At 73.9% G+C, this 55,770-nt stretch carries 59 protein-coding genes, 2 tRNA genes and 1 riboswitch (2 of these 62 running past the window's edge); of the genes, 46 read left to right on the top strand and 15 right to left on the bottom strand.

Annotated features, from left to right (window positions below; genetic code table 11):
- From rsfS to holA, 6 genes are all read left to right on the top strand, one after another.
- Positions 1-95 carry the 3' end of a ribosome silencing factor gene (gene rsfS / locus ACI793_RS08095; RefSeq protein ID WP_456605861.1) on the top strand. It extends 337 nt beyond the left edge of the window, so only the last 95 of its 432 coding nucleotides appear in the window; its start codon lies off the left edge, out of view; the stop codon is at positions 93-95.
- Positions 92-859 (top strand): histidine phosphatase family protein, encoded by a 768-nt coding sequence (locus ACI793_RS08100; RefSeq protein ID WP_456605862.1) that lies wholly within the window; start codon positions 92-94, stop codon positions 857-859. The genes rsfS and ACI793_RS08100 overlap by 4 nt, the downstream gene beginning before the upstream one ends.
- A gap of 80 nt (positions 860-939) precedes the next feature.
- Positions 940-1,881 (top strand): DegV family protein, encoded by a 942-nt coding sequence (locus tag ACI793_RS08105; RefSeq protein WP_456605863.1) that lies wholly within the window; start codon positions 940-942, stop codon positions 1,879-1,881.
- A gap of 160 nt (positions 1,882-2,041) precedes the next feature.
- Positions 2,042-2,926, top strand: coding sequence for a helix-hairpin-helix domain-containing protein (locus tag ACI793_RS08110; protein ID WP_456605864.1), 885 nt, complete (start codon positions 2,042-2,044; stop codon positions 2,924-2,926).
- 65 nt (positions 2,927-2,991) lie between these two features.
- Entirely contained in the window at positions 2,992-5,268 is a 2,277-nt protein-coding gene (locus ACI793_RS08115) for a ComEC/Rec2 family competence protein (protein WP_456605865.1), read from the top strand.
- A 50-nt stretch (positions 5,269-5,318) separates the two neighbouring features.
- Positions 5,319-6,320, top strand: a complete 1,002-nt coding sequence (gene holA / locus ACI793_RS08120; protein WP_456605866.1) for a DNA polymerase III subunit delta — start codon at positions 5,319-5,321, stop codon at positions 6,318-6,320.
- Positions 6,321-6,437: 117 nt separating this feature from the next.
- Here the strand turns inward: holA and rpsT are convergent, their stop codons facing one another.
- Both rpsT and ACI793_RS08130 read right to left on the bottom strand, forming a co-directional pair.
- Positions 6,438-6,698: a 30S ribosomal protein S20 gene (gene rpsT, locus ACI793_RS08125; RefSeq protein WP_456605867.1), complete on the bottom strand. Its 261-nt coding sequence runs from the start codon at positions 6,696-6,698 to the stop codon at positions 6,438-6,440.
- Positions 6,699-6,818: 120 nt separating this feature from the next.
- Positions 6,819-7,784, bottom strand: coding sequence for a phosphotransferase family protein (locus ACI793_RS08130; RefSeq protein ID WP_456605868.1), 966 nt, complete (start codon positions 7,782-7,784; stop codon positions 6,819-6,821).
- 77 nt (positions 7,785-7,861) lie between these two features.
- Here ACI793_RS08130 and lepA point away from each other — a divergent pair, with 77 nt between their 5' ends.
- From lepA to ACI793_RS08155, 5 genes are all read left to right on the top strand, one after another.
- A complete protein-coding gene (gene lepA / locus ACI793_RS08135; protein WP_456605869.1) occupies positions 7,862-9,706 on the top strand; it encodes a translation elongation factor 4 in 1,845 nt (614 codons plus the stop codon).
- The gene (locus ACI793_RS08140; RefSeq protein WP_456605870.1) at positions 9,703-10,359 is read left to right on the top strand and encodes an MOSC domain-containing protein; all 657 of its coding nucleotides are present in this window, start codon (positions 9,703-9,705) and stop codon (positions 10,357-10,359) included. The genes lepA and ACI793_RS08140 overlap by 4 nt, the downstream gene beginning before the upstream one ends.
- A 66-nt stretch (positions 10,360-10,425) precedes the next feature.
- On the top strand, positions 10,426-11,127 hold the full coding sequence (locus ACI793_RS08145; protein ID WP_456605871.1) for an LppX_LprAFG lipoprotein: 702 nt from the start codon (positions 10,426-10,428) through the stop codon (positions 11,125-11,127).
- Positions 11,096-12,874: an MFS transporter gene (locus ACI793_RS08150; protein WP_456605872.1), complete on the top strand. Its 1,779-nt coding sequence runs from the start codon at positions 11,096-11,098 to the stop codon at positions 12,872-12,874. The genes ACI793_RS08145 and ACI793_RS08150 overlap by 32 nt, the downstream gene beginning before the upstream one ends.
- A 9-nt stretch (positions 12,875-12,883) precedes the next feature.
- Positions 12,884-12,949: riboswitch (guanidine-III (ykkC-III) riboswitch) on the top strand.
- 11 nt (positions 12,950-12,960) lie between these two features.
- Positions 12,961-13,275, top strand: a complete 315-nt coding sequence (locus tag ACI793_RS08155) for a DMT family transporter (RefSeq protein WP_456605873.1) — start codon at positions 12,961-12,963, stop codon at positions 13,273-13,275.
- Positions 13,276-13,296: 21 nt separating this feature from the next.
- On the opposite strand, the gene ACI793_RS08160 is transcribed toward ACI793_RS08155, so the two are convergent.
- A complete protein-coding gene (locus ACI793_RS08160; RefSeq protein ID WP_456605874.1) occupies positions 13,297-14,262 on the bottom strand; it encodes a zinc-binding dehydrogenase in 966 nt (321 codons plus the stop codon).
- A 102-nt stretch (positions 14,263-14,364) separates the two neighbouring features.
- Here ACI793_RS08160 and ACI793_RS08165 point away from each other — a divergent pair, with 102 nt between their 5' ends.
- Positions 14,365-15,210 carry a patatin-like phospholipase family protein gene (locus tag ACI793_RS08165; RefSeq protein ID WP_456605875.1) on the top strand — a complete coding sequence of 282 codons (846 nt, stop codon included), beginning with the start codon at positions 14,365-14,367 and terminating at the stop codon, positions 15,208-15,210.
- Between the two features lie 3 nt (positions 15,211-15,213).
- Here ACI793_RS08165 and selD read toward each other — a convergent pair whose 3' ends face one another.
- A complete protein-coding gene (gene selD, locus ACI793_RS08170) occupies positions 15,214-16,218 on the bottom strand; it encodes a selenide, water dikinase SelD (protein ID WP_456605876.1) in 1,005 nt (334 codons plus the stop codon).
- A gap of 41 nt (positions 16,219-16,259) precedes the next feature.
- Positions 16,260-16,592: a hypothetical protein gene (locus ACI793_RS08175; protein ID WP_456605877.1), complete on the bottom strand. Its 333-nt coding sequence runs from the start codon at positions 16,590-16,592 to the stop codon at positions 16,260-16,262.
- Positions 16,593-16,656: 64 nt separating this feature from the next.
- On the opposite strand from ACI793_RS08175, the gene ACI793_RS08180 reads away from it, so the two are divergent.
- The 4 genes from ACI793_RS08180 (at position 16,657) to ACI793_RS08195 (ending at position 20,282) form a co-directional block, all read left to right on the top strand.
- Positions 16,657-16,752, top strand: a tRNA-OTHER gene (locus ACI793_RS08180).
- A 29-nt stretch (positions 16,753-16,781) separates the two neighbouring features.
- Positions 16,782-18,113, top strand: coding sequence for an L-seryl-tRNA(Sec) selenium transferase (selA, locus tag ACI793_RS08185; RefSeq protein WP_456605878.1), 1,332 nt, complete (start codon positions 16,782-16,784; stop codon positions 18,111-18,113).
- Positions 18,110-19,849: a selenocysteine-specific translation elongation factor gene (gene selB, locus ACI793_RS08190; RefSeq protein WP_456605879.1), complete on the top strand. Its 1,740-nt coding sequence runs from the start codon at positions 18,110-18,112 to the stop codon at positions 19,847-19,849. The genes selA and selB overlap by 4 nt, the downstream gene beginning before the upstream one ends.
- 58 nt (positions 19,850-19,907) lie before the next feature.
- A complete protein-coding gene (locus tag ACI793_RS08195; protein ID WP_456605880.1) occupies positions 19,908-20,282 on the top strand; it encodes a PH domain-containing protein in 375 nt (124 codons plus the stop codon).
- Between the two features lie 54 nt (positions 20,283-20,336).
- On the opposite strand, the gene ACI793_RS08200 is transcribed toward ACI793_RS08195, so the two are convergent.
- The gene (locus tag ACI793_RS08200; RefSeq protein ID WP_456605881.1) at positions 20,337-21,107 is read right to left on the bottom strand and encodes an enoyl-CoA hydratase-related protein; all 771 of its coding nucleotides are present in this window, start codon (positions 21,105-21,107) and stop codon (positions 20,337-20,339) included.
- Here ACI793_RS08200 and hemW point away from each other — a divergent pair.
- The gene (gene hemW / locus ACI793_RS08205; protein ID WP_456605882.1) at positions 21,099-22,376 is read left to right on the top strand and encodes a radical SAM family heme chaperone HemW; all 1,278 of its coding nucleotides are present in this window, start codon (positions 21,099-21,101) and stop codon (positions 22,374-22,376) included. The genes ACI793_RS08200 and hemW overlap by 9 nt on opposite strands.
- A 358-nt stretch (positions 22,377-22,734) precedes the next feature.
- Positions 22,735-23,061: a TraR/DksA family transcriptional regulator gene (locus tag ACI793_RS08210; protein ID WP_456605883.1), complete on the top strand. Its 327-nt coding sequence runs from the start codon at positions 22,735-22,737 to the stop codon at positions 23,059-23,061.
- A 37-nt stretch (positions 23,062-23,098) separates the two neighbouring features.
- On the opposite strand, the gene ACI793_RS08215 is transcribed toward ACI793_RS08210, so the two are convergent.
- The gene (locus ACI793_RS08215; RefSeq protein WP_456605884.1) at positions 23,099-23,692 is read right to left on the bottom strand and encodes a type II toxin-antitoxin system VapB family antitoxin; all 594 of its coding nucleotides are present in this window, start codon (positions 23,690-23,692) and stop codon (positions 23,099-23,101) included.
- A 35-nt stretch (positions 23,693-23,727) separates the two neighbouring features.
- On the opposite strand from ACI793_RS08215, the gene hrcA reads away from it, so the two are divergent.
- The 12 genes from hrcA to ACI793_RS08275 all read left to right on the top strand — a co-directional run bounded on the left by hrcA (position 23,728) and on the right by ACI793_RS08275 (position 34,052).
- Positions 23,728-24,750, top strand: coding sequence for a heat-inducible transcriptional repressor HrcA (hrcA, locus tag ACI793_RS08220; protein WP_456605885.1), 1,023 nt, complete (start codon positions 23,728-23,730; stop codon positions 24,748-24,750).
- A 14-nt stretch (positions 24,751-24,764) separates the two neighbouring features.
- Positions 24,765-25,895 carry a molecular chaperone DnaJ gene (gene dnaJ / locus ACI793_RS08225; protein ID WP_456605886.1) on the top strand — a complete coding sequence of 377 codons (1,131 nt, stop codon included), beginning with the start codon at positions 24,765-24,767 and terminating at the stop codon, positions 25,893-25,895.
- Between the two features lie 3 nt (positions 25,896-25,898).
- Complete coding sequence (locus ACI793_RS08230) at positions 25,899-26,660, top strand: 16S rRNA (uracil(1498)-N(3))-methyltransferase (protein ID WP_456605887.1); 762 nt, start codon at positions 25,899-25,901, stop codon at positions 26,658-26,660.
- 202 nt (positions 26,661-26,862) lie between these two features.
- Entirely contained in the window at positions 26,863-27,222 is a 360-nt protein-coding gene (locus ACI793_RS08235) for a histidine triad nucleotide-binding protein (protein WP_456605888.1), read from the top strand.
- A gap of 25 nt (positions 27,223-27,247) precedes the next feature.
- Positions 27,248-28,072: an enoyl-CoA hydratase/isomerase family protein gene (locus ACI793_RS08240; protein ID WP_456605889.1), complete on the top strand. Its 825-nt coding sequence runs from the start codon at positions 27,248-27,250 to the stop codon at positions 28,070-28,072.
- Positions 28,073-28,312: 240 nt separating this feature from the next.
- Positions 28,313-29,308 (top strand): PhoH family protein, encoded by a 996-nt coding sequence (locus tag ACI793_RS08245; protein ID WP_456605890.1) that lies wholly within the window; start codon positions 28,313-28,315, stop codon positions 29,306-29,308.
- 6 nt (positions 29,309-29,314) lie between these two features.
- Positions 29,315-29,851 carry an rRNA maturation RNase YbeY gene (gene ybeY / locus ACI793_RS08250; RefSeq protein ID WP_456605891.1) on the top strand — a complete coding sequence of 179 codons (537 nt, stop codon included), beginning with the start codon at positions 29,315-29,317 and terminating at the stop codon, positions 29,849-29,851.
- Positions 29,848-31,203, top strand: a complete 1,356-nt coding sequence (locus ACI793_RS08255) for a hemolysin family protein (protein WP_456605892.1) — start codon at positions 29,848-29,850, stop codon at positions 31,201-31,203. The genes ybeY and ACI793_RS08255 overlap by 4 nt, the downstream gene beginning before the upstream one ends.
- Before the next feature lie 5 nt (positions 31,204-31,208).
- Positions 31,209-31,541, top strand: a complete 333-nt coding sequence (locus tag ACI793_RS08260) for a cytidine deaminase (protein WP_456605893.1) — start codon at positions 31,209-31,211, stop codon at positions 31,539-31,541.
- 44 nt (positions 31,542-31,585) lie between these two features.
- Positions 31,586-32,488 (top strand): GTPase Era, encoded by a 903-nt coding sequence (gene era / locus ACI793_RS08265; RefSeq protein ID WP_456605894.1) that lies wholly within the window; start codon positions 31,586-31,588, stop codon positions 32,486-32,488.
- The gene (gene recO / locus ACI793_RS08270; RefSeq protein ID WP_456605895.1) at positions 32,485-33,291 is read left to right on the top strand and encodes a DNA repair protein RecO; all 807 of its coding nucleotides are present in this window, start codon (positions 32,485-32,487) and stop codon (positions 33,289-33,291) included. The genes era and recO overlap by 4 nt, the downstream gene beginning before the upstream one ends.
- Complete coding sequence (locus ACI793_RS08275; RefSeq protein ID WP_456605896.1) at positions 33,288-34,052, top strand: isoprenyl transferase; 765 nt, start codon at positions 33,288-33,290, stop codon at positions 34,050-34,052. The genes recO and ACI793_RS08275 overlap by 4 nt, the downstream gene beginning before the upstream one ends.
- Before the next feature lie 18 nt (positions 34,053-34,070).
- Here ACI793_RS08275 and ACI793_RS08280 read toward each other — a convergent pair whose 3' ends face one another.
- Both ACI793_RS08280 and ACI793_RS08285 read right to left on the bottom strand, forming a co-directional pair.
- Positions 34,071-34,709 (bottom strand): hypothetical protein, encoded by a 639-nt coding sequence (locus ACI793_RS08280; protein WP_456605897.1) that lies wholly within the window; start codon positions 34,707-34,709, stop codon positions 34,071-34,073.
- Positions 34,706-35,926: a CaiB/BaiF CoA transferase family protein gene (locus ACI793_RS08285; RefSeq protein ID WP_456605898.1), complete on the bottom strand. Its 1,221-nt coding sequence runs from the start codon at positions 35,924-35,926 to the stop codon at positions 34,706-34,708. The genes ACI793_RS08280 and ACI793_RS08285 overlap by 4 nt, the downstream gene beginning before the upstream one ends.
- A gap of 25 nt (positions 35,927-35,951) precedes the next feature.
- On the opposite strand from ACI793_RS08285, the gene ACI793_RS08290 reads away from it, so the two are divergent.
- The 7 genes from ACI793_RS08290 (at position 35,952) to ACI793_RS08320 (ending at position 41,147) form a co-directional block, all read left to right on the top strand.
- Positions 35,952-37,115 carry an acyl-CoA dehydrogenase family protein gene (locus ACI793_RS08290; protein WP_456605899.1) on the top strand — a complete coding sequence of 388 codons (1,164 nt, stop codon included), beginning with the start codon at positions 35,952-35,954 and terminating at the stop codon, positions 37,113-37,115.
- A 22-nt stretch (positions 37,116-37,137) separates the two neighbouring features.
- The gene (locus ACI793_RS08295; protein ID WP_456605900.1) at positions 37,138-37,902 is read left to right on the top strand and encodes an SDR family NAD(P)-dependent oxidoreductase; all 765 of its coding nucleotides are present in this window, start codon (positions 37,138-37,140) and stop codon (positions 37,900-37,902) included.
- Between the two features lie 31 nt (positions 37,903-37,933).
- On the top strand, positions 37,934-38,209 hold the full coding sequence (locus ACI793_RS08300) for an antibiotic biosynthesis monooxygenase family protein (RefSeq protein WP_456605901.1): 276 nt from the start codon (positions 37,934-37,936) through the stop codon (positions 38,207-38,209).
- A gap of 43 nt (positions 38,210-38,252) precedes the next feature.
- Positions 38,253-38,666 (top strand): rhodanese-like domain-containing protein, encoded by a 414-nt coding sequence (locus ACI793_RS08305; protein WP_456605902.1) that lies wholly within the window; start codon positions 38,253-38,255, stop codon positions 38,664-38,666.
- Between the two features lie 46 nt (positions 38,667-38,712).
- Positions 38,713-39,114 carry an HNH endonuclease gene (locus tag ACI793_RS08310; RefSeq protein ID WP_456605903.1) on the top strand — a complete coding sequence of 134 codons (402 nt, stop codon included), beginning with the start codon at positions 38,713-38,715 and terminating at the stop codon, positions 39,112-39,114.
- Positions 39,115-39,185: 71 nt separating this feature from the next.
- Complete coding sequence (locus ACI793_RS08315; protein ID WP_456605904.1) at positions 39,186-39,656, top strand: hypothetical protein; 471 nt, start codon at positions 39,186-39,188, stop codon at positions 39,654-39,656.
- Positions 39,657-39,743: 87 nt separating this feature from the next.
- Positions 39,744-41,147: a glycine--tRNA ligase gene (locus tag ACI793_RS08320; protein WP_456605905.1), complete on the top strand. Its 1,404-nt coding sequence runs from the start codon at positions 39,744-39,746 to the stop codon at positions 41,145-41,147.
- A gap of 38 nt (positions 41,148-41,185) precedes the next feature.
- Here the strand turns inward: ACI793_RS08320 and ACI793_RS08325 are convergent, their stop codons facing one another.
- Positions 41,186-41,818: a class I SAM-dependent methyltransferase gene (locus ACI793_RS08325; RefSeq protein ID WP_456605906.1), complete on the bottom strand. Its 633-nt coding sequence runs from the start codon at positions 41,816-41,818 to the stop codon at positions 41,186-41,188.
- 132 nt (positions 41,819-41,950) lie between these two features.
- Here ACI793_RS08325 and dusB point away from each other — a divergent pair, with 132 nt between their 5' ends.
- From dusB to ppdK, 3 genes are all read left to right on the top strand, one after another.
- Positions 41,951-43,111, top strand: coding sequence for a tRNA dihydrouridine synthase DusB (gene dusB, locus ACI793_RS08330; protein ID WP_456605907.1), 1,161 nt, complete (start codon positions 41,951-41,953; stop codon positions 43,109-43,111).
- Entirely contained in the window at positions 43,108-43,536 is a 429-nt protein-coding gene (locus ACI793_RS08335) for a hypothetical protein (protein WP_456605908.1), read from the top strand. The genes dusB and ACI793_RS08335 overlap by 4 nt, the downstream gene beginning before the upstream one ends.
- Before the next feature lie 76 nt (positions 43,537-43,612).
- A complete protein-coding gene (gene ppdK / locus ACI793_RS08340; RefSeq protein ID WP_456605909.1) occupies positions 43,613-46,318 on the top strand; it encodes a pyruvate, phosphate dikinase in 2,706 nt (901 codons plus the stop codon).
- 24 nt (positions 46,319-46,342) lie between these two features.
- On the opposite strand, the gene ACI793_RS08345 is transcribed toward ppdK, so the two are convergent.
- A complete protein-coding gene (locus ACI793_RS08345; protein ID WP_456605910.1) occupies positions 46,343-47,212 on the bottom strand; it encodes a metal ABC transporter substrate-binding protein in 870 nt (289 codons plus the stop codon).
- Positions 47,209-48,549 (bottom strand): zinc metallochaperone AztD, encoded by a 1,341-nt coding sequence (aztD, locus tag ACI793_RS08350; protein ID WP_456605911.1) that lies wholly within the window; start codon positions 48,547-48,549, stop codon positions 47,209-47,211. Before aztD ends, ACI793_RS08345 begins: the two co-directional genes overlap by 4 nt.
- Positions 48,550-48,692: 143 nt before the next feature.
- On the opposite strand from aztD, the gene ACI793_RS08355 reads away from it, so the two are divergent.
- From ACI793_RS08355 to ACI793_RS08370, 4 genes are read left to right on the top strand one after another with little or no spacing between them, the layout of a single operon-like run.
- Complete coding sequence (locus tag ACI793_RS08355) at positions 48,693-49,310, top strand: YdcF family protein (protein WP_456605912.1); 618 nt, start codon at positions 48,693-48,695, stop codon at positions 49,308-49,310.
- A gap of 6 nt (positions 49,311-49,316) precedes the next feature.
- Positions 49,317-49,829 (top strand): hypothetical protein, encoded by a 513-nt coding sequence (locus tag ACI793_RS08360; RefSeq protein WP_456605913.1) that lies wholly within the window; start codon positions 49,317-49,319, stop codon positions 49,827-49,829.
- The gene (gene dnaG, locus ACI793_RS08365) at positions 49,829-51,709 is read left to right on the top strand and encodes a DNA primase (protein WP_456605914.1); all 1,881 of its coding nucleotides are present in this window, start codon (positions 49,829-49,831) and stop codon (positions 51,707-51,709) included. Before ACI793_RS08360 ends, dnaG begins: the two co-directional genes overlap by 1 nt.
- Positions 51,706-52,260 (top strand): hypothetical protein, encoded by a 555-nt coding sequence (locus tag ACI793_RS08370; protein ID WP_456605915.1) that lies wholly within the window; start codon positions 51,706-51,708, stop codon positions 52,258-52,260. The genes dnaG and ACI793_RS08370 overlap by 4 nt, the downstream gene beginning before the upstream one ends.
- A 1-nt stretch (position 52,261) precedes the next feature.
- Here ACI793_RS08370 and ACI793_RS08375 read toward each other — a convergent pair whose 3' ends face one another.
- Complete coding sequence (locus ACI793_RS08375) at positions 52,262-52,471, bottom strand: hypothetical protein (protein WP_456605916.1); 210 nt, start codon at positions 52,469-52,471, stop codon at positions 52,262-52,264.
- 144 nt (positions 52,472-52,615) lie between these two features.
- Here ACI793_RS08375 and ACI793_RS08380 point away from each other — a divergent pair.
- Both ACI793_RS08380 and ACI793_RS08385 read left to right on the top strand, forming a co-directional pair.
- Positions 52,616-52,688 (top strand) — tRNA-Asn (locus ACI793_RS08380).
- 118 nt (positions 52,689-52,806) lie between these two features.
- Complete coding sequence (locus ACI793_RS08385; RefSeq protein WP_456605917.1) at positions 52,807-54,375, top strand: DUF222 domain-containing protein; 1,569 nt, start codon at positions 52,807-52,809, stop codon at positions 54,373-54,375.
- 47 nt (positions 54,376-54,422) lie between these two features.
- Here ACI793_RS08385 and ACI793_RS08390 read toward each other — a convergent pair whose 3' ends face one another.
- The gene (locus ACI793_RS08390) at positions 54,423-54,791 is read right to left on the bottom strand and encodes a hypothetical protein (protein ID WP_456605918.1); all 369 of its coding nucleotides are present in this window, start codon (positions 54,789-54,791) and stop codon (positions 54,423-54,425) included.
- A gap of 32 nt (positions 54,792-54,823) precedes the next feature.
- Positions 54,824-55,770 carry the 3' portion of an acyl-CoA synthetase gene (locus tag ACI793_RS08395; RefSeq protein ID WP_456605919.1) on the bottom strand. Its footprint extends 598 nt past the window's final position, so only the last 947 of its 1,545 coding nucleotides appear in the window; the start codon falls outside the window, past its right edge; it ends in the stop codon at positions 54,824-54,826.

A 55,770-nucleotide genomic window follows, 5' to 3' on the forward strand; every position in this document is an offset into this window, starting at 1 on the left:
CCATCCCGTTCGTGGACAGCGCCCTCCCGGCGCAGGAGGCGGCCGAGGCATCCGCCCCGGAGGGCGCGGCCGGACCGGACACCACCGGCCGGTGAGCGACTCCCTGGCGGCGCTCGCCCTGCCCGTCCGGCGGCTGGTCCTCTGGCGGCACGGCCGGACCGAGTGGAACGCCGCCGGCCGCTTCCAGGGCCGGATGGACCCGCCGCTCGACGAGGTGGGCCGCCGGCAGGCGGTCGAGGCCGCTCCGCACCTGATCGCGTCCGGAGCCCTCGACGGCGACACGATCGTGGTCTCCAGCGACCTCGACCGCGCCGCGGACACCGCCGGGGCGCTGACCCGGCTCCTGGGCGTCCCGCTGCGGCTGGATGGCCGGCTCCGGGAGCACGGCATGGGTTCGTGGGAGGGGCTCACCCGCGACGAGGTGGCCGACCGGTATCCCGACCAGTACGCGGACTGGCTCGCCGGACGCCCGGTCCGCGGGCGCGGGGGAGAGGAGCCCGAGGACGTCGCCGCGCGGGCGCTCGCCGCCGTGGCCGACCTGCCGGCCGCGCCCGTCGCGGTGGTGGTTACGCACGGCGGCACCAGCGGCCGCCTGATCGAGCGGCTGCTGGGGCTCGGCCCCGAGCAGCGCCGGCTGTTCGGTCCGCTGGGCAACTGTGCCTGGAGCGAGCTGCAGGAGCAGTCCGGAACCTGGCGGCTCATCCGGCACAACGCCGCGGTGCCGAGGAGCCCCGGGCCGGAGGGCAACGGTGCCGGCCACCGTGCTCCCGCGGCCTCCCAGGAGGTCCCGGTGCGCTCGGGAGCCAACCCGGAGGAGGGCGGCGCCGGCTCCATCGGCGATGCCGACGCAGTCGTCTGACGTCCCGTCCGTCCGCGCAGGCCGAGCCGGGCACACCGGCCGTGACCCGAACGCCCGCGGGGGCCAGCTAGCCTCGCCGCGTGCCCGTTGCCGTCGTGACCGATTCGACGGCCTACCTGCCGCCCGAGGTCCTCGAGCGCTACGGGATCGACGTCGTCCCGCTCTACGTGGTGCTGGCCGGCCATTCCGGGACCGAGGGCGAGTCGATCGGCCCTGCCGACGTCGCCCGGGTGCTCAACACCCGCGGGGGACGCGTCTCCACCTCGCGGCCCACGCCGGGCGACTTCGTGGCGGCCTACCGGCGGCTCCTGGACGCGGGAGCGGATCGGCTGGTGTCCATCCACCTCTCCGCCGAGCTCTCGGGCACCTGGGACGCCGCCCGGCTGGCCGCCTCGCAGGTCGGCGAGCACATCGTCACCGTGGTGGACTCCCGTTCGGCGGCGATGGGCAACGGCTTCGCCGTGCTGGCGGCCGCGCGAGCTGCCGCCGCCGGCGCGGACGCCGCTGCGGTCGCCGATGCGGCCCGCCGCACGGCCGCGGCCACCCGGACGTTCTTCGTCGTCGACACCCTGGAGCACCTGCGCCGCGGCGGCCGCATCGGGTCGGCCGCCGCCCTGCTGGGATCGGCGCTCGCGGTGAAGCCCGTGCTGCACGTGCTCGACGGGCGCGTGGTGCCGCTGGAGAAGGTGCGCACCTCCGCGCGCGCCCTCAGCCGTCTGGTGCAGCGGGTCGTCGACGAGGTGGGGGGTGAGCCGGTCTCCCTCGCGGTGCACCACCTGGCGGCGCCACAGAAAGCCGAGCGGCTGGCCGCCGAGCTGCGCGAACGGGTGCCCTCCCTGCGCGAGCTGCACGTGAGCGAACTCGGTGCCGCGATCGGGGCGCACGTGGGCCCCGGAGCGGTCGGCGTCGTCGTGGCACCGGCGCCGGATGACGGGAATGCGGCACCGGACCTGCCGGGCGCCGTCGAGGGTGCAGAGCCGGCGGTGCCGGAGAGCGGCCAGGAGCCGACCGCGGAGGGATGACCGCTCTCGGAGCGACGGGGGACCAGCGTTGCGCACGGGCATGCCGGCACCCTGACGGACCGGTGCGACGAGATGACCGGGGCGTCCACAGGGAGCGTCCCCGTCCACAGATGAGCGCGGCCGCTGCCGGGCGGGCGGCAGGCTTCCTAGCGTCCGCGGAGTGCGCCAGAGCTCTCGCCGATCCGACGATGCCGACGTCATCCGTGCCCGGCTGAGGGCACTGCTGGACGACGGATCGCGCGGCGGCTGGGTGCCGGAGGACGACCACCCCACGGAGACCGCCACCGTCGCCGAGCAGGGCAGCGAGCAGGAGGTCGACGGCTGGGTCGAGGAGGCGCCCGGCGACCGGCCGCCGGGCATCGGAAGGCACCGCGCGCCCGGGCGGACGGCGCGGTGGGACCCCGGGCGGGCCGGCGCCCGATCGCTGTGGACCGCCGGTCTGCTGGCCGCGCTCCTCCTGGTCGGCTGGACCTGGCTGGACCGGCCTCGGGTCGAACCGGCGCCACCGGTCCCGTCCGGCAGCGCCTCGACGGCGGCGGACGCCGCGGGGTCGACGGGAGCGCCGGCGGCCTCTCCGGAGGCCTCTCCGCCGGCGTCTCCCGCGGTGGGCGAGGTGGCCGACACCGCGACCCCGGTGGTCGTGGCGGTCGTGGGCCTGGTGGCGCGGCCAGGACTGGTCACGGTGCCGACGGGCTCCCGGGTCGCCGACGCCGTCGAAGCGGCCGGCGGGCTGCTGCCGGGAACCGATCCGGCCGCCGTCAACCTGGCCGCCGTCGTCACGGACGGCCAGCAGATCGCCGTCGGAGTGCCCGGGGTGGTCGGCAGCACCGCGGCGGCCGCGGACGGCGCCGGGGTGCTGGTGGACCTCAACACCGCGACGGCCGAGGACCTCGACGCGCTACCGGGAATCGGACCGGTGCTGGCGCAGCGCATCGTCGCCCACCGCAGCGCCCAGGGCCCGTTCCGCAGCGTCGACCAGCTGGACGACGTGCCCGGCATCGGACCCACCACCGCCGCTGAGCTGGCCGAGCTGGTGCGCGTGTGAGAGCGCCGCACCGGGCGGAGGCCCCGGACGGTCGCTGGCAGTGGATCGACCTCAGGCTGGTCCCCGTGGCGGCCGCCGTGTGGGCGGTCAGCCTGGCGGCACCGTTCCTCGCGCCGTCGCTGCTCGGCCTCGCGTCGGCCGGGGCGCTCGTCGCGGCGGGGTGCGCACGCCGCCGCGGAACGGTCGCCGCGACGGTGCTGCTCGCCGTCCTCGCCGCGGTCGCGGTCGCCAGCGGCACGTCGGCGGTCCGGGGTGCGGCGCGGGAGGCCTCGCCGCTCCGGGCGCTGGCCGACGACCACCGGGCCGTCACGGTCGACCTGCACCTGGGCGGCGATCCGCACCTCCTCACCGGCAGCGGCCGGCCCAGGATCGTCGCCGACGCGACGGTCACGGTCGTCAGCGACGGGGAGCGGGTCCAGCACCTCGAGGCGGACGTGCTGCTCTTCGCGCCGGAGGAGGGATGGCGGGAGCTCCTGCCCGGTCAGCCGGCCCGGGTCCGGGCGGTCGCCGCGCCGCCCCGGGCCGGGGACGACGTCGTGGCGGTGCTCTCGGCCCGCGGGCCACCGACCGCCGTCGGTGCCCCGGACCCGTGGCAGCGGATCGCCGGAGACCTGCGGAACGGGCTGGCCCGCTCCGCCACCCAGGTGCTCGAGCCGCGTCCGGCCGGGCTGCTGCCGGGCCTCGTGGTCGGGGACACCCGGCAGCTGGATCCGGTACTCGACGAGGAGTTCCGGCTGGCCGGGCTCTCGCACCTGACCGCGGTCTCGGGGGCCAACGTCGCGATCGTGATCACCGCGGTCCTGTGGCCCTTGCGCCGACGGGCCGTCGACCGCCGGGTCCAGGCGGTGGTCGGGGGCGCCGCTCTCGTCTGCTTCGTCGTCCTCGCCCGTCCCGAGCCCAGCGTCCTGCGTGCGGCGGCCATGGGCGCGGTGACCCTGCTGGCGCTGGCCTCCGGCCGGGCGCGGATCGCGCTGCCCGCCCTGGCGGCGGCGGTGTGCGTCCTGCTCCTCCTCGACCCCCGCCTGGCGCGGGACGCCGGGTTCGCGCTCTCGGTCCTCGCCACCGCGGCCATCGTGCTGCTGGCGCCGGCCTGGTCGCGCCGGCTGCGCGAGCGCGGCTGGCCTCCGCTCGTCGCCGATGCGCTCGCGGTCAGTGCTGCGGCCGGCCTGGCCACGGCACCGCTGGTCGCGGGGCTCTCGGGGACGGTGAGCCTCGTGTCGCTGCCGGCCAACCTGCTGGCCGCTCCGGCGGTGCCCGCGGCGACGGTCCTCGGCATCCTGGCGACGGTCCTGGGCGCGGTGTCCCAGCCGGCGGGGGCGGTGCTGGTCTGGTGTGCCGGCTGGCCGACGCGCTGGCTCGTGCTCGTGGCCGAGCGCGCCGCCCGGCTGCCCGATGCTGCGCCGGGCTGGCCCGCCGGGTCGGGCGGGGCCGTGCTCCTCGCGGTCCTCCTGGTCGGTGCCGGGTGGGGTCTGTGGCGGTTCCGCCGGCTCCGCCCGCTGGCGCTGGCAGTGCTGACCGGGCTGGTCCTGGTCGGCTGGCCGGTGCGTCAGGCGGTACGGGGCTGGCCTCCGCCGGACACCGTGATCGTCGCCTGTGACGTGGGGCAGGGCGACGCGCTGGTTCTGCCGACGGGCGGCAGGGGGGAGGCCGTGCTGCTGGACGCCGGACCGGATGTCGCCGCCGTCGACCGCTGCCTGGACGACCTGGGGGTCGACCGTCTCCCGCTGGTGCTCCTGTCACACCTGGACGCCGACCACGTCGGCGGTCTGACCGGCGCACTCGACGGCCGTTCGGTCGGCGTGGTGGCCACCGGAGCGCTGTCCCCGATCGACGACCGGCTGCCCACCGTCGACGCCGTGATCCGGAGGGCCGGGGCCGAGCGCATCCGGCTGGTGCCGGGGGACAGGCGGGAGGCAGGCGCGGTGGTCCTGGAGGTTCTCGCGCCGGAACCCGAGCGCGCCACGGCGGCCGCGGAGGTCAACGATCTGTCCCTGGTCGTGCGGGCCACCGTCCGCGGCGTCCGCGTCCTGCTCACGGGGGACCTCGGCGCGGAGGCGGAGGCCCGCCTGCGGACCAGTGGAGTCGACCTGCGGGCCGACGTGCTCAAGGTTCCGCACCACGGCAGCGCGGACGCCGACCCCGGGTTCTTGACGGGCACGGGGGCGCGCGCCGCGCTCATCTCCGTCGGGGCGGACAACACCTACGGGCATCCGGCCCGCTCATTGCTGGAGACTCTCGAGCGGGCGGGGATGCGCGTGCACCGGACCGATCGAGGGGGTGACCTCGCCGTCGTGGGCTCCGCGTCCGAGTGGGGCGTGGCCGCCCGCGGGACGGGACCGTGAGGCCCGCGGGGGAGGCCGGATCCGTCGGTGCTCCGTGGCACGATGCAGGCGTGCCAGCCGCTCCCGTGCCACCGACCTCGCGGCTGCGTGTGGTGTCGGGGGAGGAGGAGCTCCTCCGGTCCCGCGCGGTCGCCGCCGTCCGGACGGCGGTGGTCGAGCGCCATCCGGATGCCGAGCTGCACGAGCTCGCCGCGCAGGGGCTGCCCACCGGTCAGCTGGCCGACGTGCTGGCGCCCTCGTTGTTCGGTGGGCACCGCCTCGTCGTCGTCACGGGTGTGCACGAGTCCGCCGCTGCGCTGGCCGACGCGCTCACGGCCTATGCCAAGGATCCCGACCCGGAGATCACGCTGGTGATCGTCCACTCCGGCGGCAAGCGCAACGAGGCGCTGGTCAAGGCGTTCGTCGCCGCCGGTGCCGCCGTGGACGAGTGCCCCAAGATCAGCTCGGCCGGCGACCGGGCCGCCTTCGTCCGCAACGAGGTCCGCACCTTCGGCGGCCGCATCACCGCCGATGCCGTCACCGCGCTGGTCGACGCCGTCGGCAACGACCTGCGTGCGCTGTCGGCAGCAGCCAGCCAGCTGGTGTCGGACTTCGGCGGGACCATCGACGGCGACGCCGTCGCGCGGTTCCACCGGGGTCAGGCCGAGGTCACCGGCTTCACCGTGGCCGAGCGGGTCCTGGTCGGCGACCGGCAGGGATCGCTGGAGATGCTGCGCTGGGCGCTGCAGCGCGGCGTCGCGCACGTCCTCATCGCCGACGCCATCGCCGACGGGGTCCGCACCGCTGCACGGGTGGCGTCACTGAGCTCCACCAACCCGGGTGAGCTCGCCCGCACGCTGAAGATGCCGCCGTGGAAGGTCAAGAAGGCACAGGCCCAGTCACGGGGCTGGAGCATCGACGGCCTGCAGCAGGCCATCGGCGTGACCGCGGAACTGAACGCGGACGTGAAGGGCGTGGCGGCCAGCGCCGACTACGCGCTGGAGCGCGCGGTGCGCCGGATCGTCGACATCCGGACCGCGACCGGCCGGGGTCGCGTTCCCACCGGTCGCTGACGAGGCGGAGCGGCGGCGGGCATCCGCTGATCCGTTGCCTCCCCGGAACGCGAACGAGCCCCGTCCCGCAGGGGAGGGGCTCGTGCACGTCCGCGTCACGTGGACGCGGGCGCCGGATCAGAGGCCGGCGGTGAGCTTCGCCAGACCGGACTTGCGGTTGGCGGCCTGGTTCTTGTGGATGACGCCCTTGCTGGCGGCCTTGTCCAGCTGCTTGTTCGCGGTCGTCAGCGCGGCGGCCGCGGCGGCGGCGTCGCCGGACTCGGCGGCCGTGCGGACGCGCCGGACAGCCGTCTTGAGGGCGGACTTGACCGCGACGTTGCGCTGACGCGCCTTCTCGTTGGTCTTGATCCGCTTGAGCTGGGACTTGATGTTCGCCACGCGTGAGCCTCGAAAGTCTGGAGGGGATGAGTTCGACAGTGCGTCCGGGGCACGGCGAAGCGCCCAGCGGACCGGCCTCACAAGATACCAGTCCCGCCCGTCGGGCCCAACCGGCGGCGGTCAGACCAGCCCGGCCGCCACCCGCCGCACGCCCCAGGCCAGCGCGGCGGCGTGGAAGTGCCGTTGGAAGGTCCGGAGGGTGGGCAGCCCCGGCGGCGCCGGGCGACGCATGCTCGACGCCCACATCCCGGCCATCGCGAGCACCAGATCGGTCACCTGGCACGGGTCCGCGGCGGGGACCAGGGGCGAGCGGCCCACCAGCCACTCGGGATCCACGCCGCCCTGCGCTGCCGCGTCCAGGCTGAACAGCACCGTGTCGATCCAGTCCGCACCGCGGACGGCCCAGGCCCAGTCGACGAAAGCCACCGCGTTCCCCGGCCCCAGCAGCAGGTTGTCCGCCCGCAGGTCACCGTGGACCAGGGTGTCCCCGTCCAGCCAACCACCGGCGGCGAGCCGGTCGGGCACCTCACCGAGCCAGTCCAGCCGCTCGGTCTCCCAGGGGTCCAGATCGGGGGGCGGGTCGGCGGCCAGCCGCGCCCACGACGACAGCGGCACGTCCACTCGCTCGGCGAGCGTGGGCAGCCCGGCGACCGGGCAGGGGGTGGCGGCCCGCGCCAGCTCGGTCAGCCCGGCGACGGCCACGGCCGCCGTCTGCGGCGTCCACGGCAGGGGCGCCGCCTCGCCGTCGAACACGTCGAACACCAGCGCGACCCATTCGTCGGCACCGTCGGCCCACTCCAGGTGTGCGCGCAGGGCCGGGACCGGCAGGGTTGCCGGCAGCCGGGCGGTCACCTCCGCCTCCGCACGCATCAGCGTCGGCGTCTCCGGGTTCAGCGGCGTCCCGACCGCCTTCACGAAGGCGGAGCGGCCGTCGGCGCACGTCACGACGACGGCCGGTCCCGGGGAGAAGCCGCCCTGCCGGGGCGACACCGCGACGACGGGAGAGCCCAGAGCTGCGTCGATCTCCGCCCGCAGCCCGGCCGGGAGGCGGGCGTAGGGCAGCCGTGGACTACCGGGCAGGGACACCCGCGCACCTTGGAGGACGCACGTCCTTCCGGGCAATCGCTTTGCCCGGCGCCGCGGCATGGGACGATGGCCTCACTGTGACGACTCCTGCTGCCACCGATCCGGCCCTCATCCGGAACTTCTGCATCATCGCCCACATCGACCATGGCAAGTCGACGCTGGCCGACCGGATGCTCGAGGTCACCGGCCTCGTCGAGGGCCGGCACATGCGTGCCCAGTACCTCGACCGCATGGACATCGAGCGCGAACGCGGCATCACCATCAAGGCGCAGAACGTCCGGCTGCCGTGGACCCCGCGCTCCGGCGCGCACACCGGCACCGAGTACGTGCTCGACATGATCGACACCCCGGGCCACGTGGACTTCACCTACGAGGTGTCCCGGTCGCTGGCCGCCTGCGAAGGCGCGGTCCTGCTGGTCGACGCCGCTCAGGGCATCGAGGCGCAGACGCTGGCGAACCTGTACCTGGCGCTGGAGAACGACCTCACGATCATCCCGGTGCTCAACAAGATCGACCTGCCGGCCGCCCAGCCCGAGCGGTACGCCGAGGAGATCGCGCACATCATCGGCTGCGAGCCCGGCGACGTGCTGCGGGTCAGCGGCAAGACCGGCGTCGGCGTGCCCGAACTGCTCGACCGGATCGTCGAGGAGATCCCCGCGCCCACCGGCGAGGCCGACTCCGCCGCCCGGGCGATGATCTTCGACTCGGTCTACGACATCTACCGGGGCGTCATCACCTACGTCCGCGTGGTCGACGGCCGGATCTCGGCCCGCGACAAGATCAAGATGATGTCGACCGGTGCCACGCACGAGCTGCTCGAGATCGGCGTCATCTCCCCGGAGCCCAAGCCGGTCCAGAGCCTCGGCGTGGGCGAGGTCGGCTACTTCATCACCGGGGTGAAGGACGTCCGCCAGTCCCGCGTCGGTGACACCGTCACCCTGCAGCACAAGCCGGCCGCGGAGTCCATCGGCGGCTACCGCGACCCCAAGCCGATGGTCTACTCCGGCCTCTATCCCATCGACGGCAGCGACTACCCGCTGCTGCGCGAGGCCCTGGACAAGCTGCTGCTCAACGACGCGGCGCTGACCTACGAGCCGGAGACCTCGGCGGCGCTGGGCTTCGGCTTCCGCGTGGGCTTCCTGGGCCTGCTGCACCTGGAGATCGTCCGCGAGCGGCTGGAGCGCGAGGCCGGCATCAGCCTGATCTCGACGGCGCCCAACGTCGTGTACCGGGTGATCATGGAGGACCAGAGCGAGCTCACCGTGACCAATCCGAGCGACTGGCCCGAGGGCAAGATCGACAAGGTCTACGAGCCGATCGTCAACGCCACGATCATCGCGCCCAGCGACTACACCGGCGCGATCATGGAGCTCTGCCAGGGCCGGCGTGGCCAGCTCGGCGGGATGGACTACCTGAGCGAGTCCCGCGTCGAGCTGCGCTACACGCTGCCGCTGGGCGAGATCATCTTCGACTTCTTCGACGCCCTGAAGTCCAAGACCCGCGGGTACGCCAGCCTGGACTACCAGGAGGCCGGCGAGCAGGAGTCCTCGCTGGTCAAGGTGGACATCCTGCTGCAGGGCGAGGCCGTCGACGCGTTCAGCGCCATCGTGCACAAGGACAAGGCCTACAGCTACGGCGTGATGATGGCCGGCAAGCTGCGCGAGCTCATCCCGCGGCAGCAGTTCGAGGTGCCCATCCAGGCCGCCGTCGGCTCCCGCGTCATCGCCCGCGAGACCGTCCGCGCGATCCGCAAGGACGTCCTCGCCAAGTGCTACGGCGGTGACATCACCCGCAAGCGGAAGCTGCTGGAGAAGCAGAAGGAGGGCAAGAAGCGGATGAAGATGGTCGGCCGCGTCGAGGTCCCCCAGGAGGCGTTCGTCGCCGCGCTCTCCACCAACGAGTCGACCGCCTCCAAGAAGTGACCGGCCGGGTCGAGGCGGTCTGCGTATCGGGCAGCGACCTCCTGCCGCTGCCCGACAAGCGGCCGAACCGCAGCGGCATCGACAAGCGTCCGGTGACCGGCCGGGTCGCCGTCGGGGAGCTCGGTCTGGACGGCGACGTCCAGGTCAACAGGAAGCACCACGGCGGCGAGGGGCAGGCGGTCTACGCCTATGCCCAGGCCGACGCCGACTGGTGGGCCGCCGAGCTGGACCGCGACCTCCCGCCGGGCCGGTTCGGGGAGAACCTCCGCACCAGCGGCCTCGATCTGCGGAACGCGGTGATCGGGGAGCGGTGGACCGTGGGGACGACGCTGCTCGAGGTGACCGCCTGGCGCACGCCGTGCGCCAACTTCGCCCGCTTCTGGGGCGTGCCCGACCTGGTCAAGCGGTTCGCCGCGCACGGGGCGACGGGCGCCTACCTGCGGGTGCTGCGGACCGGCGAGATCGGCGCGGGTGACGCCGTCGAGGTGGTGCACCGCCCCGACCACGGCATCACCGTGGAGACGGCGTTCCGGATCGTGATGACCGAGAAGTCCCGGCTGGCCGAGCTCGCGCCCGTCGTGGAGTACGTCCCGGAGCGGGCCCGGGCCGGGCTCGCCACGAAGATCGCCGCACGGAGCGCTGCGGCTTCCTGACGAGGGGCGGCGCGCTACTGTCCCCGTCGGGATGCCCGGGGGCAGGCCCGCCACAGGGAGGTCGTCATGTCGTTGCGCCGCGCGGGGGTAGCACTCGCGTGCACCCTGTTCGCCGGACCCGTGCTCGCCGGCTGCGGGGGGAGCGACGAGCCGGAGGAGTCGGCCGCGGACCTGCTGGAGCGGGCCAAGAACACCCTCGACGACGCCGAGACCGTGCACTTCGAGCTCGACAGCGAGGGCGCGCCGGACACCGGCACCCTGCTGGTCGGGGGCGAGGGCGAGGTCGCCCGCCCTGCCTCCTTCGACGGCACGCTGCAGGTGCGCGTCGCGGGCAACACCCTCGACCTGGACGTCGTCTCGGTCGACGGCACCGTGTACGCGCTGCTGCCGTTCGCCTCGTCCTTCGACGTCATCGAGCCCGCGGACTTCGGGTTCGGCGACCCGGGTGAGCTGCTCGACCCCGAGACGGGCATCTCCCAGCTGCTGGCGCAGGCCGACTCCGCCGAGCTGGGCGACGAGCGGCGGGTGGGGGGTGAGGTGGTCCGCGAGGTGACCGCTGAGCTGCCCGGTGACCTGGTCGAGCAGATCCTCACCAGCGAGGACCCCAGCCGCCCGGTGGAGGCGCAATTGTCGATCGCGACCGAGACCGGCGAACTGCGCCGCGTCGAGCTGACCGGGCCGTTCTTCAGCGACGAGGACTCCACCTTCATCGTCGAGCTCAGCGACTTCGGCGCCGATGTCGAGATCACCGCACCGCCCACCGACTGAGCAGGCGGGGGCCGCCGTCGCGCCGGTCCCCGGGCTGCCGCTGGTCGCCCTCGCGACCCTGGCCGTGCTCGTCACGGCGGCCGACACGTACGTGGTCGTCCTCGCGCTGCCCGACATCCTCGCCGGCGTGGGCGTCTCGCTGGACGAGCTGCAGCGGGCCACCCCGATCGTCGGCGGCTTCCTGCTGGGCTACACCGCGACGCTGCCGCTGCTGGGCCGGCTGGCCGACCTGCGCGGCCGGCTGCCGGTGCTGGTCGGCTGCCTGCTGCTGTTCGCGTTCGGCTCGCTGCTCACGGCGACGGCGGTCGACCTGGGGCCGGCGGTGATCGGCCGGGGCCTGCAGGGAGTCGGTGCCGGCGGGCTGGTGCCGGCGACCTTGGCGCTGGTCGCCGACCGGTGGTCCCCGGAGCGGCGGGCGATGCCGCTGGGCGTCGTCGGCGCGGTGCAGGAGGCGGGTGCGGTCCTCGGGCCGCTGGCCGGTGCCGCGGTGCTCGCGTTCGCGGACTGGCGGGCGATCTTCTGGCTGAACCTCCTGCTGGGTCTGGGCCTGGCCGCCGGCGCGCTGGTCACCGGGCACAGCCGGCGTCCCGACCTGCTCGGGCTGGTGCTCGGCGTGGTGGCGTTCGGCGCGCTGACCCTGCACCTGGGTGCCCCCGCCGCGCTGGAGGAGGACGTCACCCTCGGCCTGCTGTACGTCCCCCTGGTCGATGCGCTGGCCTGGACGACGCCGCTGGTGCTCACCGCCGGGATCGCCGGCGTCGCGCTCGTCGTCCGCAGTCTCGCCGCGCCGGAGCGTGCCGTTCTGCCGCTGCGCGGGCTCGGGCAGGTGGTCCGCGAGGTCGACGTCGTCGGGTCGGCGCTCGCGGTCGTCGCGCTGGGCAGCCTGGTGTGGGCGTTCGCCGCGGCCGAGGGTGGGGAGCAGGTGGTCGCCTACGGGTGGGTGCTGCTGCCCCTGGCCGCCGTCGCCGCGGTGCTCTTCGTCGTCCACGAGCGGCGGGCGTCGGACCCCGTGCTGCCGCTGGCCGCGCTGCGGCCGGTCGGGGCCTGGGGTGCGCTGCTGGTGAACCTCTTCGTCGGTGCGGCGCTGGTGGCCGCACTGGTCGACATCCCGCTGTTCGCCCGCGCCACGACGACACCGGGTGACCAGCTGGGGGCAGCGCTCGTGCTGCTGCGGCTCCTGGTAGCCGTTCCGGTCGGCGCGGTGGCCGGCGGCTGGCTGTGCCGGTTCGCCGCCCCGCGGTGGATCGCCGCGGGCGGGATGGCGCTGACCGCCCTGGCCTTCCTCGCGATGACGCAGTGGGACGAGCGCTCGCTGGACGGCGCGGCCTCCACCGTCGTCCTGCTGGCCGCCGGCCTGGGCTTCGGCCTGGCGATCGCCCCCGTCAACACCGTGCTGCTCGGCGTCACCCGGGCCGAGGTGCACGGCAGCGCCAGCGCGCTCGCCGTCGTCGCCCGCACCGTCGGCATGCTGGCCGGCCTGTCCCTGCTCACCGCCGTGGCGCTGCAGCGGTTCACCGCGGAGATCGATGCGATCGGCTCGCCGGTCGACCTGTGCCCGCGGACCCCGGCCGACTGCGCCCCCTACGACGCCGCGACCGACGCCGCCCTGCTCACCCAGTTGCACACCGTCTTCGCCGGCGCCGCGATCGCCGCCGCGCTGGCCGCGATCGCCGCTGTGGTGCTGCTGCGCATGCCGCGAGTGACGGAGCCGACCCTGCTGCGGGCAGCAGGGCTTCCCACCGCCTGAGAGGCTGGGGGTGAGCCCGACATCCGGCTCCCGGACGAGGGGTGCCGTACCCGGTGTGCGACAAGACGGCGCCAGAGGAGTTCTCCGTGGCGTGGGCCGTGCTCGTCGTGTCCGGGATGCTCGAAGCGGTGTGGGCCACGGCTCTGGGCCGGTCGGCCGGGTTCACCCGGCTGACCCCGTCGCTCGTCTTCGCCGTCGCCGTCGTGCTGAGCATGGTGGGCCTGGCGTACGCGATGCGCGAGCTGCCCGTGGGCACGGCCTACGCGGTCTGGGTGGGCATCGGCGCCTCGCTCACCGTCGCCTACGCGATGGCGACCGGCACCGAGCCGGTGTCGCTCGCGAAGGTGCTGCTGATCATGGGGCTCATCGGCTGCGTCGTCGGGCTCAAGATCGTGCACTGAGCCGACGACGCAGCCCAGCACTCACAGCGTGAAGACGATCTTCCCGTTGGTGCGGCCCTCGGACATGCGGGCGAAGCCCTCGCGCGCCTCGGTGAGCGGCAGCTCGACGTCGATGATCGGGCGGACGCCGGTGACGGCGCACATCCGGATGAGCGCCTCGAGCTCGTCCTTGGTGCCCATCGTCGAGCCGACGACCGACAGCTGGGTGAAGAAGACCCGGTTGAGCTCCGCGCCGGGGTCGTAGCCGGTCGTCGCGCCGGAGGTCACCAGCACGCCGCCGGGCTTGAGCGACTTGATGCTGTGGCTCCAGGTCGCCTTGCCGACCGTCTCCATGACCCCGTCCACCCGCTCGGGCAGCCGGGCGCCGCTCTCGAACGCCTGCTCGGCGCCCAGCGCGAGCGCGGCGGCGCGCTTCTCCTCGCTGCGGCCGGTCACCCAGATCCGGTAGCCGGCGGCGCGGCCCAGGACGATCAGCGCCGTCGCCACGCCGCCGCTGGCGCCCTGCACCAGCACGGTCTGCCCGGGCCGCAGGCCCGACCGGACGAACAGCATCCGGTAGGCGGTCAGCCAGGCCGTGGGCAGGCAGGCGGCCTCGGCGAAGGACAGGTCGGCCGGCTTGGGCAGCAGGTTCCGGCGGGGGACGGCGACCCGCTCGGCCATCGATCCCTGGTGCACCTCGGACAGCAGCGACCGCTTCGGGTCCAGCGTCTCGTCGCCCATCCAGTCGGGGCTGGCGATCACGCCGTGCACGACGACCTCGTTGCCGTCCTCGTCGATGCCGGCGGCGTCGGTGCCCAGGATCATGGGCATCCGCTCGGCCGGCAGGCCGATGCCCTGCAGGCTGAACAGGTCGTGGTGGTTGAGGGAGACGGCCTTGACCTGGATGGTCGTCCAGCCGTCGCGGACCACCGGCTCGGGGCGCTCACCGACCTCGAGGACGGAGAGCGGGTCCTTCGGGGCAGGCGTCGAGACGAAGGCAGCGAGCATGACCGGACGCTAACCGAGCCGCCGCGGGCCAGCGACGCGGGTGGTTGACCGCCCCCCTAGCCTGTCGCTGATCTCACCCGTTCGGCGCAAGGGGCTCTCGCGATGGCGACACGTGCACTCGTTCTCGGTGGCGGCGGCGTCGCCGGCATCGCCTGGGAGCTCGGGCTGCTCAGCGGCTGGGCGGCCGAGGGCGTGGACGTCCGGCAGGCGGACCTCGTCGTCGGGACGTCGGCGGGCTCGGTCGTGGGCGCGCAGCTGCGCCTCGACGGCGATCTGCAGGGGCTCTACGAGCGCCAGCTCCTCCCGCCCACCGGGGAGCTGAAGGTCGAGTTCGACGGCGTCTCGACCATGGCGGCGTTCGCCGAGGCGATGAAGGGCAACACCGGCGAGCAGGACGCGCGGGCCCGCCTCGGCGCCCTCGCGCTCGCGGTGGACTCCGTCCCGGAGGCGCAGCGGCGAGCCATCATCGAGGGCCGGATCGGTGACCCGGAGTGGCCGGCGGGCAGGCTCGTGATCACCGCCGTCGACACCGCGGACGGCGAGTTCCTGCCGTTCGACGGGTCCTCGGGCGTCCGGCTGCTGGACGCCGTGACCGCCAGCTGCGCGGTCCCGGGTGTCTGGCCGCCGGTGACCGTGAACGGTCGGCGGCTGATGGACGGCGGCATGCGCTCGGTCACCAACGCCGACCTCGCGGCGGGCTGCGAGAAGGTCCTCGTGGTGACCCCGACCCGCGGCATGCCCGGCGGTCTGCTCGGACCCGGGCTGGACCGCGAGCTCGAGGTCCTGGAGGAGAAGGGCGCCGAGGTGCACGTGGTCACCGCCGACGAGGCGTCGCTGGCGGCCTTCGGCAGCAACGTGCTCGACCCGGCCACCCGCGAGCCCTCGGCGCGCGCCGGCCGGGCGCAGGCAGCCGCCACCGTCGAGGCCGCCCGCGCCTTCTGGGGATGACCCTCAGCGGATGACCACCACGTGCTCCCCGCGGGGCACGAACTCGCCGATGACCGGCGCGCCGGGCACCTCACCGCCCAGCAGCAGCCCGCCGGAGGTCTGCGCGTCGGCCAGCAGCAGCGCCTCGTCCTCGGAGACGGCCGACAGGTCGGTGTACGGGCGCACCCAGTCCAGGTTGCGCCGGGTGCCGCCGGAGACGAAGCCGCCGGACAGCGCCTCCCGGGCACCGGTCAGGTAGGGCACCGCCGCGGCATCGACGACGGCGGTCACGCCGCTGGCCCGCGCCATCTTGTAGAGGTGGCCGAGCAGCCCGAACCCGGTCACGTCGGTGCCGGCCCGGATGCCGGCGGCCACCGCGGCCTGCCCGGCCTCGCGGTTGAGCGCGGTCATCGACGCGACGGCTTCCTCGGAGACCTCGCCGGTCGCCTTCATCCGGCTGTTCAGCACGCCGACGCCCAGCGGCTTGGTCAGGCTCAGCGGGGTGCCGGCCGCCGCGCCGGAGTTGGTGATGATCCGGTCGACGTCGACCACGCCGGTCACGGCCATGCCGTACTTGGGCTCCGGGTCGTCGATGGAGTGCCCGCCGCCGACATGGCAGCCCGCCTCGTGCGCCACCTCCAGGCCGCCGCGCAGCACCTCCGCGGCCAGCTCGGCGGGCAGCACGTCGCGCGGCCAGCCCAGCAGGTTCACGGCGACCACGGGGGTGCCGCCCATGGCGTACACGTCGGACAGGGCGTTGGCCGCGGCGATCCGCCCGAAGGTGTACGCGTCGTCGACGACCGGGGTGAAGAAGTCGGTGGTGAGCACCAGGCCTTGGCCCCCGGCGATGCGGACGACGGCCGCGTCGTCGCCGTCGTCCAGCCCGATGACGAGTTCGGCCGCGGGATCGGCGGGGCCGCGAGCGGTCAGCCCGGCCACCACCGCCTCCAGCTCACCGGGCGGGATCTTGCAGGCGCACCCGCCTCCGTGGGCGTACTGGGTGAGCCGGACGGGCGGTGCGATCGTCACGCCGCCTGACGGTAGTCCTGACCGCCGGGGAGGGCCGCTCGTCAGGCCAGACCGCCGGGCAGCAGGACCAGCCGGGGCGGCGCGGGCTCCGTCCGCGGGCGCGCGCGTCCCGCAGGGTGCCGCGACCGCGACTCCTGGTCGGCGGCGGAGCGGCCCAGCCCGGCACCGGTCCGCCGGCCGGCCTCGCGGATCTCCGCACGCCGCTGCGGGTCGGGCTCGAGCACCGCGAGCACCTTCTCCAGCGCCTCGCGGCCGGCGTCGGCGAACGGGCCGTCGGGCTGGGCGGCCAGCGCCACGGCGACGGCGGCCGCCTCCTCGGGCGTGAGGGTGACCGGCGGCAGGAACGCGGGGGAGCGGGACTCGGTGCGGTTCACGGGGGCGATGCTGGCAGCGACCTCCGACAGTTTCCGGCTCGCGCGGGCACGTAGGCTGCGGGACGGAGGCGTCAGGGTGTCTGGTGGCCCCCGCGGCCTCTAAAGCCGACGTGGCCGAGTACCTCGGTCAGGCGGGTTCGATTCCCGTCCGCCTCCGCCACTTCGTCCGCCCGCCTACGCTGCGGTGCGATGCCCGACCAGCCCGCTCCCGCCGACCCGCGGCGCTCGGTGCCCCGCACCGACGCGCTGCTCGCCGAGCCGGCCGTGCAGGCGGCGGTCGAGCGGCTGGGGCGCGAACTGGTCAAGGCCGCCATCGCCGGAGTGCAGGGCCGGATCCGCGCGGCCGAGCTGCCCGCGGCCGACGCGGTCGGCGCCGTCCTCGACGCGCTGCCGCCGACGGCCGGCAGCCTGCGGCCGGTGCTCAACGCGACCGGCGTGCTGGTGCACACCAACCTGGGCCGCGCGCCGCTCTCGCCGGCCGCGATCGAGGCCATCACCGCCGCGGCCGGCACCACGGACGTCGAGCTGGACCTCGCCAGCGGGCGGCGCGGGCCCCGCGGCGAGGCGGCGATCGGGGCGCTGCTCGACGCCGTGCCCGCTGCCGAGGCGGCGATCGTGGTGAACAACTGCGCCGCGGCGCTGGCGCTGGTCGCCACCGCGCTCGGTCAGGGCCGCGAGCTCGTCATCGCCCGGGGTGAGCTGGTCGAGATCGGCGACGGCTTCCGGATCCCCGAGCTGCTGGAGGCCACCGGCGCCCGGCTGCGCGAGGTCGGGACGACGAACCGCGTCGCGCTGGAGGACTACCGCCGCGTGCTGGGTCCGGACACCGGTGCGGTGCTCAAGGTGCACCCCTCCAACTTCGTCGTCCGCGGCTTCACCCGGGCGGTCGAGGTGCGCGAACTGGCCGGGGGGCTGAGCGGCACGGGTATCCCGCTCGTGGCCGACGTCGGCTCCGGCCTGCTGCGGCCGCACCCGGCCCTGCCCGAGGAGCCCGATCTCCAGTCCACCCTCGCGGCCGGCGCCGACCTCGTCCTCTCCAGCGGCGACAAGCTGCTCGGCGGTCCGCAGGCCGGTCTCGTCCTCGGCCGCACCGACCTCGTCCAGCGGCTGCGCCGGCACCCGCTCTACCGGGCACTCCGCGTGGACAAGACGACGCTGGCCGCGCTGGAGGCGACGCTGCGCGGGCCGGTGCCGCCGGTGCAGCAGCTGCTGGCGGCCCGGCCGGACGAGCTGCGGGCCCGTGCCCGCGCCGTGCTCGAACGGCTCACCGCGGCAGGTATCGACGCCGACGTCGTGGACGCACCCGCCCGCGTCGGCGGGGGAGGAGCGCCCGAGCACCCGCTGGCCGGCGTCGCGGTGTCCCTGCCCGCCGGGTTCGCCGCGCCGTTGCGCCTGGGAGAGCGGCCGGTGGTGGGCTACCTGGAGGACGGCCGCACCCTGCTCAACCTGCGGAGCCTGTCGCCGGCCGACGACGGAGCGCTGGCCGACGCGGTGCTGGAGGTGGCGGAGAAGTGGACGTGATCGCCACCGCGGGACACGTCGACCACGGCAAGTCCGCGCTGGTGCGCGCGCTGACCGGCATGGAGCCCGACCGCTGGGCCGAGGAGCGGCGCCGCGGGCTCACCATCGACCTCGGGTTCGCCTGGGCCGCGCTGCCGTCCGGCCGCACGGTCGCCGTGGTCGACGTCCCCGGGCACGAGCGCTTCATCGGCAACATGCTCGCCGGGATCGGACCGGTCCCGGCCGCGCTGCTGGTGGTCGCGGCCGACGACGGGTGGTCGGCGCAGACCGCCGAGCACGTCGCCGTCCTGGATGCGCTGGGGGTGCGGCACGCGCTCCTCGCCGTCACCAAGGCCGATCTCGCCGACCCCGCTCCCGTGCTGGCCGACGTGCGCGAGCGGCTGACGGCGACGTCGATGGGCGCGGTGCCCGGGGTCGCCGTCAGCGCTCTGACCGGGGTGGGCATGCCGGCGTTCACCGCCGCCCTGGAGCGGCTGCTCGCGGACCTGCCCGCACCCGATCCGGCCGCGCCGGTGCGGCTGTGGATCGACCGCGCGTTCACCATCAAGGGCGCGGGCACGGTCGTCACCGGCACGCTCGCCGGAGGCTCGGTCGCCCCGGAGGACCGGTTGCAGCTGGGGGACCGGGACGTCGTCGTCCGGGGTGTGCAGTCGCTGGGCCATGCGGTCGAACGGGCGCAGGCCACCGCCCGCGTCGCCCTCAACCTGCGCGGCATCGCCGTCGAGGAGATCTCCCGCGGGGACGCGCTGCTGACGCCGGGTGCCTTCCGCAGCACCGCCGAGGTGGACGTGTCGCTGGTCGCCCCGGTCGAGGACCGGCTGCCCGCCGAAGCGGTCGTGCACGTCGGTTCGGCGACCGTCGGCGCCCGGCTGCGCCCGCTCGACGGCGCCGTGGTCCGCCTGCGGCTGGAGGCCGCGCTGCCGCTGCGCGTCGGCGACCGCGTGCTCGTGCGCGAGCCCGGGACCCGCCGGGTGCTCGGCGCCGACGTGCGCGACGTCGACCCGCCGGCACTGCGCCGCCGCGGGGCGGCCCGGCAGCGCGGCGCGGAGCTCGCCGCGCAGCCGGGTGGAACGGCGGGCGCGGCCGCAGACCTCGCCCGTCGGCAAATCGTCCGCACCACCGATTTCACGGCGATGGGCTGGCCGGTTCCCGAGGGAGCCGGGGAGCACGGTCCGTGGCTGCTCGCCCCCGGGCTCGCCGGGGAACTGGCCGCCCGGGTGCCCGGGGTCGTCACCCGCTACCGGGCGCTGCGCCCGCTGGAACCGGGACCGCCGGCCGAGGTCGTGCGCCGCGCCCTGGACCTGCCCGACGTCGAGCTGCTGCCCGCGCTGGTCCGGCCGCCGCTGGTGCTCCGGGACGGGCGGGTGGTCGACTCCGCCGCGGAGCTGCCCCCGCAGGTCCAGCGGGCGGTCGACTCGATCCGCGCCCGGCTGGCCGCCGACCCGTTCGCCGCACCCGAGACACCCGAGCTAGCCGCCGCGGGCCTGGGGTCGCGGGAGCTGGCGGCCGCCGTGCGCAGCGGGCAGCTGGTCCGCATCGCCGAGGGCGTCTACCTGGCCCCGGGCATCGCGGAGGTCGCGCGCACCCGGCTGGCCGACCTGGCCCAGCCGTTCAGCGTGAGCCAGGCGCGGCAGGCGTGGGGCACCAGCCGCCGGGTCGCCGTTCCGCTGATGGAGTGGCTGGACGCCCGGGGCGTCACCGCTCGGTTGCCGGACAACACCCGCCGCCTGCGCTGAGCGATGCCCCCGCGCGTCGCTGGCAGGAGGCGGGGATCTCTGCGTCTACCGTGCGCGGGTGATCGACTTCTCGAACGGTTCAGTGTTCAAACTCAGCGTCGCGAACCCGCAGGACATCGGCCCCGCCGTGGCCCCGCTGCTCATCCAGGACGAGCAGATCGTGGCCTGCTTCAAAGCGGTGCGTGACTTCGTGGTGTTCACGAACAAGCGGCTGATCGCCGTCAACGTGCAGGGCATGACCGGCAAGAAGAGGGACTTCACCTCCCTGCCGTACAGCAAGGTGCAGGCCTTCTCCATCGAGACGGCCGGAACCTTCGATCTCGACGCGGAACTCGACCTCTGGTTCAGCGGGTTGGGCAAGGTCCGGCTCGAGTTCAAGGGCAACGCGGACATCCGGTACCTCGGGCAGATGATCGCCAGCTACGTGCTCTGAGCGCGGTCGGTCTCTGCCCACTCTCCTGGGCAGGGACCGACCGTCCTCAGGTGGTCAGTCGGCCGACGGCACCCAGCGGGCGGGGCGCTTCTCGCGGAAGGACGCGATGCCTTCCTGCCCTTCTTCGCCCGCGAAGAAGCGGGCGGAGAGCGTCAGCAGGTCGTCGAACCGCAGGTCGGGCTGGCGCGAGCGCAGCAGCCGCTTGGTCTCGGCCAGCGCTCCCGGGGCACCGGCGGCCAGGGCGGTGAGCTGCCCGGCGACCACCGTGTCCAGCTCGTCGTCGGCGGTCACGAGGTCGACCAGCCCGCCCTCGGCGGCGGTCGCGGCGTCGAACACCTCGCCGGTGAGCATCAGCCGGTGCGCCACGTGCGTCGTCATCCGCGGCAGCACGACGGCGGAGATGACGGCCGGCACCAGGCCCAGCCGCACCTCGGAGAACGCGAAGCTGGCCGATGACGCGGCGACGACGACGTCGCACGCGGCGGCGAGGCCGACCCCACCGGCCCGGGCCGGCCCGCGGACGACGGCGACGACCGGCTTGGGGGAGGACCAGAGGAGCTGCAAGAGGGCGGGGAACTCGTGGACGCCCTGGTCCTGCGACGAGCCGCCCGCCGCCTCCGCGAGGTCCATGCCCGAGCAGAACACCCGGCCGGTGTGGTCGAGCACGACCACCCGCACGGCGTCGTCGGCGAGCGCTTCCTCGAGTGCCGTCCGGAGCTGCCCGCGCAGCGCCTTCGACAGCGCGTTGCGGTTCTCGGGGGAGTCCAGCGTGAGCGTCGCGACGCCGGCGGACACGGACACCTGGATCACTCGGTCGTGGGTCACAGCCGCATCCTGCCGCGCTCGGGCGCCGGCGCGGCACACTGGGAGCAGATGAACACCGTCCTGCCCGTCGTCGAGCGCACCGTGCCGCCGCTCGTGCTCCCCGGGTCCGCCCGCGAAGGCCTGGCCGGCACGCCGTTCGGCCTCTACGTGCACGTGCCCTTCTGCGCGACGCGGTGCGGCTACTGCGACTTCAACACCTACACCTCCGACGAGCTCGGGCCCGGTGCCAACCGCGCCGAGTACGCGGGGACGGCGATCGACGAGCTGCGCCGGGCGGCCCGCGTCCTCGGCCCCGACCTGCCGACGGTCTCGACGGTGTTCGTCGGCGGCGGCACCCCGACGCTGCTGCCGGCCGCCGACCTGGCCGCCGTGCTCGCCGAGGTGCACCGGATCTTCCCGGTGGCCGCCGACGTCGAGGTCACCACCGAGGCCAACCCCGAGACCGTGGACCTCGCCTACCTGTCCGGCCTGCGCGAGGCCGGCTTCACCCGGGTGAGTCTCGGCATGCAGTCCGCGGCCGAGCACGTCCTGGCCGTGCTGGACCGGCGGCACACACCCGGCCGGGCGGTGCAGGCCGCGCACGACGCGCGCGCCGCCGGGTTCGAGCACGTCAACCTCGACCTCATCTACGGCACGCCGGGGGAGACCGACGCGGACTGGGCGGCCTCGCTCGACGCCGTGCTCGCCTCCCCGGTCGACCACGTCAGCGCCTACGCGCTCATCGTCGAGGACGGCACCCGGCTGGCCCGGCGGATCAGCCGTGGCGAGCTGCCCATGCCCGACGACGACGTGCTCGCCGACCGCTACGAGCAGGCCGACACGACCCTGCGCCGCGCCGGCTTCGACTGGTACGAGGTGTCCAACTGGGCGACGTCGGACGCCGCCCGGTGCCGGCACAACGAGCTCTACTGGGCCAACGCCAACTGGTGGGGCGTGGGCCCCGGCGCGCACAGCCACGTCGGCGGGCTGCGCTGGTGGAACGTCAAGCACCCGGCCGCCTACGCCGACCGGCTGGCCCGCGGGGAGAGTCCGCACGCCGACGCCGAGCAGCTCGACGACGACGACCGCGCGCTCGAGACGATCATGCTCGGGCTGCGGCTCCGGGAGGGCCTGCCCCTCGATCTGCTGTCGGAGACCGGTCGGCGCCGGGCCGCGGACGCCGTCGCCCGGGGGCTGCTCGACGAGGCGGCGCACGCCGGGGGCCGCGCCGTCCTGACCGATCCCGGCCGGCTGCTCGCCGACGCCCTGGTCCGCGACCTCACCGACTGATCGCCGCGGCAAAGTCCGCGACGCACGCGCGGTTCTGGGCTAGGCTCGCGTTTTCCGGCAACGGCGCCGGGCGGGGTTGGAGGTGGTCGACGATGGACGTGTGCACGTTCTCCGCGGCCGCGAGCTCCCCGCCGGGTGTCCCCGTCCCCGTCCCTGTCCCCGCCCTGTCGGGTGGCATGCGGCTGGCCCTGGCGATGAACCGCCGAGCCCGAGGGCTCCGCGGACTCGACGTACTCCGTCGCAGCCAGGACAGGGCCCCGCCGACCGTCGGCTGACTCGCACCCGAGTTCCCGAACCCCTTTCCTGACGCGCACCCACCGGGTGACCGCGTCTTTCCGCGTACCCCCGAGGACTTCACATGACCACCACGTTCCACACGCAGAACCTCCCCACCGGCGACTCCCGATGGGACGCCTTCCGCACGCTGCTCGAGGAGCAGCGCGCCGACTGCGTCCAGCAGCGCGAGGCCGCGCTCGAGGAGTGCGCCCAGTCCGTGCCCGACCCCGTCGCGCTCCGCCGCAGCGCGTCGCTCTCCGACACCATCACCGCGATCGACCAGGCCCTGGAGCGGATCGCTGCCGGCACCTACGGCTCCTGCGTGCACTGCGGCGCCGGCATCCCCGAGGAGCGCCTGGAGCTGCGCCCGTACGCCGGTTCCTGCGTGGCCTGCACCGACCGGGGCTGACCGGCCGGCTGGGCTCCGGTGGCGGCCCGGCCGCGGGTCAGACCGAGCGCGGGCCGGGCACCGGCGGCTGGGCGGGGATGGCGGCCGTGGCGGGGCCCCTGGGCGCCTGGACCGGGCTGAGCGCATCGAGGTCCAGCACCCGCACGTGCATCACGTTGCGCTGCTGCAGCGCGGCGCGCAGCGCCCGGTGCAGCCCGTCCTCGAGGTAGAGCTCCCCGTGCCACTGGACGGCGTGGGGGAACAGGTCGCCGTAGAAGGTCGAGTCGTCGGCGAGCAGGGCGTCGAGCGCCAGCTCCCGCTTGGTCGTCGTCAGGGTGTCCATGCGCACCTGCCGGGGCGGGATCATCGCCCAGTCCCGGGGGGACAAGCCGTGATCGGGATAGGGCCGCCCGTCTCGAACCGCCTTGAAGATCAGGGGACCGTCTCCGCTCTCTGTCCGTCGGGGCGCCGACGGCGTCCACCTTATCGGCCGGTCGTGCCCACCGCCGCCCCTCGGACCGGGCACGGGGGTGCCGCGAGCCACGCGACGGAGCAGCCCCGCGGACGTATGCTGGGCTGGCACTCCGACCGTGCGAGTGCCAGCAGGTGTCGGTCCCCGGGCGCGGTCCCGTGGGGCACCGCGCCTGGACACCGCGCGGCGGGTCGACCGGTACGGGGAGGTGTCTCGTGGCGCACGACGAACGCCGCCTGGAGGTTCTCCGGGCAATCGTCCAGGACTACGTCTCGACCAACGACCCGGTGGGCAGCAAGGCGCTGGCCGACCGGCACGACCTGGGTGTCTCCCCGGCCACCATCCGCAACGACATGGCGGTGCTCGAGGAGCAGGGCTACATCACCCAGCCGCACACCAGCGCCGGGCGGGTGCCCACCGACAAGGGGTACCGGCTCTTCGTCGACCGGCTGTCGGCGGTCAAGCCGCTGTCGGTGGCCGAGCGACGGGCGATCGAGCGGTTCCTCGACGGGGCCGTCGACCTGCACGACGTCCTGGGCCGCACCGTCCGGCTGCTGGCCCAGCTGACCCGGCAGGTGGCGGTCGTGCAGTACCCGACGCTGTCGCGCAGCGCCGTCCGCCACCTCGAGGTGGTGCAGGTGGCGGCCGCGCGACTCATGCTCGTGCTCATCACCGACACCGGGCGGGTCGAGCAGCGGGTCGTCGACTGCCCGGTCGACATCGATGCCGGTGCGGTCGCAGACCTCCGCACGCTGCTGAACTCCGCCTTCACCGGGGTGAAGCTCACCGAGGCGGGCGACAAGGTGCCCGACCTGCTGGAGACCGCACCGCAGCACCTCCGCGGCCTGGTCGCCACGGTGAGCGCGATCCTGCTGGAGACCCTCGTCGAGCCCGGCGAGGACCGACTGGTCATCGGCGGGACGGCGAACCTCGCCCGCGGCAGCGCACTGGACTTCCAGGGCACCGTCAGCCCTCTCCTCGAGGCGCTGGAGGAGCAGGTCGTCGTGCTGCGTCTGATCAGCGAGGTCGAGGCCGGCACCGTGCTGGTGCGCATCGGTGAGGAGAACGCCCACGAGGCACTGACCGGCGCCTCGCTGGTCACCGTCGGTTACGGATCCCAGGACCGGGCACTGGGCGGGCTGGGGATCGTCGGCCCGACGCGCATGGACTACCCCACGAACATGGCCGCGGTTCGCGCCGTGGCCCGCTACGTCGGCCAGCTCCTGGCCGAGAGCTGAGGACGAACTTCTCGATGGCAACCGACTACTTCGGCGTCCTGGGCCTGGCCCGCGAGGCCAGCGACTCCGACATCAAGCGCGCCTACCGGCGGCTGGCGAGGGACCTCCACCCCGACGTCAACCCCGACCCCGAGGCCAAGGAACGCTTCCAGGAGGTCACCCGCGCCTACGAGGCGCTGACCGACCCGGAGAAGCGCCGCATCGTCGATCTCGGCGGCGATCCGTTCGACACCGGCGGCGGGGGCGGCAACGGCTTCGGCGGCGCCGGCTTCGGCGGGCTCGGCGACATCATGGACGCCTTCTTCGGTGGCGCGACCACCCGCGGACCGCGTGGCCGCACCCGCGCCGGCCGGGACGCGCTCATCCCGGTCGAGCTGGAGCTCGACGAGGCGGTGTTCGGCACCGTCAAGGAGCTCACCGTCGACACGGCGGTGCTCTGCGACGTGTGCGCCGGCGCCGGCACCGCGCCCGGCACGCACGTCACCACGTGCACGACCTGCTCGGGCCGTGGCGAGGTGCAGAGCGTGCAGCGCAGCTTCCTCGGCCAGGTCATGACCAGCCGGCCCTGCCCGACGTGCTCGGGTACCGGTCAGGTCATCCCCGAGCCGTGCGGCAAGTGCGCCGGCGACGGCCGCGTGCGCGCCCGCCGGACCATCTCGGTCAAGGTGCCCGCCGGCGTCGAGGACGGCATGCGCATCCGGCTGACCGGCCAGGGCGAGGTCGGCCCCGGCGGCGGCCCCGCCGGCGACCTCTACGTCGAGGTGCACGAGCGCCCGCACGACGTCTTCACCCGCGACGGCGAGGACCTGCACTGCCGCGTCACCCTGCCCATGACCTCCGCGGCGCTGGGCACCACGCTGAACCTCAAGACCCTCGACGGCGAGGAGGAGCTGGCCATCGCGCCGGGCACGCAGTCGGGCAGCGTGCTCACCCTCCGGGCCCATGGCGCGCCGCGGCTGCGGGCCACCGGCCGGGGGAACCTGGTGGTGCACGTCGACGTCGTCACCCCCACCAAGCTCGACGGCGAGCAGGAGCGGCTGATGCGCGAGCTGGCCGCACTGCGGGGCGAGGACCAGCCGGAGTCCAACCGCGAGGCGCAGGGCGGCCTGTTCTCGAGGGTGCGCGACGCCTTCCACGGGCGCTGACCGGTGACGGCCACCGACGCGGGGGCGCCCCAGCTCGACGGTGCCCCCCTGTTCCTGCTCGACGACCTGCCCGAGACCGCTGAACTGCTGGTCGACGGCGCCGAGGGACGGCACGCCGTCGACGTCCTGCGCCTGGAGCCGGGGGAGCGGGTCCGCGTCGGCGACGGCCAGGGCGCGGTCGCCGAGGGCGAGGTCGTCTCGGCCGGCCCGCAGGGACTGCGGGTCGCGGTCTCCGCCCGCTTCGAGGTGCCGGCGCCGGAGCCGGAGTTCGTGCTGGTGCAGGCGCTGCCGAAGGGCGACCGCGGACCGCTCGCCGTGGATCTGGCCACCGAGCTCGGCGTCGACCGGATCGTGCCGTGGACGGCGGCGCGCTGCGTGACCCGCTGGCGCGAGGACCGGGTGGCCAAGGGCGTGGCCAAGTGGCGCGCCGCCGCGCGGGCCGCCAGCAAGCAGTCCCGCCGGCCGCGGGTCCCCGAGGTGACCGACCCGATGTCGACCCGCGAGGTGTGCGGGCTGCTCGGCGACGCCGACCTCGCGGTCGTGCTGCACGAACAGGCGCGGCGGCCGATGGCCGAGCTGACCGTGCCGGGCACCGGGGTCGTGGCCGTCGTCGTCGGGCCCGAGGGCGGGCTCACCGACGGCGAGGTCGTGGCCTTCCGCGCCGCCGGTGCCGAGCCGGTGCGGCTGGGGCCCGAGGTGCTGCGCACCTCGACGGCAGGCGCGGCCGCCCTCGCCGCGCTGTCGGCGGGCACGCGCTGGGCCTGACCGGCTCCCGCGCTGGGATCAGGTGACCTGATCCCAGCGCCTCCTCCCTGACGGTGCGCGGTGAGGGAGGACGCGCCACGGTGAGGGAGGACGTCGCGCAGGCCGACGCGCCGGCAGGGAGCGCACGCCGCCGGGCCGGATCCGGGCCGCCCCACCGGGTCCCAGGAAGCCACGTGCGACGGTCGGCCCTAGGGTGCGGGTCGTGTCCGACTGCCTGTTCTGCCGCATGGTCGACGGGGAGATCCCCGCCGACGTCGTCCTCCAGACCGACCGGGTGCTGGCGTTCCGGGACATCAACCCGCAGGCACCCACCCACGTGCTCGTCATCCCGAAGACGCACCACGCCACGGTGGGGGCGCTCGCCGAGTCCGACCCTGCGCTGCTGGGCGACGTCGTGGCCGCCGCGCACGCCGTCGCCCGCCAGGAGCGCCTGGTCACCGGTGACGGCGCCGAGCCCGGCTACCGGCTGGTGGCCAACACCGGGCCGGACGCGGGTCAGACGGTGCACCACGTGCACCTGCACGTCCTGGGCGGCCGGGGCTTGAGCTGGCCGCCCGGCTGAGCGGTACTCCTGCGAGGATCGAGCCGTGACCGAGCAGACCGCCCCGCCCGTCCGCGTCGAGCGGGACGGCGACGTCGCCGTCGTCGTCCTCGACAACCCGCCGCTGAACCTGTTCACCCCCGCGGTGTTCCAGGCGCTGGACGCCGCGGTGACCCAGCTGGTCGAGCTCACCGACCCCCAGCGGCCCGACCGGGCGCGGGCGGTGCTGTTCGAGGCCCGCGGGAAGGTCGTGTCCGGCGGCGTCGACGTCACCTTCTTCCGGGACATCGCCGAGGGGCCCGAGCCGGTGGAACGCGGTGGCGAACTCTGGGCGCAGCTGCTGCGGGTGGCCCAGACCGTCGAGGACCTGCCGGTGCCCACCGTCTTCGCCGCGCACGGCCTCACCCTCACCGCGGCCTTCGAGCTGTCGCTGTGCTGCGACATCCTCCTGGCGGCCGAGCGGGCGAGCTTCGGCCTGGTCGAGATCGTCGTCGGGCTCACGCCGTCGATGGGCGGTCCACAGCGGCTGGCGGAGCGGGCCGGCCCCGCGCGGGCCCGCGAGCTGATCTTCACCGGCGAGCGCTACCCGGCCGCCGTGCTCGAGCGCTGGAACGTCGTCAACCGCGTGCTGCCCGACGACGGCTTCGCGGAGGCGGCCCGCGCGTACGCGCACCGGGTGGCGGCGGGCCCCACGGTCGCGCACGCCGCGACCAAGCAGCTGGTGGCCACGGCCGTCCGGCAGGGCGCCCGCGCCGCCGACGCCCTCGTACCCGAGGTCTCCGGGGCGCTGTTCGCCAGCGAGGACCTGCGCGGCGCGGTCCGGTCCTTCCTCACCGACGGACCGGGGAAGGCGACCTACTCCGGGCGGTGACCCCATCGGGGCGAACGGCGATTCGGGGGCGCTGTGCGCGGGTAGCATCGAGCGGTCCGCCACTCCCAGCCAGGAAGGCAGGGTCGAGGGTTCTTGCCCGACACCTCCCCGAACGTCCCCGTCGAAGGTGCCCCCACGTCCCGTGAGGCATCGGCGCAGGCCGCCGCCGCGGACGACACCGCCGGCCGTCCATCCGCTGCGGGCGGGAGCCGCCCGGCCGCCGTCCGCACCACCATCTCCGTGCCCGAGTCGGTCTCCATGGTCGCCCTGCTCGGCTCCGCCGACGAGCTCCTGCGCCTGGTCGAGGCCGAGGTCGACGCCGACGTGCACGTGCGCGGCAACGAGATCACCGTGACCGGGCAGCCGGCCGACAACGCCTTCGCCGTCCGGGTCTTCGACGAGCTCATCGCGCTGATCGGCACCGGTCAGCAGCTGCGCCCCGACTCGGTGCGCCGCGTCGTCGCCATGCTGAAGAGCGGCGGGTCCGAGCGGCCGGCCGACGTGCTCAGCCTCGACATCATCAGCCGGCGTGGGCGCACGATCCGCCCGAAGACGCTGAACCAGAAGCGCTACGTCGACGCGATCGACACCCACACCATCGTGTTCGGCATCGGCCCGGCCGGTACCGGCAAGACCTACCTCGCCATGGCCAAGGCGGTGCAGGCGCTCCAGACCAAGCAGGTCAACCGGATCATCCTGACCCGTCCGGCGGTCGAGGCGGGCGAGCGACTGGGCTACCTGCCCGGCACCCTCAGCGAGAAGATCGACCCCTACCTGCGGCCGCTGTACGACGCGCTGCACGACATGGTCGACCCCGAGTCGATCCCGCGGCTGATGGCCTCCGGCACGATCGAGGTCGCGCCGCTGGCCTACATGCGGGGCCGCACGCTCAACGACGCGTTCGTCATCCTGGACGAGGCGCAGAACACGACCGCCGAGCAGATGAAGATGTTCCTGACCCGGCTCGGGTTCGGGTCGAAGATCGTCGTCACCGGCGACGTCACCCAGGTGGACCTGCCCGGCGGCGCGCAGAGCGGGCTGAAGATCGTGCGCGAGATCCTCGACGGGGTCGAGGACGTGCACTTCGCGACCCTCACCAGCACCGACGTCGTCCGGCACCGGCTGGTCGGCGACATCGTCGACGCCTACGAGCGCTTCGACGCCGCCCGCCCGCCGGCGACGGCCACGTCGCCCGCACCCGCACGACCGACCCGGCCGCGCCGGCAGGGGAGCTGAGCCGAGATGCCCGTCGAGGTCTCCAACGAGTCCGAGATCGCCGTCGACGAGGCGGAGCTGGCCGGCATCTGCCGCTTCGTCCTCGGTGAGATGGACGTCAACCCGATGGCCGAGCTGTCGGTGCTCTGCGTCGACGTCGAGTACATGAGCAGCCTGCACGAGCGCTGGATGGGGGAGAAGGGGCCGACCGACGTGCTGGCCTTCCCCATGGACGAGCTCGACACCGCCCGTCCCGACGACCCCGACCCGGGCCCGGCCCTGCTCGGCGACGTCGTCCTCTGCCCGGCCGTGGCCGTCCGCCAGGCCAGGGCCGCGGGTCACTCCATGGACGACGAGCTGGTGCTGCTGGCCACCCACGGGGTGCTCCACCTGCTCGGCTACGACCACATGGAGCCCGACGAGGAGAAGGAGATGTTCGGTCTCCAGTCGAAGCTCATCGAGAGCTGGCGCGCGGCGCCGCGGGAGCCGGTGACCGGCGCACCGGCGGCGCCCCGGGGACCGGTGACCGGCGCACCGTCGGGCGGGGAGCAGAACCTCCGATGAGCTCCGGCGCGGTCGTCATGCTGGTGATCGCCTGTTGCCTCGTCCCGCTCGCGGGTCTCTTCGGCGCCATGGACGCCGCCCTCCAGCGGGTCTCCAAGGCGCGCGTCGACGAGCTCCGGCGCGAGGGCGCCAAGCGCGCCGGTGCGCTCGAGCAGGTCGTGCTCGAACGGGCCCGCCACGTGTCGCTGCTGCTCCTGCTCCGCATCGCCTGCGAGATGGTGGCGGCGGTGCTGGCCACCGTCCTGCTCTACGACGCGTGGGGCGGCGGCTGGCGCACCTTCCTCGCCGCCGCCGGGGTGATGACCGTGGTCAGCTACGTGCTGGTCGGCGTCGGTCCGCGCACCCTCGGGCGGCAGCACGCCTACTCGATCGCGCTGGCCACCGCCGGCGTGGTGAGGCTGCTCGGCCGCGTGCTCGGCCCGGTCGCCACCCTGCTCATCCTGGTCGGCAACGCGATCACCCCCGGCCGCGGCTTCCGCGACGGCCCGTTCTCCTCCGAGGTCGAGCTGCGCGAGCTGGTCGACATGGCGGAGGAGCGCGGCGTCGTTGAGTCCGGCGAGCGCAACATGATCCACTCGGTGTTCGAGCTCGGGGACACCATCGCCCGAGAGGTGATGGTCCCGCGCACCGACGTCGTCTGGATCGAGCGCACCAAGACCGTGCGCCAGGCGCTGGCGCTGGCCCTGCGCAGCGGCTTCAGCCGCATCCCGGTGATCGGCGAGAACGTCGACGACGTCGTGGGCGTGGTCTACCTCAAGGACCTCGTCCGTCGGTCGCAGAACTCCCAGGACCGCGGCGGCCCGCGGGTCGAGGAGCTCATGCGGACGCCGACCTTCGTGCCGGAGTCCAAGCCGGTCGACGAGCTGCTCCGGGACATGCAGGCCCAGCGCATCCACATCGCGATCGTCGTGGACGAGTACGGCGGCTTCGCCGGCCTGGTCACCATCGAGGACATCCTCGAGGAGATCGTGGGCGAGATCGCCGACGAGCACGACGCCTTCCAGCGTCCCCCGGTCGAGGAGCTGTCCGACGGCTCGATGCGGGTCACCGCTCGCCTGCCGGTCGAGGACCTCGCCACGCTCTTCGGCGTCGAGCTGCCCGAGGACGACGACGTCGAGACCGTCGGCGGCCTGCTGGCCCGCGAGCTCGGCCTGGTGCCCATCGAGGGTGCGTCGGCCGAGATCGGCGGGCTGCGGCTGGTGGCCGAGAGCACCGGCGGACGCCGCAACCGGGTGGACACCCTGCTGGTGTGCCGGGTGGAGGAGCTGGGTGAGGATGCCACCGAGGACGCGGGCGATGCGCCGGGCAGGGGGGCCACCCGGTACGAGGAGCCGGCCCCGGTGGAAGGGTGACGACCGTGAGTGAACTGCAGCCCGAGGACGCCAAGCTCGTCACCCTCGCCCGGTCCGCCCGGGCCCGCACCGGCGCGGCCGAGGGAGCGGCGGTCCGGGACACCGACGGCCGCACCTACGTCGCGGCGAGCGTCGCCCTGCCGTCGCTGAAGCTGTCGGCGCTGCAGGCCGCCGTCGCCGCCGCCGTCTCCAGCGGGGTCGAGGGCCTGGAGGCCGCCGCGATCGTCTCCGAGGCCGACGCGGTGGAGCAGGAAGGGCTGGCCGCCGTCCACGACCTCACGCCGTCGGCACCCGTGCACCTCGCCGGCCCCGACGGGACCCTCCGCACCACCGCCTGACGTCGTGCGCCGCCGGCGTCGGTGGTCGATGGGAGACTGTCGGCGTGAGCAGCCCCGAGCAGACGCCGCACCGCAGCGGCTTCGTCGCCCTGGTGGGCCGCCCGAACGCCGGCAAGACGACGCTGACCAACGCGCTGGTGGGCGAGAAGGTCGGCATCGTCAGCAACCGGCCGCAGACCACCCGGCACGCCATCCGCGGGGTGGTGCACCGGCCAGAGGGCCAGATCGTGCTGGTCGACACCCCTGGCCTGCACAAGCCGAAGAGCCTGCTGGGCAAGCGGCTCAACGACGTCGTCCGCGACACGCTGTCCGACGTCGACGTCGTGGTCTTCTGCGTCCCGGCCGACCAGCCCGTGGGCACCGGTGACAAGTTCATCGCCCGCCAGCTGGGCGAGATCAAGGCGCCGATCGTGCTCGTGGTGACCAAGACCGACGCCACCGGCAAGAAGCAGGTCGCCGAGCAGCTGATCGCCGCCAGCCAGCTGGTCCAGGCCGCCGAGGTCGTGCCGCTGAGCGCGGTCAAGGGCGACCAGGTCGAGCTGCTGGAGAGGCTGCTGATCGGCCTGCTGCCCGAGGGCCCGCCGTTGTACCCCGAAGAACAGACCACCGACGAGGACGTCGAGCGGCAGCTGGCCGAGCTGGTCCGCGAGGCGGCGCTGGAGAAGGTGTTCCAGGAGGTGCCGCACTCGCTGGCGGTCACCATCGAGGAGATCAACCGCCGGACCGACCGCGACCTGATCGAGGTCCACGCCCTGCTGCACGTCGAGCGCAACAGCCAGAAGCCGATGCTGCTGGGCAAGGGCGGGTCGATCATCAAGGCGATCGGCAGCGAGGCGCGGGTGGGCATGGAGACCCTGCTCGGCGCCCGCGTGCACCTCGACCTGCACGTGACCGTGCTCGGTGAGTGGCAGGACGACCCGAAGAAGCTGAACAGGCTGGGCTATTGAGCGCGCACACCCCGAAGGCCCTCTACCGGGACGAGGGCATCGTGCTGCGCACCCAGAAGCTGGGCGAGGCCGACCGGATCGTCACGGTGCTCACCCGCCGCACGGGCAAGGTGCGCGCCGTCGCCAAGGGCGTGCGCCGCACCAAGAGCAAGTTCGGTGCGCGGCTGGAGCCCTTCACCCACGTCGACCTGCAGCTCTACACCGGCCGCAACCTCGACATCGTCAGCCAGGTGGAGTCGATCCGGTCCTACGGCCAGGAGATCGTCGCCGACTACCCGGCCTACACCGCCGGGACCGCCGTCCTGGAGACCGCCGACCGGCTCACCGCCGAGGAGAAGGAGCCGTCGCTGCGGATGTTCCTGCTCGTCGTCGGCGCGCTCCGGACCCTCGGTGAGCGGACCCACCAGCCCGGCCTGGTGCTCGACGCCTTCCTGCTGCGAGCGATGTCGGTGGCCGGGTGGGAGCCCGCGCTGGGCGAGTGCGCGCGCTGCGGCGAGGCCGGGCCGCACCGGCACTTCTCCGTCCCGGCCGGCGGCACCGTGTGCCCGGCCTGCCGCCCCACCGGCTCGGCAATGCCGAGCCCGGTCACCCTCGAGCTGATGGAGGCACTCCTGACCGGCAACTGGGACCGGGCCGACGCCAGCCAGGGCATCAACCGCCGCGAGAGCAGCGGCCTGGTGGCCGCGATGCTGCAGTGGCACCTCGAGCGCGGGCTGCGCTCGCTGCCGCTGGTCGACCGCTCCGACGCGCGCCCGACCGTTCTGCAGCCGGCCGAGCCGCTGACCGTCGGGACGGGCGCGTGAAGCGCGAGGTCAAGGCGCCGAACCCGCACCCCTCCGGCGCGCGCCCGCCGGAGCTGCCCAGCGACAAGGTGCCCGGGCACGTCGCGATCGTCATGGACGGCAACGGCCGCTGGGCCAAGGAGCGCGGGCTGCCGCGCACGGCCGGGCACGAGGCGGGGGAGTCCTCGCTGTTCGACTGCGTCGAGGGCGCCATCGAGCTCGGCATCAAGCAGATCAGCGCCTACGCCTTCTCCACCGAGAACTGGCGGCGCAGCCCCGACGAGGTCCGCTTCCTCATGGGCTTCAACCGCGACGTGATCCGCCGGCGCCGCGACGAGATGCACGAGCTCGGGGTGCGGGTGCGCTGGGCGGGACGCCGTCCCCGGCTGTGGCGCTCGGTGATCAAGGAGCTCGAGGTCGCCGAGGAACTCACCCGCGACAACGACGTCCTCACCCTGACCATGTGCGTCAACTACGGCGGCCGGGCGGAGATCGCCGACGCCGCGGCGGCCATCGGCCGCGAGGTGGCCGCCGGCCGGCTGAACCCGGACAGGATCGACGAGAAGACCATCGCCCGGTTCCTCGACGAGCCGGACATGCCCGACGTCGACCTGTTCGTCCGCAGCTCGGGGGAGAACCGCACCAGCAACTTCCTGCTGTGGCAGTCGGCCTACGCGGAGTTCGTCTTCCTCGACACGCTCTGGCCCGACTTCGACCGCCGGCACCTGTGGGCCGCCTGCGAGGAGTACGCCTCCCGCCAGCGTCGCTTCGGCTCCGCCTGAGGGCCGGCGGCTCGCTGCCTAGCCGTAGCTGTAGCCCCCCTCCGCGGCGCTGTCCAGGACGAAGCCGGGCCCGCCGAACTCCTGCGCGATCCGGTCGAGCGCCTCCTGCGGCGTGTCGGTCAGCATCGTGAGCCGGACGGCGTTGTTCTGCTCTTCCAGGTAAAGCCCCGCGAGGTGCTCCCGGATCGAGGGGTCCGAGAGGGACACGTCGTTGAGCCGCCCCAGGAGGGACTCCAGCTCAGCCAGGCTCACCGCGACCTCCTCGAGGACGAGCTGCTGGCCGGCGGGCACCAGCGACCGCAGGCGCTGGACCGTCTCCTCGGACCAGGTCCCCGCCACCGCGAGGTGGATGACACCGCCCGCGGCCTGGTCGATCCAGATGCCGCCGAAGCCGTCGAGGTCCTGCGCCGCTGCATGGAGGGCGCCGACCGTCGCGGACCGTGCATCGATGGCGGCCGCTTCGTCCGGTGTCAGCGGGATCCCGAGCCGGTCGGTGGTCGAGCCCGGGTCCGCGTCGACCTTCCGCACGTACGACAGGTCCGAGCGGAGACCGAACTGGGCGCGCAGAGCTATCTCGTAACTCTCCTGGTCGGTCGGCGGCGGGCCGGCCGGGGACGTGGCATCCGGGGACATGCCGTCCGCGTCGTCCGGCGTCACCGGGATCCCGGATCCCCGGCGCCCACCGTGCCGGCCGCGCACAGGCGGTCGATCTCCGCGGCGCTGTAGCCGAACTCGGAGAGCACCGCGACGGTGTGCTCGCCGAGGGCCGGGACGTCGCCCATGGCCAGCTCCACGTCGGTGAAGGTCATCGGAGGCAGGATCGCGCGCACCGGGCCCACAGGGGTGCCCACCTCGCGCCAGCGGTCCCGGGCGCTCAGCTGCGGGTGCTCGATGAGTCCCTGCATGTCGTTGAGCTGCGCCGCCGGCACACCCGCCTCGGCCAGCCGGGCGTCGAGCTCGGCCGTCGTCCACGTGCGGGTCTCCGCGGCGACCACCTCGTCGCACTCGGCCCGGTTCGCCACCCGCAGCACGTTGGTGCGCAGCCGGGGGTGATCCGCCAGCTCCGGACGGCCGAACACCGTGGTGACGAGGTCCTGCCACCCCCGGTCGTTCTGCACGCCGATCAGGACCTGCCCGTCGCGGGTGGGGTAGGCGTCGTAGGGCGCGATCGCGGCATGGCTCAGGCCCATCCGCGGGACCTGCCGGCCGGCGTACATCTGCATGTACATCTGGTGCCCGAGCCACTCGGCGGTGGAGTCGAACATCGACACCTCGACGGTGGCGCCCTCACCGGTGCGCTCGCGCCGGAACAGCGCGGCCAGCACGGAGTTCGTGGCGTAGAGGCCCGCGGCGATGTCGGAGGCGGGGACGCCGGTCTTGGTCGCGGTCTCCGGCGTGCCGGTGACCGAGACCAGCCCCGTCTCGGCCTGGATCAGCATGTCGTAGGCCTTGCGGTCCCGCCGCGGCCCGTCGGCGCCGTAGCCGGACATGTTCACGACGACGAGCCGCGGGTCGGCGGCCCGCAGCGCCTCGCCGTCGAGTCCCAGCCGGGCGACCGCCCCGGGCGCGAGGTTCTGCAGGAAGACGTCGGCCCCCGCCACGAGGGCCCGCACCGCGGCCACGCCGTCGGGGGACTTGAGGTCGAGGGCGACGGACTCCTTGCCGCGGTTGAGCCACACGAAGTGCGAGGCCATCCCGTGCACCGCGCCGTCGTAGTGGCGGGCGAAGTCGCCCTCGCCCACCCGCTCGATCTTCAGCACCCGGGCGCCCAGGTCGGCGAGGTGGCGGGTGGCCAGCGGGGCGGCCACCGCCTGCTCCAGCGCCACCACGGTGATCCCGGCGAGGGGGAGGAGCGGGGGTGTGACGGCGGTCATGGCCGCACAACATAGTGTCCGCGGCATGAGCACCCTGACGGCGGACGAGCAGGACATGGTCGGCCTGGTCGCGCGCTTCGTCGACGAGCGGGTGAAGCCGCGGGTCCGGGAGTTCGAGGCGGTCGACGAGTACCCGCACGAGTTCATCGAGGAGATGAAGGGCCTCGGCTTCTTCGGTCTCCTCGTGCCCGTGGAGCACGGCGGCGCCGACGTCAGCGCGGCCTGCTTCGCCCGCGTCACCGAAGAGCTCGCCCGCGGCTGGATGAGCCTGGCCGGCGCGATCGGCGGCCACTCCGTCATCAGCTACCTGATCCGCACCTTCGGCACACCGGCCCAGCAGCGCACGTACCTGCCCGCGATGGCCGAGGGGCGCATCCGCGCGACCATGGCGCTGACCGAGCCCTCCGGCGGCAGCGACCTGCAGGGCATGCGGACCTCCGCCGCCGCGGACGGAGACGACCTGGTCATCACGGGATCCAAGACCTGGATCTCCAACGCCCAGCACTCCGGTCTCATCGGGCTGCTGTGCAAGACCGACCGCACCGCCGAGCCCGCCCACACCGGCATGAGCGTGCTCCTCGTCGAACCCGGGGAGGGCCTGACGGTGTCGGGCAAGATCCCCAAGCTCGGGTACCGGGGCGTCGAGGCGTGCGAGCTCTCCTTCGACGCGATGCGGGTGCCCGCCTCCGCCGTCCTCGGGGGCGTACCCGGCCAGGGCTGGCGGCACATGATGCGCGGCCTGGAGGTCGGCCGGATCCAGGTCGCGGCCCGGGCGGTCGGCGTCGCGCAGGCCGCACTCGAGGCGGCACTGGCCTACGCGCAGGACCGCGAGACCTTCGGCAAGCCGATCTGGCAGCACCAGTCGGTGGGCAACCTGCTCGCCGACATGGCGACGAAGACGCGGGCGGCGCGGCTGATGACCCTCGACGCCGCCGCGGTGCTCGACAGCGGCGAGCGCGCCGACCTCGAGGCCGGCATGGCCAAGCTGTTCGCCTCCGAGACGGCGATGCAGGTGGCGCTGGACGCCATGCGCGTGCACGGCGGCTACGGCTTCTCCCGCGAGTACGACGTCGAGCGCTACTTCCGGGACGCCCCGCTGATGATCCTCGGCGAGGGTACCAACGAGGTGCAGCGCAACGTCATCGCCGCCCAGCTCGTCGCCCGCGACCGCAACCGCGAACGGATCTGACCACCCTCCGAGAGGAACACCCATGCAGCTGTCCGGACTCACGACCGCCGTCACCGGCGGCGCCTCGGGCCTCGGCCTGGCCACCGCCCAGCGGCTCGTCGCCGCCGGCGGCCGGGTGACGATCATCGACCTGCCGAGCTCGGCCGGGGAGCAGGTGGCGGCCGACCTGGGGGACGCCGCCCGGTTCGCCCCTGCCGACGTCACCGACAGCGAGCAGTTCGCCGCCGCCCTGGACGCCGCGGGCGAGGGCGGCCCGCTGCGCGGCCTGGTGCACTGCGCCGGCGCCGGCCGCCGGCTCCGCGTGCTCGACAAGGGCGGCGAACCCGGGTCGCTGGAGGACTTCGAGTGGGTGATGAAGCTCAACGTGACCGGCTCGTTCAACGCGCTCCGGCTGGGCGCGGCCCGCATGGCGCGCAACGAGCCCGAGGACGGCGAGCGCGGCGCGATCGTGCTGACCGCCTCGGTGGCGGCGTTCGAGGGCCAGATCGGTCAGCTGCCCTACACCGCGTCCAAGGCGGCCATCGTCGGCATGACCCTCAACGCGGCCCGCGACCTGGCGAGCAAGGCGATCCGCGTGTGCACCATCGCCCCCGGGATCATGGACACCCCGCTGCTGGCACGCCTGCGTGACGACGTCCGTGCGTCCCTGGAGGCCTCGGTGCCGAACCCGCCCCGGCTGGGGAACACCGCCGAGTTCGCCCTGCTGGCCGCCCAGATCCTGGAGAACGGCTACCTCAACGGCGAGACCATCCGGCTCGACGGCGCCATCCGCATGGCACCGCGCTGACCGGCGACGCCTCGACGACGGGAGACAGCGGATGTTCGCGGTGACGCGCCTCCGGGCGACAGCAGAGGACGGCGCGGCGCTGCAGGCAGCCGTCGGGCCGCTGCTGGAGGCGCTCGGGGCCATGCCGGGTTTCCGGAGCGGGGACTTCGGCCGGGCGGCCGACGACCCGACGCTGTGGGCGCTGGTGACCCGGTGGGACGGCGTCGGGGCGTACCGCCGCGGGCTCTCGGCCGCGGCGGTGAAGATCGCCGGGGCGCCGGTGTGGATGCACGCCGTCGACGAACCCGGGGTCTACGTGACGGAGTGACCTCGGCGGGCGGCCCGCTGCACGCGCTGGCAGGCTCGTCCCCGTGACGTCGGTGGTGCACGGAGGGGTCGACGCGGTGCTCGCCGCCAGCCGGGAAGGCGTCCGCCGGCTGACCCCCGTGGAGCTGCGCGCGGCCGCGTCCCGGGGCGCCCTGGTGGTGGACACCCGGACCGAGGCGCAGCGCCGTCGGCAGGGCGAGCTGCCGGGCGCCGTCGTCATCGACCGGACCGTGCTGGAGTGGCGTCTGGACCCTGCGGGTGACCACCGCATCCCCGAGGCCACCGGCCCCGGCCTGGAGGTCGTCGTCGTGTGCCGGCAGGGCTACAGCTCCAGCCTGGCCGCGGCGTCGCTGCGGGCCATCGGCCTGCACCGGGCCACCGACCTGGTCGGGGGCGTGGAGGCGTGGATCGCGGCCGGACTCCCCATGTCGGCGGGGCCGGCCGACGTGCGGGAGTGACGCGGCGCTCCCACCTGCGGCGCCCGTCAGCGCCTACGGTCGGCCGGTGGTCAGCCGCACCCGCACCGCCCGGTACGCCCGTCGGCGCAAGCGCCGCATGGACGCCGTCGAGCACGACCTGAGCCCCGGGCAGTGGACGCTGCTGCAGGAGGCCTGGGGCGGCTGCGCCTACTGCGGCGCGACCGGCGTGCCGCTGCAGCGCGACTGCGTGCTCGCCCTGTCCCGCGGCGGCCGGTACACCCTGGAGAACATCGTCCCCGCCTGCGGCTCGTGCAACGCCAGCAAGTGCAACGACGAGGTCACCGGCTGGCTGCGCCGCAAGCGGCTGGACGAGCGGGCCTTCCTGGTGCGGCACGCCGAGGTCCGCATGCTGCTCGCCCAGCAGTTCACCGACGACGACAGCGACCGGGACGCCGACGAGCTGCAGCCCGCGGGCGGGGAGGCGTAGCGCGCGCCGGGGCGGGCATCCAGCACCGGAGCTCCCGCCGCCGGCGGGCCGCGGACCGCCCGGAGGCACCCATGACCGATCGGATGCACGACGGGCCCCCGGCGCCCGAGGACCCCACCCGCGACATCACGCTGCCGCCGCTGCCCGACCGCCCCCCGGCGGCGATGCCCGCGGAGTGGGCGGGCCACCGCGCATCCCTGGACCCTCCGACGACGTCCGTACCGGGGCCCGCACGGCCACCGGTCGCAGCGAGTGGCACTCCACCCGCGGAGGCCCCCGCTGTCGAGGAACTCGACCCGGCCGAGGTCGAGGCGCGGCGACTGGCCGTCCGGCGCACCGACGAGCTGGCGGCGCCACCCGGCCCGGCGGTCCGGCAGCGGACGCTGGCGTTCAGCTCGCCCGAGATGCGGCACCGCCCGATCGAGCCGGTGCAGGTGGGGGCCAACCCGCGGCGCTGGCCCTGGGTGGTCCTCACCCTGCTGCCGATCCTGGTGATCGTCGCCTCGACGGTCGCCTGGCTGATCCTCCTCCGGGGCAGCTGAGCGCACCCGCGGGCGGAGGCGTCCACCGGCGCACAACTACCGTGGACAGGTCAACCGCCGACCGCCAGCCGGATGGAGCCTCTCGCCGTGAGCGACAGCACCGCCAAGCACGACCCCGCCCGCCTCGACAAGGTCGTGAACCTCTGCAAGCGACGGGGCTTCGTCTTCCCGTCCGGGGAGATCTACGGCGGCACCCGCTCCGCATGGGACTACGGCCCCCTGGGCGTCGAGCTCAAGGAGAACATCAAGAAGCAGTGGTGGCGCACCGTCGTCCAGAGCCGGGACGACATCGTCGGCCTGGACTCCTCGGTGATCCTGCCCCGCCAGACCTGGGTCGCATCCGGGCACGTCGGCGTCTTCACCGACCCGCTGACCGAGTGCCAGAGCTGCCACAAGCGCTTCCGGGCCGACCACCTGGAGGAGGCCTTCGAGGAGAAGAAGGGCCGGGCGCCGGAGAACGGCCTGGCCGACATCTCCTGCCCGAACTGCGGCACGAAGGGCGCGTGGACCGAGCCGCGCGACTTCAACATGATGCTCAAGACCTACCTCGGCCCCGTCGAGGACGAGTCCGGGCTGCACTACCTGCGCCCGGAGACCGCCCAGGGCATCTTCGTGAACTTCGCCAACGTCATGGGCGCCGCCCGCAAGAAGCCGCCGTTCGGCATCGGGCAGATCGGCAAGTCCTTCCGCAACGAGATCACCCCGGGCAACTTCATCTTCCGCACGCGCGAGTTCGAGCAGATGGAGATGGAGTTCTTCGTCGAGCCGGGCAGCGACGAGGAGTGGCACCAGTACTGGATCGACGAGCGCACCCGCTGGTACACCGACCTCGGCATCGCCCCGGAGAACCTGCGGCACTACGAGCACGCGAAGGAGAAGCTGTCGCACTACTCGAAGCGCACCGTCGACATCGAGTACCGCTTCGGCTTCCAGGGGTCGGAGTGGGGCGAGCTGGAGGGCATCGCCAACCGCACCGACTTCGACCTGAGGACGCACACCGAGCACTCCGGCACCGATCTGTCCTACTTCGACCAGGCCAGCAACACGCGCTGGACGCCCTACGTCATCGAGCCCGCGGCCGGCCTGACCCGCTCGCTGATGGCCTTCCTCATCGAGGCCTACACCGAGGACGAGGCGCCCAACGCGAAGGGCGGCGTCGACACCCGCACGGTGCTCACGCTCGACCCGCGGCTGGCGCCGGTGAAGGCCGCCGTCCTCCCGCTGTCGCGCAACGCCGATCTCTCGCCGAAGGCGAAGGACCTCGCCACCGCCCTGCGCCGGAACTGGAACGTCGACTTCGACGACGCCGGCGCCATCGGCCGCCGGTACCGCCGGCAGGACGAGGTCGGGACGCCGTTCTGCATCACCGTCGACTTCGACACCCTCGAGGACCAGGCGGTGACCATCCGCGAGCGGGACTCGATGAGCCAGGAGCGGGTCGGCCTGGACCAGGTCGAGTCCTACCTGGGCGCCCGCCTCGTCGGCTGCTGACCACGCCCGCCTGACGCCCGCCCGGCACCGGGCGGGCGTCAGGCCGGCTTGTGCCAGACCAGCAGGTAGCGCCAGAACAGCAGCCGCCGGACGCGGACGCCCGGCAGCAGGTCGGCCGCCTGCGCCCGTACCTGACGGGTGGTCAGCGAGCCGTCGGCCACGGGCATCGCGTCGTGGCTGTCCTCGTGCCGGAAGAGATCGGCGCCGGTCACCGGGCGCAGGCCGCTGAAGGCGAGCCCGAGGGCGTGGTGGCCGATCGCCGCCGCCAGCTCGACCGGGAGGTCGCGAGGCAGGTCTCCTGCCGGGAGGGCCAGTGCGGCGAGCACGCCCCCCGGTCGCAGCCACCCGGCCATGCGGGGCAGCGCCTCGTCCAGTGGCAGGTGGTGCAGGACCGCGACGCTGAGGACCGCGTCGTAGGAGGCGGCGGGCAGGTCGACGGTCAGGGCGTCGGCGACCTGCAGGGTCAGGTTGGGCGGGGCTCCCTCGCGCGCCGCGTCGACCATCACCGGCGACCGGTCGATGCCGTCGACGTGCGGGACCGTCGCGGCGAGGCGGCGCGCGAGCGTGCCGGCGCCGCAGCCGACGTCCAGCGCCCGCTGGGCTCCGGCGGGCACCTGCCGCAGGAGCAGCCGGTGGTACCAGCTGTTGTGGTCCCAGTCCGTGACGCCCATGCGGGCAGGATGCCAGGGACGGCGGCCGGAGCGGTGTCCCTGGAGCGGACACCCCGGGCCACGGAACGGCCGCGTGGGGGCCACCGCCCCGTCGCGCCGGGGTGACGTACCTCGCCGCCTACGCTGGGTGCCGTGACCGCCACCCTCGAGCCGACGACGACGGCGCTCCCGCCGTTGCGGCTCGGGGCGCTGACCGTCGACCCCGCGGTCGTGCTCGCGCCGATGGCCGGCATCACCAACCCGGCGTTCCGGACGCTGTGCCGGGAGTTCGGCGCCGGCCTCTACGTCTGCGAGATGATCACCACCCGCGCGCTGGTCGAGCGCAACGAGAAGACGCTGCGGATGGTGCGCGCGACCGCCGACGAGAAGGACGCGTTCTCCGTCCAGCTCTACGGCGTCGACCCGGCGACCGTCGGCCGTGCGGTGGAGATGCTGGTCGACGAGGGCGTCGCCGGTACCCGCCCGGCGCACATCGACCTGAACTTCGGGTGCCCGGTGCCCAAGGTGACCCGCAAGGGCGGCGGCTCCGCGCTGCCCTGGCACCGCGTCCTGCTGCGGAACATCGTCCGCGAGGCCGTGCGCGCCGCGAAGGACGTCCCGGTCACGATCAAGACCCGCATCGGCATCGACGCCGACCACGTCACCTACCTCGACGCAGGCCGGATCGCCCAGGACGAGGGCGCCGCCGCCATCACCCTGCACGGGCGCACGGCCGACCAGCTCTACAGCGGCACCGCCGACTGGGCGCCCATCGCGCGGCTGGTCGAGAGCGTCGACATCCCGGTGCTGGGCAACGGCGACATATGGGAGGCCGACGACGCCCTGCGCATGGTCGCCGAGACCGGCTGCGCCGGCGTGGTCATCGGCCGGGGATGCCTGGGCCGGCCGTGGCTGTTCGGCGACCTGGCCGCCGCCTTCGCCGGCGAGTCCCGCCGGGTGCTGCCGACCATGTCCGAGGTGGCCGCGATCATGCACCGGCACGCCACGCTCCTGGCCGAGGAGCACGGCGAGCGCCACGGCTGCAGCGACTTCCGCAAGCACGTCGCCTGGTACCTCAAGGGGTTCTCCGTCGGATCCGACGTGCGGCGGGCGCTGGCCATGGTCAGCGGTCTCGACGAGCTGGCCGAGCTGCTCGCGCGCATCCCCGACCAGCCCTATCCGACCGCCGTCCTCGGGGCTCCGCGCGGCCGCACGACCCCGCCGCGGCCGGTCGCCCTGCCCGAGGGCTGGCTGGCCGACCGGGACGACCCCCGACCTCCGGTGGGCGCGGAACTGGAGACGAGCGGCGGATGACCAGCGGGCCCTTCCTCTACGACGACGACCCGGCGCCGCTGCACACCGGTGCTCCGCAGCGGTCGGGCAAGTGGCTGGTGCTGATCTTCGGCGGCACGGTGCTCGCCGCTGTGCTCGTCGTGCTCCTCGGCGTCGTGATCCGCGGCTCGGGCAGCGAGCAGGCGACCGAGGTGACCGGGGTCTTCCTGACCGCCCTCGCCGCGGACGACACCGAGACGGCGCACGCCCTGCTCTGCGCGGACGAGCGGGCACGGCTGGAGCCGGGTGACGTGGCCGGCGAGTACCTGGGCGACGGTGACCCCGAGCTGGGCGAGGTGCGCAGGGACGGGGACGTGCGGCTGGTACCGGTGCGGTGGGCCGACGGGACGACGTCCGAGCTGACGGTCATCGGGGAGGACGGCCTCCGGATCTGCGGCACCGACTGATCCGGCCGCCGTCGCTCCGGTACGGCACGATCCCCTCCAAGCGGTAGCGAGCTGTCGAACGCGGAGGTACGGGGCGATGACCAGCAAGGCGACGTGGGTCTACGACTTCAGCGAGGGCAACAAGGAGCAGAAGGACCTGCTCGGCGGCAAGGGAGCCAACCTCGCCGAGATGACCAACCTGGGGCTGCCGGTGCCGCCGGGCTTCACCATCACCACCGACGCGTGCCGCTACTACCTGGAGCACGGCGGCACCCCCGAGGAGCTCGACGGCCAGGTCACCGAGCACCTGAGGGCGCTCGAGAAGGCGATGGGCAAGTCGCTGGGCGACCCCGACGACCCGCTGCTGGTCTCGGTGCGCTCCGGTGCAGCCGCCTCGATGCCCGGGATGATGGAGACCGTCCTCAACGTCGGCCTGAACGACGAGTCGGTGCAGGGCCTCGCCGCGCAGGCGGGCAGCGAGCGGTTCGCCTGGGACTCCTACCGCCGGCTGATCCAGATGTTCGGCAAGACCGTCCTGGGCATCGACGGCGAGCTGTTCGACGAGGCGCTCGACGAGGTGAAGCGGGAGCAGGGCACGGAGTCCGACCTCGACCTGGACGCCGCGCACCTGACCGACGTCGTCGGCCGGTTCAAGGAGATCGTCCGGGAGCACACCGGCCGCGACTTCCCGCAGGACCCGCGCGAGCAGATGGACCTGGCGATCAACGCCGTCTTCGACTCGTGGAACTCCGACCGCGCGGTCATCTACCGCCGGCGCGAGCGCATCCCGAGCGATGCCGGCACCGCGGTCAACGTCTGCGCGATGGTCTTCGGCAACCTGGGCATGGACTCGGGCACCGGCGTCGCCTTCACCCGCGACCCGGGCAGCGGCGCGCAGGGCGTGTACGGCGACTACCTGCAGAACGCCCAGGGCGAGGACGTGGTCGCCGGCATCCGGAACACCGTGCCGCTGGTCGACCTGCAGAGCATCGACCGCGGCGCCTACGACGAGCTCATGGGCATCATGAGCCGGCTCGAGGGCCACTACCGCGACCTGTGCGACATCGAGTTCACCGTCGAGCGCAACAAGCTGTGGATGCTGCAGACCCGCGTCGGCAAGCGCACCGCTGCCGCCGCGTTCGTGATCGCCACCCAGCTGGTCGACGAGGGGCTCATCGACATGGACGAGGCGGTCCGCCGGGTGACCGGGGACCAGCTGGCCCAGCTGATGTTCCCGCGCTTCGTCTCCGGTGGGGACGCCACGCAGCTCACCCAGGGCATGAACGCCTCGCCCGGGGCCGCCGTCGGCAAGGCGGTCTTCTCGTCCGCGGAGGCGGCGACGTGGGCGGACCGCGGCGAGGACGTCATCCTCGTGCGCCGGGAGACCAACCCCGACGACCTCTCCGGGATGATCGCCGCCCAGGGCGTGCTGACCAGTCGCGGCGGCAAGACCTCGCACGCGGCCGTGGTGGCCCGCGGCATGGGCAAGACCTGCGTGTGCGGCGCCGAGGAGCTGCAGGTCGACACCAAGGGGAAGAAGTTCACCGCGCCCGACGGGACCGTCGTCAACGAGGGCGACGTCATCTCCATCGACGGCTCGACCGGGCGCGTGTGGCTGGGCGAGGTGCCGGTGGAGCCGTCGTCGGTCGTCCGCTACTTCGAGGGCGAGATCGACCCGACGGCCGAGGACACCGACGACATCGTGCGCAGCGTGCACCGCATCCTCACGCACGCCGACCAGCAGCGGCGGCTCGACGTCCGCACGAACGCCGACACCCCGGAGGACTCCGCCCGAGCCCGGCGCTTCGGCGCCCAGGGCATCGGCCTGTGCCGCACCGAGCACATGTTCCTGGGCAGCGACCGCCGGAAGCTCGTCGAGAAGCTGATCCTGGCCGACGGTGACGCCGACCGGCAGAGCGCGCTGGACGCCCTGGAGCCGCTGCAGAAGCAGGACTTCCTGGAGATCTTCGAGGCGATGGACGGGCTGCCGGTGACCGTGCGGCTGCTCGACCCGCCGCTGCACGAGTTCCTGCCCGACCTCACCGAGCTCTCCGTGCGCGTCGCGCTGGCCGAGGAGCGGGGCGAGCCCGACGAGGGCAACCTGCGGCTGCTGGCCGCCGTCCGTGGCATGCACGAGTCCAACCCGATGCTCGGACTGCGCGGGGTGCGGCTGGGTCTGGTCGTTCCCGGCCTGTTCGCCATGCAGGTGCGCGCGATCGCCGAGGCGGCCTGCGAGCGCAAGCTCGCCGGGGGAGACCCGCGACCGGAGATCATGATCCCGCTGGTCGGCGCCGTGCAGGAGCTGGAGGCGATCCGCGAGGAGACCCAGCGGGTGCTCGCCGAGGTCTGCGAGAGCTGCGGCATCGACGTGCAACCGCTGATCGGCACCATGATCGAGGTGCCCCGCGCCGCGCTCACCGCCGGGGAGATCGCCGGTTCCGCGGAGTTCTTCTCGTTCGGCACCAACGACCTGACGCAGATGACCTGGGGCTTCTCCCGCGACGACGTCGAGGCGGCGTTCTTCCACCAGTACCTGGACAAGGGGATCTTCGGGATCTCGCCGTTCGAGTCCCTGGACCGGGACGGGGTGGGGCGGCTGGTGCAGATCGCCGCCGAGGCCGGCCGGGCCGCCCGCCCGGAGCTGAAGCTCGGCATCTGCGGCGAGCACGGCGGCGACCCCGACTCGGTGCACTTCTTCTCCGAGGTGGGCCTGGACTACGTGTCCTGCTCCCCGTTCCGGGTGCCGGTGGCCCGGCTGGAGGCCGGCCGGGCGGCCCTGGGCGGGGACCGCGCCGGCTCCTGACCGAGCCGGCGCGGCCCTCCCACGTCACCCGCAGACGAGCCCCCGGCGGAGCGCGGCCAGGTTCGCCGCCATCAGCTCCGGATAGGTCTCGTCGTCGGCCACCCGCTCGATCGGGTGCAGCACGTCCGAACCCAGGTCGAGCTCGGAGGCCAGCGTCTCCGCCACCCCGAGTCCGGCCGCGGCCTCGAAGAAGATCGTGCGGGCCCCGGAGCTCCGCACCTCGTCGGCCACCTGGCGGAGCCGGGCGGGGGAGACCTCGACGTGCGGGTCGAGGCCGGCCACGCCGACCTGCTCGAGCCCGTACCGGTCGGCGAGGTAGCCGAACGCCTCGTGGGAGGCGAGCAGCGTCGCCCCCCGGCACGGGTCGAGCTCCTCGGCGTACCGCTCGTCGAGCCGCTCCAGCGTGGCCTGCAGCCGCTCGGCGCCGTCGGCGTACTCGGGCGCGTGCTCGGGGTCGACCGCCGCGAACTCGTCGGCCACGTCGTCGGCGAGGTCGGCCATCCGCACCGGGTCGAGCCAGAAGTGCGGATCGGCCCCGTGGTCGGCCAGGGGTGCGGCGTCCACCAGGTGCTCGGGGTCCTGCTGGGCGACGACGTCGTCGACCGACGCCTGGAGGGCGCCGGACAGGTGCACCACGACGTCGGCCGCGGTCAGCGTCGTGATGTCGCGCGGGGACAGCTCGAGCCCGTGGCTGTCCCCGCCGGCCGGGGTGAGGTTCGTGACCGACACCAGGTCGCCGCCGACCTCCGCTGCGACGTACTCCAGCGGGTAGGAGGTGGCGACGACCGCCAGCCGGCCGTCGTCGGTGGCGGCCTGTCCGGAGCCGCACGCGGCGAGGCCGCAGGCGAGACAGCCAGCGACCGCGGCCGCGCCCAGAGATCCGGCCCGGGTCACTCGTCGTGCTCGTCGTCGTGCTCGTCCCCGTGCTCGCCCTCGTGCTCGTGCTCGGCGTGCTCCTCGACGTCGCCGCTGACGCCCGCCAGCTCGTTGGGCGACACGTCCAGGCCGGCGCTCTTCCAGACCTCACCGCCCGCGATGTCGACGGCGTGGATCTGCCGGGTGGCCGGCTCGGTCACGTAGGCCATGCCGTCGACGACGACGACCTGCGGGTGCGGGTCCTGCCAGTTGTCCGACTCCTCCCACGGGGCGGTCACCGGGATCGACCGGGTGACCGTGCCGGAGGCGACGTCGATGACCTGCAGGGCGCCGTCGTAGGTCAGCACGAGGCCCTCGCCGTCGGGTCCGCGGTCGAACGACTGGTACCAGTACGGCGCCGGGAGGTCGACCAGGCGCAGTGACGCGGTGGTGGTGTCGATGAGCGCGACGGTGCTCGACCGGTCGTCCTCGCTGCGCTCGTAGTCGCCGAGCACGATCGGCGAGTCCTCGGTGCCGAACTGGTTGCCGATGCGGCCGTACTCGTCGGGGCTGTCGATCTTGGTCAGCTCGCCCTCGCGGTACAGCACGGCGCCGTCCTGGCAGCCGATCACGATCGCCTCGCCGGCGGCCACGGTCTCGCCGTGCACGTTCGGGCAGTCGTCGCGTGCGGCGATCTCGTTCCCGTCGGCGTCCAGGATGCGGACGCCGCTGCGCGACTCCTCGTCGCCGTCGGAGACCAGCATGGTGCCGTCCGCCAGCTCGACGGCGACCCCGTGGTGCGCCTCCGGCGTGGAGAACTCGAGCAGCTCGCGGTCGGGGTCGGCGATCTCGGCGCTGTCGAACGCGGTCACGTCGCCGGTGCCGTCGTCGAAGAGCACGGTCCGGCCGGCGTGGGCGACCACGTGCCCGGGCTTCTCCGCCGGGAACAGCACGTCGGTGAGCTGGGGATCGGCCGTGTAGTGGTGGTCGTGGTCGCCGTGCGGCTCGGCCCACGCGCCGCCGTCGAGCAGCCGGAAGCCGCCCTGGGTCGAGACGAGGAAGTGCCGGCCGTCCCCGGCGGGGTTGAGCCGGTTGAAGCCGGTCAGCGACTCGTCGGCGAGCACCTCGAGCGTCGTGGCGTCGAGGACCTGGATGCCGCCGTCGTAGGTGAGTGCCAGGCGCGGTGCGCTGGCCCCTACCTCGGTCGGCTCGGCGGCAGAGGACGTCTCGGTCGCGGCAGGAGTCGCCTCGGTCGTCGGTGCGGCGCCGGCGTCGGTGCCCTCGTCGTCGGCCGACGCACAGCCGGCAGCCAGCGCGAGGGGCAGCACCGCGGCCAGCGCGACGGCCCGGAGGGCGGGGGAGGGGTGGATGGGCATGGGTGCTCCAGGTGGTCGACGGTGGATCACCGACACCCTAGCCATAACGAGAATCATTACCGATAAGCGGGACGCGCGACGGCCATCCCCAGGGGCGTCGCGTCGTCGGTCCCGCGTGGTACCCATGACACGTGGGTGTGCGCGTGCGGAGCCTGATGGGGCGGGTGGTCGGCGCAGCCGTCCTCGCGTCGTTGCTCCTGGTCGCCGCCACCGCGCTGGCGATCTGGTGGACGGCGCGGCAGGACGCCCGCCCGCCGTCCGACGCGATCGTGGTGCTGGGCTCGGCGCAGTACAACGGGGTGCCCTCGTCGATCTTCGAGGCGCGGTTGGAGCACGCCCGCGCCCTCTACGAGGCCGGCGTCGCTCCGGTGGTCGTGACCGTCGGTGGCAAGGCGGCAGGCGACGCGTTCACCGAGGCCGAGGCCGGTCGCGACTACCTGGCGGCCGGCGGCATCTCCGCCGACGCGCTGCTCGCCGTCCCCGAGGGCGTGGACACCCTGCAGAGCATGCGGGTGGTCTCGGACGCGTTCGCGGAGCGCGGGTGGTCCACCGCCGTCCTGGTGACCGACCCCTGGCACGCCATGCGTGCCGAGCGCATGGCCGAGGACGCGGGCATCGCCGCCGAGAGCTCGCCCACGCGCCAGGGCCCGGCGGTGCAGACGCGGGTCACGCAGTTCCGGTACATCCTGCGGGAGACCGCGGCCTACCTGCTCTACCGGGCGACGGGCGAGTCCGTTGCCGGCGCTCCCGGGATCGGCTGAGGAGACATGGTGCTCGAACTGGGCATGGCCGGGACAGCCGGCGCCGGCAAGGGCGTGATCCCGGTGCTGGCCGACGGCGGGCTGGTCGCCACCCTCCAGGCGGCCAACTGGAAGGAGCAGGCCAGCGCCGTCGTCGGCGATCGCGAGTGGTCGTTCAGCAAGCGCAAGGGCGAGCTGACGGGCCGCTGGGCGCTCGATCCCGAAGACTCTGCTCGGCTGCGGGCGCGACAGGCCTCGTACTGGAAGGGGACGTGGGTCGCCGACCTCGACGGCACGGTCGTCCAGGTGGAGACCCTGTCCCACTGGCACGGCACCCACCGTTTCCTCTCGGGCGGGCAGCAGGTCGCGCACAGCGGCTCGACCGGCGGCTGGTCGCCGCGGCCCACGCTGACCGCCACGCCGCAGATGCCCCTGGACCACCAGGTCTTCCTGCTCTGGCTGGAGCTGGTCATCAGCCGGCGCAACACCGCCGTGATGGCCGGGGCGGTCGGCGTCGCGGTCATCGGGGGCAGCTCCTGATGGCCGGCCGGGGACGCATCCGGGCCGCGGACATCGCGCTGGTCCGCGAGCGCTCGCGGATCGACGAGATCGTCGGCGAGCACCTTCAGCTCAAGAACGCCGGCGGCGGCAGCATGAAGGGGCTGTGCCCGTTCCACGACGAGAAGTCGCCGTCCTTCCAGGTGACGCCCAGCCGCGGCCTCTACCACTGCTTCGGCTGCGGGGTGGGTGGCGACGTCATCTCCTTCATCCAGCAGATCGACCACCTCAGCTTCTCCGAGGCCGTCGAGCTGCTGGCCAACCGGGCGAACATCGAGCTCAAGTACGAGGACGACGGCGGGCGGCCCACGGCGGGCCCCGACCGTGCCTCGGTGGGCCAGCGCGCCCGGCTGGTCGCGGCCAACGCCGCTGCGGCCACCTTCTTCACCGAGCAGCTGGGCACCCCGGACGCCGCGCCGGCGCGCCAGTTCCTGGCCGAGCGCGGGTTCGACCGGCAGGTCGCGCTCGACTTCGGCTGCGGGTTCGCTCCGGGCGGCTGGGACGCCCTCACCCGGCACCTGCGCGGCGCCGGGTTCACCCAGAGCGAGCTGGTCACCGCCGGGCTGGCGAAGGAGTCCTCCCGCGGCACCCTGATCGACCGCTTCCACCGTCGGCTGGTGTGGCCCATCCGCGACATCACCGGCGACGTCATCGGCTTCGGCGCCCGCAAGCTCATGGACGACGACCCGGGTCCCAAGTACCTGAACACCCCCGAGACCCCGCTCTACAAGAAGAGCACCGTGCTCTACGGCATCGAGCGGGCCAAGCGCGACATCGCCAAGCGGCACCAGGCCGTCGTGGTTGAGGGCTACACCGACGTGATGGCGTGCCACCTGGCCGGCGTCACCACCGCCGTCGCCTCCTGCGGCACGGCCTTCGGCGGGGAGCACATCAGCGTGCTGCGCCGGCTGCTCATGGACCAGGACGAGTTCCGCGGCGAGGTGGTCTACACCTTCGACGGGGACGCGGCGGGCCAGGCCGCCGCGATGAAGACGTTCAAGGAGGACCAGCGCTTCGTCGCCCAGACTTTCGTCGCCGTCGAGGGGGAGGGGCGAGACCCGTGCGAGCTGCGCCAGGAGCAGGGGGACGCCGCGGTGCGCGACCTCATCGCCCGGCGCTCGCCGCTGATCGAGTTCGTGCTCAAGACGACGCTGGCCGACTACGACCTGGACACCGTCGAGGGCCGCGTCGCCGCGCTGGAGAAGACCGCCCCGCTGCTGGCCCAGATCAAGGACCACGCGCTGCGGCCGGCCTACGCCCGCCGGCTGGCGTCGCTCATCGGCGACACCGACGAGGCCGACGTGCTGGCGCGGGTGCGCCGGCACACCGGTGAGGGCCAGGCGCCCGCGCGCGGGCGGCCGCGGACGCCGCAGCGGACGCCGGACGACGCGGCGATCGCGATCGAGCGCGAGGCGGTCAAGGCCGCCCTCCAGGTGCCCGAGCTGGCCGGCCCGACCTTCGACGCCGTGCCACCCGCGGCCTACACCCACCCGGACTACGCCGCGGTGGCCGCAGCGGTCGCCGGGGCCGGGGGAGCAGCGGGCGCCACCGTGACCGGTCCGGCCTGGCTGGACCTGGTGGCCGAGCAGTGCGACCGGGAGTCCGCGCGGGCCCAGCTGACGGCGCTGGCCGTCGAGCCGCTGCGCTCCACCGGCGAGGCCGACGCCGGCTACGTGATCGCGGTGATGGCCCGGCTGCAGGAGATGGCCACCATGCGGGAGGTTTCCGCGCTGAAGGGGCGGCTGCAGCGGATGAACCCCGTGGAGAGCGGCGACGAGTACATGAAGGCCTTCAAGCAGCTCATGGACCTCGAGCAGTTGGCCATCTCGCTGCGCAAGCGCGCGATCGGCGGTCTGGGATGAGCCTGCTCGACGAGCTGCGGCGACGGTTCGCCCGGCCGCCCGAGGCGGTGCGTGCGGCCCTGGACGCCGACGAGCAGGCGCTGGCGTGGGGCCGGCTCGCCCGCGACGAGGGGTGGCTGGTGGCCACTCCCCGTGGCCTGCGCCGGTTGGGGGCCGACGGTGGGCTCGGCGAGCCGCTGCCGTGGCACGAGATCGGCTCGGCGACGTGGTCGGCGGCCGGCCAGACGGGCGGCACGTTCACCGTCACCCCGTTGGCCGAGGTGGAACCAGGAGTGCAGGCGCGCCTCCCGGTGCAGCGGCACGTGCTCGCCGACGCCGGCGACCTGCCCGCCATCGTGCGCCGGCGGGTCGATCAGACCGTGGTGGCCAGCCAGCGCTCTCCGCTGCCGGGCAGGGGAGGGGTGCTGCTGGTGGCCCGGCGGATCCCCGGTCAGGCCGAGCGGGAGTGGACCGTCGTGTTCGACGACGACGCCGACCGCGCCGATCCGGTCGCGCGCGAGGTGGCCCGGCAGAAGCTGGCCGAACTCGTGGCGGCCGACCAGCCCGACTGACTCAGCGGGGGGCGTCGGTGCCCATGCGGGCGCGGATCGAGGAGAACGCGTCGTCGGCCCGGGCCTGCGCCATGCCGGCCAGGCTCTGCAGGCGCGGGTCGTCCTTCGCGCGGTCCCAGCCCTGCCGGATCTGCTCGTAGCGCTCGCGTCCGGCCCGTGAGCCGAGCACATAACCGGCGCCGAATCCGGCCAGGAACGACAGCTTCGCCACGGGAACCTCCAGGACAACGGGAGCGGAACAGGCGATGACGCTACCTGTGAGCATCGTCGCCTCCGGACACGGCCGAGGGGGGCGAGGTCGAGTCCGACCGTTGCGGTAGTCTCGTCGGCGCCAGCGGGTGCTCGCGCCCGCTCGTCCCCCGTAGCTCAATTGGCAGAGCATGCGACTGTTAATCGCAGGGTTACTGGTTCAAGTCCAGTCGGGGGAGCGCTCCTCGAAGGACCCGACCACGCGGTCGGGTCCTTCTGTCGTTCCAACGCCGCCATGGTGGTGAACGCGCTGGTCAACGCGTCGGAACTGTCGTACCCCGTGGCTAGCGTCAGGGCATGGCAGTCGGGGGCGGGTTCGCGGTCGGTGTGACCGTCGTGCCCGTCGACGCCGCGCCCTCACCGTGGGAGCAGGCGGACTCCGAGCCCCCTGGCCGGGTCGAACGGTTGGGTGCCTGGCTTCCGCGCCGACGCTCCTCGTCGGAGTCGGCGCGATTGATGCAGCAGGTCACGGTCGCCGAGGCCCAGCTGGCCGCGCTCAAGTGCGAACTGGCACTCGACATTGCCGCGGATCGCCCGGCCCCCGTCGACCCGCGGCCGGGTGAAGCCGGAGCCGCCGGCGCGGGGCCCGACGGCGTCAGCGAGTTCGTGCTCGACGAGCTGGCGCTGATCCTGAACGCGAGCCGGACGGCGGCCGTGACGCTGCTTGACCAGGCCCAGATCTTCGCGAGCCGGCTGCCGGCGACCTGGGCCGAGCTGGCCGCTGGGCGGCTGGACTGGCCACGCGCCCGGGCGATCGCAGCAGAGCTGGGGCGCCCCGCCGACGACAGCGATCCCGCGGTCGTCGCAGCCGTGGAACGAGCCGTGCTCCCGATCGCGACCCAGCTGTCGGTACGGCGACTGCGGGAGCGGATCCACCGCGAACTGGTCGCCCTCGACGCCGAGGCCACCGACCGCCGGCGGTGGCAGGCGCAACAGGCCGCGGACGTGACGGTCCGACGCATCGGGAACGGGATGAGCGAGCTCAGCATGCTGATGCCGCACCCCGATGCGGTGGCCTGCCGGAAGACCCTCGGTGCGCACGCCCGCGCCGCGCAGGAGGCCGGGGACCGACGGCCCATCGGGATGTTGCGTGTCGGGGCCGGCATCGACCTGATGCTGCGTCCGTGGCAGGAGCGGCCCCCGGTCGCGGCGCACGTCACGGTGATCGCCCCGCTCGAGGCACTCACCGTCGGCGCCTTCCTCGACGCGGGCTCAGCCCTGCCCGCCGCCTTCGCGCCCGGCCCGACTCCGGCGGCAGTGGGAGAGGTGGACGGAGAGGCCATCACCGCCGCCCACCTGAGGGAACTGCTCGGACAGCTGGACGCCCTGGGCCCGGGCGGGCTGCAGGCTCCTCCCGGTGGCACCCTCGACATCGCCGTCACCGACTCGTGCGGGCGGCTCCTCGCCGTCACCGGTCGCCGGGAGCTGGAGCGCCTCGTCGCCCGGGGGTGCCCGGCACACCAGGGCACGTCGTGCGGCTGCCCGGTCCTCTCAGCGCCCCCCGCCGTGGACCGCTACAGCCCGTCGGCGGGGCAGCGCCGCTTCGTAGTCACCCGCGACCGCACCTGCCGTCATCCGGGGTGCCACGTGAGCGCCGGATGGGCCGACCTGGACCACGTCGTCCCACACGGGGCCGGCGGCCCGACCGACTGCGCGAACTTGTGCTGCCTGTGCCGCCGGCACCATCGGCTCAAGACCCACGCCGACGGCTGGACCCACACGTTGAGCGACGACGGGATGCTCACCGTCATCACGCCGTCCGGCGTCACCCGGATCAGCCGACCACCCGGATGGCGGGTGCTCGAGGAGTCGCCTGGCCCACCGCCGACGCAACCGGCGGTGGGCGAGGATCCGCCACCGTTCTGAGGACGCGATGTCGCTCGGTCTCAGGGGTGGTGGCATGCCCGCCGGCGTCACGGCCGATGGCCGGTTCGCACGGTCACGAGGAACTCCCGGCCTGCCGCCCGCACCACCTCACCTGTCCACGGATCCTCGAGATGGCCGTCGTCGTCCTCGTCGAAGCCCCGCAGCGCCGTCCCGCTCGGTATGCGCAGGACAGGCTGCGGGGCGCCGTCCCGCGGCACCACCCGGACGTCGACCACCCGTCCGCTGACACGTTCCATCACGGGCAGCTCGAGGTCGTGGTGCGACTCGGCAAGGCGAGTCCCACCGTCCTGCGCCGTGTAGCGGAGGCACTCCAGGTCGACCAGCTGGTTCCGCTCGATGGCTTCCCCGCAGCACTCGTGCTCCCAGCCGCCCACCTCGACGACGACGTCCACCACGCCCCCTCGCTTGCCCGCTCAGCGGTGGCGGATCACCCCACCGTGGCGGCGTACTCGTCCCGGAGCTTGCCCTTCACCATCTTGCCGGTGGGCGTGCGCGGCAGGGCTTCGCGGAAGTGGAACTCCCGGGGGACCTTGTAGCCGGCGAGGTGCTCACGGGCGAACGTGGCGAGCTCGCCCGCCAGGTCGTCGGTGACCTCGACACCCGCGGCGGGTTCGACGAAGGCCACGACGCGCTCGCCCATCTCGGGGTCGGGCACGCCGATGACGCCGATGTCGGCCACCTTCGGGTGCAGCGTGAAGGCGTTCTCGATCTCCTGCGGGTAGATGTTGACCCCACCCGAGATGATCATGAACGACGAGCGGTCGGTCAGGTACAGGAACCCGTCCTCGTCCAGGTAGCCGAGGTCGCCCACGGTGGTCCACCCGGGGTTGTCGGGGTGCTCGGCGCTCTGGGACTTCAGCTCGTCCCCGTGGTAGCTGAACGGGCGCGTGCCGGTCGCCGAGGCGAAGTAGATCGTCCCGACCTCGCGCGGCCCGAGCTCCTTGCCCTCGACGTCGCAGATGTGCAGGCTGCCCGGCGTGCTGGGCTTCCCGACCGAACCCGGGTGCTCCAGCCAGGTGGCGGAGTCGATGAACGTGGAGCCGGCGGCCTCCGTGGAGGCGTAGTACTCCATGATGATCGGCCCGAGCCAGTCGATCATCGCCCGCTTGACGTCCGGCGGGCACGGTGCGGCCGCGTGGATGACCATGCGCAGCGAGGACAGGTCGTAGCTGGCGCGCACGTCCTCCGGCAGCTTGAGCAGGCGCACGAAGTGCGTCGGCACCATCTGCATCTCGGTGACGCGGAACCGCTGGATCGCCTCGAGCACGCCCTCGGGGTCGAACTTCTCCATCATGACCACGGTGCCGCCCAGCGACTGCACCGCTGCCATGAACGCCATGGGTGCCGCGTGGTACGCCGGTGCCGGCGACAGGT

It is taken from the genome of Blastococcus sp. SYSU DS0617 (genome assembly GCF_054051075.1).

What these genes read in the sequence shown, in the direction of transcription:
- ACI793_RS08145 (WP_456605871.1), top strand. Translation starts at nt 10,426, where the DNA reads ATGTCGTTGCGCCGCGCGGGGGTAGCACTCGCGTGCACCCTGTTCGCC.
- ACI793_RS08150 (WP_456605872.1), top strand. Translation starts at nt 11,096, where the DNA reads ATGTCGAGATCACCGCACCGCCCACCGACTGAGCAGGCGGGGGCCGCC.
- ACI793_RS08160 (WP_456605874.1), bottom strand. Translation starts at nt 14,262, where the DNA reads ATGCTCGCTGCCTTCGTCTCGACGCCTGCCCCGAAGGACCCGCTCTCC.
- ACI793_RS08165 (WP_456605875.1), top strand. Translation starts at nt 14,365, where the DNA reads ATGGCGACACGTGCACTCGTTCTCGGTGGCGGCGGCGTCGCCGGCATC.
- selA (WP_456605878.1), top strand. Translation starts at nt 16,782, where the DNA reads ATGCCCGACCAGCCCGCTCCCGCCGACCCGCGGCGCTCGGTGCCCCGC.
- ACI793_RS08210 (WP_456605883.1), top strand. Translation starts at nt 22,735, where the DNA reads ATGACCACCACGTTCCACACGCAGAACCTCCCCACCGGCGACTCCCGA.
- dnaJ (WP_456605886.1), top strand. Translation starts at nt 24,765, where the DNA reads ATGGCAACCGACTACTTCGGCGTCCTGGGCCTGGCCCGCGAGGCCAGC.
- ybeY (WP_456605891.1), top strand. Translation starts at nt 29,315, where the DNA reads ATGCCCGTCGAGGTCTCCAACGAGTCCGAGATCGCCGTCGACGAGGCG.
- ACI793_RS08255 (WP_456605892.1), top strand. Translation starts at nt 29,848, where the DNA reads ATGAGCTCCGGCGCGGTCGTCATGCTGGTGATCGCCTGTTGCCTCGTC.
- ACI793_RS08285 (WP_456605898.1), bottom strand. Translation starts at nt 35,926, where the DNA reads ATGACCGCCGTCACACCCCCGCTCCTCCCCCTCGCCGGGATCACCGTG.
- ACI793_RS08290 (WP_456605899.1), top strand. Translation starts at nt 35,952, where the DNA reads ATGAGCACCCTGACGGCGGACGAGCAGGACATGGTCGGCCTGGTCGCG.
- ACI793_RS08295 (WP_456605900.1), top strand. Translation starts at nt 37,138, where the DNA reads ATGCAGCTGTCCGGACTCACGACCGCCGTCACCGGCGGCGCCTCGGGC.
- ACI793_RS08300 (WP_456605901.1), top strand. Translation starts at nt 37,934, where the DNA reads ATGTTCGCGGTGACGCGCCTCCGGGCGACAGCAGAGGACGGCGCGGCG.
- ACI793_RS08315 (WP_456605904.1), top strand. Translation starts at nt 39,186, where the DNA reads ATGACCGATCGGATGCACGACGGGCCCCCGGCGCCCGAGGACCCCACC.
- ACI793_RS08325 (WP_456605906.1), bottom strand. Translation starts at nt 41,818, where the DNA reads ATGGGCGTCACGGACTGGGACCACAACAGCTGGTACCACCGGCTGCTC.
- ACI793_RS08335 (WP_456605908.1), top strand. Translation starts at nt 43,108, where the DNA reads ATGACCAGCGGGCCCTTCCTCTACGACGACGACCCGGCGCCGCTGCAC.
- ppdK (WP_456605909.1), top strand. Translation starts at nt 43,613, where the DNA reads ATGACCAGCAAGGCGACGTGGGTCTACGACTTCAGCGAGGGCAACAAG.
- aztD (WP_456605911.1), bottom strand. Translation starts at nt 48,549, where the DNA reads ATGCCCATCCACCCCTCCCCCGCCCTCCGGGCCGTCGCGCTGGCCGCG.
- ACI793_RS08360 (WP_456605913.1), top strand. Translation starts at nt 49,317, where the DNA reads ATGGTGCTCGAACTGGGCATGGCCGGGACAGCCGGCGCCGGCAAGGGC.
- dnaG (WP_456605914.1), top strand. Translation starts at nt 49,829, where the DNA reads ATGGCCGGCCGGGGACGCATCCGGGCCGCGGACATCGCGCTGGTCCGC.
- ACI793_RS08370 (WP_456605915.1), top strand. Translation starts at nt 51,706, where the DNA reads ATGAGCCTGCTCGACGAGCTGCGGCGACGGTTCGCCCGGCCGCCCGAG.
- ACI793_RS08385 (WP_456605917.1), top strand. Translation starts at nt 52,807, where the DNA reads ATGGCAGTCGGGGGCGGGTTCGCGGTCGGTGTGACCGTCGTGCCCGTC.